Origin of the sequence: Aeromonas sp. 30P, assembly GCF_051919805.1 — a bacterium.
Lineage (GTDB): Bacteria > Pseudomonadota > Gammaproteobacteria > Enterobacterales > Aeromonadaceae > Aeromonas > Aeromonas veronii.
In genome coordinates this window covers 1,441,887-1,499,557 of the sequence record NZ_JBQBEA010000001.1, presented here as the reverse complement: position 1 = coordinate 1,499,557, position 57,671 = coordinate 1,441,887, and the positions used below count along the sequence as shown (strand labels likewise).

Below are 57,671 nucleotides of genomic sequence, written 5' to 3'. Positions count from 1 at the left end.
ACTGCGCACCCTGCTGCAACGCATCCGCATGTACTGCACCGAAAACAACCTGCCGATCCTCTCCGCCATCGTGGTGGACGACGTGGGCAAATACACTGGCCTCTCTTCCAGCCTGCCTGATGCCCCCTGGGAACGGGCCCGGGTCTTTGACCATGAGTGGACCACCCTGCACTGATTGAGGTGCTTGATAATGCCGACCAAAACGCGCCCGCTGGCGCGTTTTGGCTATCTGGCGTTTGCCCTTTCTCTTCTCCTGCAATAGCGGCTTTTCTCCGCAATCACCGCCCCATCGGGCATACCCACCGCACCGCTTCTGATCTTGATCTCAAAAGCGCCGCTCAGGTGTGACCAGTTCCGGTAAAACCCGCGAGCCGGACCATCGGCGTTGCCATGGGATTGCCACAATGCCAGAATCGGGCCCTTGCACTCTGTTGATTCGGATTTTCGGGACGCGGCCCACGGCCAGCGCCCACAAGAGAAGGACTCCCCATGGCCATCACCCTCTATGGCATCAAGAACTGCGACACCATCAAGAAAGCCCGCAAGTGGCTGGATGAGGCCGGTATCGACTACCGCTTTCACGACCACCGCGCCGACGGCCTGAACCCGGACGATCTGGACAGCTGGCTGGCAAAACTCGGCTGGGAAGCCCTGCTCAACAGCCGCGGCACCACCTTCCGCGCCCTGCCGGATGAGGCCAAACAGGGGCTCGACACCACCAAGGCGCGCGCCCTGCTGCTGGAACATCCGGCCATGATCAAGCGCCCGCTGCTCGACCGTGACGGCGAACTGACTCTGGGTTTCAAGGCTGATCACTATCAATCCCTCTTTTCCCGTTAAGGACAACTAAGGACAACTGATGTCGGATGTCATCGCACTGGCCAAGGATCTGATCCGCCGCCCCTCCGTTACCCCCCTCGATGAAGGGTGCCAGACCCTGATGGCGCGGAGCGCCTCGCCAAGCTCGGGTTTGTCATCGAGCCTATGGTGTTTGAGGACACCACCAACCTCTGGGCCCGTCGTGGCAGCGAGGGGCCGCTGTTCTGCTTCGCCGGCCACACCGACGTGGTGCCCGCCGGGCCGCTGGACAAATGGCACACTCCGCCGTTCGAGCCGACCATCAAGGATGGCGTACTCTATGGGCGCGGCGCCGCCGACATGAAGGGCTCGCTGGCTTCCATGGTGGTGGCGGTCGAGCGCTTCGTGGCCGAGCATCCGGATCACACCGGGTCCATCGCTTTTCTCATCACCTCCGATGAGGAGGGGCCCTTTATCAATGGCACCACCCGGGTGATCGACACCCTGGAGGCCCGCAACGAGAAGATCCGCTGGTGCATCGTCGGCGAGCCCTCCTCTACCGCCGTGGTGGGGGATGTGGTGAAAAATGGCCGCCGCGGCTCCATCACCGGCGATCTGCTGGTGCGCGGAGTGCAGGGCCATGTCGCCTACCCCCATCTGGCGGACAACCCCATTCACAAAGCCGCGCCAGCGCTGGCGGAACTCGCCGCCACCGTGTGGGATGAGGGTAACGCCTACTTCCCCCCCACCAGCTTCCAGATCGCCAACATCTCGGCCGGTACCGGCGCCTCCAACGTCATTCCGGGCGAGCTGCAGGTCCAGTTCAACTTCCGCTTCAGCACCGAACTGACCGACCTGGATATCCGCGAGCGGGTCGAAGCGCTGCTGGATAAACATGGCCTCGATTATCAGCTGAGCTGGACCCTCTCCGGCCAGCCGTTCCTCACCGACACCGGCGCGCTGCTCGATGCGGCTGTGGCGGCCATCGAGGCGGTGAACGGTCAGCGACCGGCCCTGCTCACCACCGGCGGCACCTCCGACGGGCGCTTTATCGCCCCCACTGGCGCCGAGGTGATTGAGCTTGGCCCCGTCAACGCCACTATTCACAAGGTGAACGAGTGCGTGAAGGCGGACGATCTGGATCTGCTGGCGGACATGTATCAAGGGGTGCTCGAGAGATTGCTGGCATGACGCAGGAACAACTACTGGGGCTCGACGAGAGCCACCTAATTCTGGTGGGGCGCGGCCCCCATCGTCTGACTGCCGCCACCGCGGCGGCCTTCAACGACATGCAGGTGGCGGCCGCCTATGAGGGGTTCAACCTGCAGGCGGCCTCCAGCTGGCGCAGCTTCGAGCGCCAGCTCGCCATCTGGAATGGCAAGTGGCGCGGCGAACGGCCACTGCTCGATGCCAACAGCCAGCCCATCGATGCCCTACAACTGGGTGAGACAGAGCGGCTGCACGCCATTTTGCGCTGGAGCGCTCTGCCCGGCACCAGCCGTCACCACTGGGGGACCGATCTCGATATCTACGACCCGGACTGTTTGCCTGCCGATACCAAACTGGCACTGGAGCCGTGGGAGTATGAAGCCGGGGGCTGGTTTGCGGATCTCAGCGAGTGGCTCAGCGACCATATGAGCGACTTCGGCTTCTTCCTCCCTTATGCCAAACCTGTCGGGGCCGCGATCGGGGTAGCCTACGAGCCCTGGCATATCAGCTTCTCGCTGGAGTCCGACGAGCAGCGACTCGATCCCGAGGCACTGGCGCTTTGCCTGCAACAGGTGGATATTGAAGGCAAGTCGACCATATTGGCCAACCTTGATGAAATTTTGGCCCGTTATGTCACCACCTGTCCTGACGAAAGGAAAATCCCATGAATCTCTGGCTGTGGATAGGGTTGCCGCTGCTGTTCCTGCTCGGGCTGTTTCTCAATGCCATCAAAGACATGAAACGGCTGGAGAAGCAGTTGCCCAACTACAAGGACAAGATCCGCGAAGTGAAGGATGACGAGGACGACTGAATCCCGCCCCCATCCCGTGGGGAGCGCCCTTGTGCTCCCCTCTCCCTCTGCTGTGCCGTTTCGCTTTTCCCCGCCCTTTCCTCCCTGCGCATCCTGAAATCGACGCGCCTTTGACTCCGCTTTCGTTAACCCCGTCACTGTCAGAATATGGCGCGGCCATGCTGAAAAAAGGGATGAAAAATGTAAGAAAGTGCAAATTGATGCACAAATAAGCCACACAAGGGGGGCCTAACTGCATATAATGTGCCTACTTTGCACATTACCAGGAAGGAGTTCGCCCTTGGATGCCGCTACCATCAACAGTTTCTTTTTTGTCGCTGCCCTGTTGGTGGGAGCCAGCGTACTGTTGAGCGCCCTCTCTTCCCGCCTCGGTATTCCCATTCTGGTTATCTTCCTCGCCGTCGGCATGCTGGCCGGTGAGGATGGCCCCGGTGGCATCCACTTCGCTGACTACTCCATCGCCTATCTGGTGGGCAACCTGGCGCTTGCCATCATATTGCTCGACGGCGGCATGCGCACCCGGGTCTCCTCGTTCCGGGTGGCACTCTGGCCTGCCTTGTCGCTGGCGACGGTCGGGGTGGCTATCACCACCGGCCTGACGGGGCTCGCCGCCGCCTGGCTGTTTGACCTCAACCTGATGCAGGGGATGCTGATCGGTGCCATCGTCGGCTCCACCGATGCGGCGGCGGTCTTCTCCCTGCTCGGCGGGCGCAGTCTCAACGAGCGGGTGAGCGCCACTCTGGAGATAGAGTCAGGCAGCAACGACCCCATGGCGGTGTTTCTCACCGTCACCCTGATCGAGTTGCTCGCCACCGCCCAGCAAGGGCTGGATGGGGGCTTCCTGCTGCTGCAACTGGTCAAGCAGTTTGGCCTTGGCGCCGGGATTGGCCTTGGCGGCGGCTGGCTGCTGTGGCGCCTCATCAACACCGCCCGCCTGGCGCCGGGGCTCTATCCGCTGCTCACCGTCAGCGGCGGCCTGCTGATCTTCGCCCTCACCACGGCGGTCGGTGGCAGCGGCATTCTCGCCATCTATCTGACCGGTCTGTTGCTCGGCAACCTCGCCCTGCGCAGTCGCAGCACCACCCTATCGGTGCTGGACGGTCTGACCTGGCTCAGCCAAATCGGCATGTTTCTGGTGCTGGGGCTGCTCGCCTCCCCCCACAAGCTGCTGCCCATCGCCCTGCCCGCGCTGGCGCTGGCGATGTGGATGATCCTGTTTGCCCGCCCGGTGTCGGTCTGGATCGGGCTGCTGCCGTTCAAGAACTTCGCCCCCCGCGAGCGCTGGTTTATCTCCTGGGTTGGCCTGCGCGGCGCCGTGCCCATCATTCTGGCGGTGTTCCCCATGATGGCGGGGCTGCCCAACGCTCAGCTCTACTTCAACGTCGCCTTCTTTGTGGTGCTGGTCTCGCTGATTTTGCAGGGCAGCTCGCTACCGCTGGCCTCAAAACTGGCGCGGGTGGAGGTACCGGCACCGCCGTCGCCCATCAACCGCTCCGGGCTCGAAATCGATCTCGACAGCCAGTGGGAGACCTTCGTCTACCAGCTGGGGGAGGAGAAGTGGTGCATCGGCTCGCCGCTGCGGGATCTGCAGATGCCTACCGGCACCCGGATCTGCGCCCTGTTTCGTGGCCGCGAGCTGCTCCACCCCTCGGGCAGTACCTGTCTGCAGGCCGATGACATCCTCTGCGTCATCGGTCACGAACGCGACCTCCCCGCCCTCGGTCAGCTGTTCAGTCAGGCGCCGGAACAGGATCTCGGCCCCCGCTTCTTCGGTGACTTCCTGCTGGAAGCGGCGGCACGACTGGTGGATCTCGCCCCTCTTTACGGGCTGGATGTGAGCGAGGTGGCGGATCAGACACTGGGCGATTTTATTGCAAGCCAGTTGGGCGATAATCTGGTGGTCGGTGACAACATCGAATGGCAGGGCCTGATCTGGACCGTGGCCGAAATGGACGAGAGCGTGCCGGGCAAGATCGGGGTGCGCTTTCAGGAAGAGGACCCGGTCTGACTGACCGTCCCGTATCAAGTCCCCAGCAAGAAGGGAGAGTGTTATGCCATATCAAAGTTTGCTGTCCGGCCCCCTGCCCCCCGCTTCCAATCTGGGGGTCATTGAAGGCTTTTTTGGCAAGGGATGGAGCTGGCAGGCCCGCGCCCGCTACGCCCAGTGGCTGCCACGCCACGGCTACGGCTTCTATATCTACGCTCCGAAAGAGGATGGCTATCTGCGCAAGCACTGGGCCCTCCCCTGGCCCGAGCAGCAGCTGGCCGATCTCGCCGAGCTGGCGCGCCAGTGCCGCGCCAACGGGCTCGCCTTCGGGGTGGGCTTGAGCCCCATGGGGGCGCATCACGACTACGATCGCAAACGCTCGGCGCTGCTTGAGAAAGTGCTCCTCATCGACGAGATGCTCCAGCCTGACATTCTGGCGGTGCTGTTTGACGACATGAAGGGGGATACCCCGGATCTGGCTCGTCACCAGCTCACCATCGCCCACGACATCGCGGCCCACAGCAAGGCAAGCCGCCTTATCTTCTGCCCCAGCTACTACTCGACCGATCCGGTACTGGAGAAGGTGTTTGGCGCTATGCCTCCCCGCTATCTGGAGGAGCTTGGCGAACAGCTCGACCGCCGTTTCGAGATCTTCTGGACCGGCCCCAAGGTCTGCTCGACCGAGTATCCGGCGGTACACCTCAAACAGGTGACCGAACTGCTCGGCCGCAAGCCCTTCCTGTGGGACAACTACCCGGTTAACGATGGCAGCAAGGCGAGCAGCTACCTGCATCTGCGCGCCTTCGAGAATCGCCCTGCCGAGCTGGCAGAGCTGGTCTCTGGCCACGCGGTCAACCCGATGAAACAGGCAGCACTCTCCGCCCTGCCCCTCGCTACCCTGCCGATGAGTTACCGGCTCGGCAAGCAGTACGACCCCGACAAGGCGCTGCATGCCGCCCTCAACGCCACCTGCGGCCCGCAGATTTCGGCGATGATCGAGGCCGACCTGCCGCTGTTTCAGGATCTGGGGCTGGCACAGCTCACCCCCGAGCAGATTGCCGCCCTCAAGGCGCGCTATCTGCCGTTTCGTGACCAATCCTGCGTCGACGAAATCGTGCGCTGGCTGGACGGGGAGTATGTGTTCGATCCCGACTGCCTGACCGATTAAACCGCCCCTGCGGGGGGCAGAAAGGAGGTTGTATGGATGCACACCTGCTTTACCAGAATCTGGCGGTGATCGCCGCCTTCTTGCTGGTCTACAGTCTGATCGCGGGGCGCTTCGAGTCAAAGCTGGTCAACGGCCCTCTGCTATTTCTGCTGACCGGCTGGCTACTGGGACCCGGTGGGCTGGAGCTGCTCTCCCTCTCTATCGACAGCGCTGGCATCAAGCTGCTGGCCGAACTGACGCTGGTTATCGTGCTGTTCAACGATGCCGCCAACACCAACTGGCAGGTATTGCTGGCCAACCGCCAGCTCCCCATCCGGCTGCTACTGATTGGCCTGCCCCTCACCCTGCTTTGTGGCGCCCTGTTTGGCCACTGGATCTTCCCCGACCTGCCACTGCTGGAGATGGCGATCCTCTCCACCATTCTTGCCCCCACCGATGCGGCGCTCGGCAAGGCGGTGGTAAGCAACCCCGCGGTGCCGGCACCGGTGCGTGAAGGGCTCAATCAGGAGAGCGGCCTCAACGACGGCATCTGCGTGCCTGTGCTGCTTCTACTGCTGGCCCTTATCGCCCCCACAGAGCAGCACGCAGGCACCGCCACGCTGGCTATCACCCTGATGCTGGAGGAGATCGGCATTGGCCTGCTGATCGCCTTTGTGCTGACCAGCCTCACCATCCGGCTGCTGAAGATCTCCTATCTCAATGGCTGGCAACTGCCACTCTGGCGTCAGCTCACCATGCCGGGGCTGGCCCTGCTCTGCTTTGCGCTGGCCCAGACGCTGGGTGGCAGCGGCTTTATCGCCGCCTTTGTCGGTGGCCTCTTTATCGGCCACCGCCTCGGCGAGCACAAGCACGCCTATATGGACAGCTGCGAAGGCTACGGCGACCTGCTCTCCGTGGTGATCTGGATGGTGTTTGGCGCGACCCTGATGCCCATTCTGCCGGAGCTGCTGCACTGGCAATACTGGCTCTATGCCATTGCCAGCCTCACCCTGCTGCGGATGGTGCCGGTTTGGCTCAGCCTCATCGGTACCGGCCTCAAGCCGGAGCTCAAGCTCTTTATCGGCTGGTTCGGCCCGCGGGGCCTTGCCAGTATCGTCTTTGCGGTGATGGTGCTGCAAAACGAACCAGCCCTGATTGGCCAGCGCCCCATCATCGCCACCGTGCTCTGCACCATCATATTGAGCGTCATCCTGCACGGCCTCACCGCCAACCCCTGGGTCGAGCGTTTCAAGCCTCGCTGAGCCACCCTGCGCCCATAAAAAATGCCACCGATCGGTGGCATTTTTCTTTTCTGCCGAGGGTCACTGACGGCGCTCACCCGAGCGCCAGCCAGACTCCCACCCCCAGCATCAGAGTACCGGCGATGCGGTTCATCAGGGTGACATTGCCGCTCTTGGCGAGGAAGTGGCGCAGAGTACGGCCACCGCTGGCATAGAGCAGCAGGCAGGAGAACTCGATAACCAAAATCAGCGCCACCAGCGCGCTGATCTGCGGCGCCATCGGCTTGTCGGCAGAGATAAAGGGGGGCAGCAGGGAGATCATGAAGGCCCACCCTTTGGGGTTGGCGATGGCGGTGACAAAGCCCTGCAGCGCCAGCCCCATGGCGCTGGTCTGTTGACCGGCCGAGAGATCCGCCGGAATGGCCATCTTCCCCTTGGCCTGCCACATCTGGATGCCAAGCCACACCAGATAGGCGCCCCCCACATATTTGAAGGCGGCGAAGATCCCCGGATAGTTGAGCATGATGGCGGCCACCCCGATCACCGACAGCACCGAGACCAGCCCGACCCCGATCAGCTCTCCCCACATCATGTGCAGGGTACGGCGCACCCCCAGGCTCATCCCCAGCGTCATCGACAGAGTCATGCACATGCCGGGGGTCACCGAGACAAAGAAAAAGGTCGGGATAAACAGAGCCAGAATGGCCGGATCGATCCAGCTGGACACAACACACCTCCATATGACGAGAGCGGGAAATCACGAAAACGGGACAGGATTGACACAACCCAGCCAGTTGTACCACATATTCAGGGGATAAAGCGCTCAATCATGCCTAAATGGCTCCTTTCTCACAAGAAAAACCTTTTCTTCAGCACATTTCAGCAATAAAAGCCTGTGACAGCTCCTGACGTGCATGTGTAAGATGTCGGCTCCTCCAATTCCGGATTAGAGCCATTTATGTCATTGAATAATCTATCAATACGTGTCCAGGTCTTGATACCTTTGCTGCTGGCCAGCCTGCTGATGATGGTGATGATCGCCATCAGCAAACAGGGTCTGGATGAAGCCATCAATGACATAGATGAGACGACCCAGAGCGTGGTCCAGCACAAGGACGATATTGCCAAACTGATCCACGCCACCTACCGGCTACGCACCAGCGCCATCTATGGCCTCTACGATGCCAAGCTGTTTGCCGCTCTGCCCGCAAACCTCAACAGCGCCGAGCAAGAGATCAACGCCATCCTCGGCCGTCTGGTGCTCCCCGGTGCCGAGCAGGATAACCGTCAGGTCGCTGCCGCCCTGCAGGCCTACCTCAGCCATACCCGCAGCAACATGCTGCCGCTGCTGGCGCAAAAACATCAGGGTGGCGGCGATCCGGTCGCCTACGAGGCGGCCCGCCTCCATTTCCGCGAGCTGGGTGAACAGCTGATCAAGCAGATCGACAGCATGTCCGCCCACATCAACCAGCTGATCCAGCAAGAGCTGGCCGAAGAGCAGGCCCACTACGACGCCACCCTGCTGCGTACCCTGCTGCTCACCGCCGGTACCCTGCTGGCGGCGCTGATCTGTGGCTGGGTCCTCTCCGGGCGCATCGTCAGCCCCATCAGTCAGCTACAAGAGGTGATGCACGCCGTGGCGCAGGGGCGCTTCAACGTACGCGCCAAAGCGGAGGGCAACAACGAGCTGACCCGTCTGGCCAAAGATATCAATCTCACTCTGGGGCAACTTGGTAGCGCCATCGAGAGCCTGACCGGGATCAGCAACAGCGTCGCCTCCGCCGCCACCGAGCTGGCCGCCGTGATGACCCAGTCCGAGGCCAATGCAAAGCAGCAGCACAGCGAGATCGAACAGGTCGCCTCCGCCGTGACCGAACTCTCCAGCACCGCTGACAACGTCAACCACAACGCCGCCATCGCCGATGAGCTGGCGCGGGATGCCAATGGCCGGGTCGAACAGGGGCTCGCCCTCTTTACCGAAAGCATTGCCGCCAACAGCCGGATGGCGAGCAGTCTGGAAGATGCCGCCGCCATCGTGGCCCAGCTCAAATCCCAGTCCGAGCAGATCGGCAAGGTAATTGAAGTAATCCAGGGGATCTCCGAGCAGACCAACCTGCTGGCGCTCAATGCCGCCATTGAAGCGGCCCGTGCCGGTGAAACGGGTCGTGGTTTTGCGGTGGTGGCCGACGAAGTGAGAATGCTGGCAGCCCGTACCCAGGACTCCACCAAGGAGATCCAGGCCATCATCGAGCGGCTGCAGAGCCAGTCCCAATCCGCCAACAACGGCGTGCAGGAGACTCTGGAGATCCTCAGCCATAACCAGCGCTTGTCCGCTCAGGTGCAGGATCTGCTGAGCGGCATTACCGGTGCCGTGCGCCAGATCAACGACGCCAACGCCCAGGTCGCCACCGCCGCCGAGGAGCAGTCCTGCGTCACTGCCGACATCAACCGCAACATCACCAATATTCACGAGATCGTGAGCCAGAGCTCCGCCGGCATCAGCCAGAGCGCCAGTGCCAGCAACGAGCTCTCCCAGCTCGCCGAGCAGCAACGCAAACAGCTGGCCCAATTCCAGCTGTAAGCGCACAAAGTGAACCAGACAAAAAGGCCCGCAAGGGCCTTTCTTGTTGATGGAGCAATGGCTTTGTCTCTGTTTTAAACGCCATTTTTTGGCCGTTGGTGCCATAAGGGGCTGGGCTGCCCTGTCAAATATCGGTATGGTAGAGGCACGTTACTCCCCCTCACGTGAGCACACCATGAGCCTGAGATTCAAGAAACCCGCTTTTATCGCCCTGGGGCTCATCGCCCTCATTTCCGCCGCCTGGCTCGACTACTACCTGCCGGAGCACACCATCGCCACCATCACCGGGGTCGAGGTGAAGCGCACCGACAAGGATGGCCCCATCAGCCAGAAAAACCCGGCTGACGGCCCCACCACCGATGTCTATTACATCTACACCGAGCGCCCCGGCGAGAAGATCCGGGTGTTTCGCAATGAAGATACCGAGTGGGGCTGGCCCTTCTACTTCAAATTCAACGCCGCCGACGTCCAGGCCAAGGCCAAGTCCATGGAGTTCGAGAAACGCCTGGCCATCATTACCTCCTACGGCTGGCGCGTGAACATGTTCTCCATGTTCCCCAACGTCACCAAGATTGAGAGCACTGAGCCTGACGCCTCCACCTGGAGCTTCTTCCGCTGGTTCTGGTTCGGCCTCTGGGCACTGGTGATGGGCAAGGCAGCCATCGCAACCTGGCGCTACTTCGATCGTCTTGAGGACGAGATATGAGTGAGCCGAGCAAGACCCGCACCAGCTTCTACCGGCGACTCTACGTGGCCTGGCTGATCAGTCAGGGCACGGATACGGTACCTGCCATCATGGAGGCGACCGGCATGCCGCGCCGCACCGCGCAGGATACCCTGACGGCACTGGCCGAACTCGATATCAGCTGCGCCTTCGAGCAGACCGAGGGGGCTCGCCATCTGCAGGGGCACTACCGCATCAGCGACTGGGGCCCCATCAACCCGGCGTGGATCAAGGCTCAACTGCCGCTTATCAAAGAGACGTTGAGCTATCCCTGAAATTATGTCGAGTCAGGTCTGCGACTGGGGAACCTATTGCAATCCGGCATGGATCAAGGCTCAACTGCCGCTTATCAAGGAGACGCTGAGCTATCCCTGATCAGGGCGCTAAGCAACAATAAAAAAGAGGGGCCAGCCGACAAGGCTGGCCCCTCTTTTTTCAGGCCGATGGCGTGACAGGTGGCCCTACTCGGGCATGGCCGAATCCTCAAGCTCCCCGTCAGACTCGCCGCGGGTGCAGTCGATGATGGAGCGCTTGGGGTTGTTGGGATCGCGCAGCAGCAGGGGCGCCAACCCCTCGTCATGCTTCTGCTCGTCGCCAAACTCGCTGCCGTAGGCGTTGTGGGTCAACCGGCGGGCATTGGCGATGGGAGTATCGACAAACAGGGCGTGCACTTCGAAGCTGGAGGCCGGCACGATAAAACCGACCACCGGCAAGCCGTGTAGCTCCTCGTGCACCTTGTACCAGGCAAAGCCGTCGCTCACCTTGTAGGGGGTGTAGTTGGCCAGTTGTAGATTGGCGGCCCTGCCCGTCTCATCCACATAGAGATCGGTAAATTCACAGGTCGCCAGCCCCTGCCACATCCGCTCAAATGGCGTCGCACAGCCTGTCAGTTGCAACCCGGCCAGCAGCGCCAACCCTGTCTTCCACATTCCCCGCCCCTTCTTGCAAAAATGAACCGGCGCTCAGCCAAAGGCCCGCAGCCGCTCGACCAGCAGATCAATAAAGCCTGCCCGATCCAGCCCCAGCAACACCAGCGCATTGGCTGGCTTGCCGGTCAGACCATAACGATCCACCACCGTCATCCCCACGGTATGCTCCCCGCTGGTCTCGATATCGACTCGGCACTCGACCCCGTGGAACAGCTCGGGAGCCAGCAACCAGGCAATGGTACAGGGGTCGTGGAGCGGTGCACCAGCAAATCCCCACTTGGGATCCCGATGGTAGATCATGAAAAAGTCGAGCAGCCCGGCCACGCACTGGGCCACCGGATTGGTGATGGCGCGTACCCGCTCGATATCCTCGTCCATCACCTGCGCCTCGTGGGTCACATCGAGGCCGCACATGGTGATGGGGATACCCGACTTGAAGACCATATCGGCCGCTTCCGGGTCCACATAAATATTGAATTCCGCCGCAGGCGTCCAGTTGCCCGCCCCTGCGGCGCCCCCCATCAGCACGATGCGAGCGATCCTGGGTTTGAGCTCGGGATGAGCCGCCAGCAGCAGGGCGATATTGGTGAGCGGGCCGGTCGGCACCAGAGTCACGGGCTGCGGGCTCTCTCGCAGACATCTGGCCATCAGCTCGATCCCCGTCATCGCTTGCGGGGCAAAGGCGGGATCCGGCAGTTTCGGGCCATCGAGACCCGATTCGCCATGGACGTTATCGGCGATGATCAGCTCGCGGGCCAGCGGTTTCGGCGCCCCGGCCGCCACAGGAATATCGTCCCGTCCCAGCAAGGTGAGGATGCGCAGGGCATTGTTGAGGGTCTTGTCCGGCGTCTGGTTGCCCGCGCTGGTGGTAACCGCCAGCACCTTCAGTTCAGGGCTGGCCAGCGCCAGAATCAGGGCGATGGCGTCGTCGTGGCCGGGATCACAATCGAGAATAACGGGCAGTGCCATGGGATGAGTCCTTACAACATAACAGGGAGCCATACCTTAACAAGCAAGCCTCGGATGAACTCGGGAAGGGGTCACAAAACGGGGCCTTGTTGCTGACCTGGGCGGTTTGCACTGTACACCGCCTCGCTCAACACGGCTCATTATCAAAAGATTGCATGGCGTCATCCCGTTCATTTTCCGAGGCAGCGCACCGCCCATTCGCCCGGCCGCGCCGGTTCGGGTATGATCGTCCCCCGTTTCCAGCCTGTGCCGCCTATGTCCGTTATCGTCGACACCTTTATCGCCCCGCCCTGCAAGGCCGCCATCGAGATCCTGTTCGAGGATGAACACCTGCTGCTCATCAACAAGCCGAGCGGCCTGCTGAGTCTGTCAGGCAAGAACCCGCAGAATCTCGACTCGGTGCACTATCGCTTGGTGCAGGATTTCCCCGGCTGCACTCTGGTGCATCGCCTCGATTTTGGCACCTCAGGCATCATGGTGGTTGCCAGAAACAAGGCCATCAATGCCCTGCTCTGCCAGCAGTTCAGCCAGCGGGCGGTGAGCAAAGCCTACAGCGCCCTGCTCTGCGGTCATCTGATTGACGACGAAGGGGTTATCGACGCCCCCATCGCCAAGGATCCGGCCCTCTTTCCGCTGATGAAGATCTGCGCCGCCAGCGGCAAACCCGCCCGCTCCCACTATCAGGTGATTGAGCAGCTGGCGCAGCAGATGCAGGGGCAGACCGTGCCTTTGACCCGGGTAAGACTGGTGCCGGAAACCGGCCGCACCCATCAGCTGCGCATCCACAGCCAGCTGCTGGGCCACCCCATCCTCGGTTGCGATCTCTATGGTGGCCTGCTGCTACCCGGCTGCGAACAGGCCCCCCGGCTGATGCTGCATGCCAGCGAGCTGGATTTTGTCCATCCGGTGAGCGGCAAGCCGATGCAGATCCGCTGTGCCGCGCCTTTTTAGGAGCAATCAGTAGAGGCCGTCAGTAGATGGCAATAGACGCGAGTGCGGCGGGAATAGAGAAAGGCGTGACGCGAGAAGAAAAGGGACAAACGGCGGATAAAGATAGGGGCCGCGCTTTCGCAACGGCCCCCACCCCCCACTCTTTGTGGTGCTATCAGATCAGCTTGCGGGCAGCGCCCAGTACGATCTTGATGGCATCAGATTCGGTCTTCGCCATGGTCTCGGCGTTCGGGATCTCTTGCTGGGTACGGTTGACGATAACGCCAGCCACCATACCGGCACGCAGGCCCTGGCTGGAGCACATGGTCAGCAGGGTTGCGGACTCCATCTCATAGTTCAGCACGCCCATGGCTTGCCACTCTTTCATGGAACCCTGGAAACGGCTCACTACGCGGCCGGATACGGTGTCGTAACGCTCCTGACCCGGGTAGAAGGTGTCAGAGGAGGCAGTCACACCGATGTGCAGCTTGGAGCCCATCTCTTTGGCGGTGTTCACCAGCGCAGTGGTGCAGTCGAAGTCGGCAACAGCCGGGAACTCCATCGGAGCAAAGTGCAGGCTGGCACCGTCGAGGCGCACGGAACCGGTGGTCACGATCACGTCACCCACGTTCAGGTGCGGCTGGATGGCGCCAGTGGTACCGATACGCAGGAAGGTGCGGATACCCAGCTGGGCCAGCTCTTCTACCGCGATGGAGGTGGACGGGCCACCGATACCGGTAGAGCAGATGATCACGGCCTTGCCGTCCATCTCGCCACGCCAGGTAGTGAATTCACGATGGCTGGCCAGGTGCACCGGGTTATCCAACAGCTCTGCGATACGCTTCACGCGCTCGGGGTCACCGGGGACGATCGCCAGGGTGGCGCCTTGCAGATCCGCTTTCTTCAAACCCAAGTGAAATACATCAGACATAGTGGACTCCTGGTTGCCCCCTGCCAGCATGGTCAGGGCACAAGTTAAGATGATTCTTTATGATACTTTCAAGCCTTTACCCCCCTCTTCGGGGAGGCGCCAACTATGGTCGAAAGCGCTTTCCAATTCCTTGAAGCGCCTCACACTTCCACGCATTGACAGTGACAAACATTGCGCAAAACGTTTGCTAACTCAATGAAATAATTGACAAACGTTTTTCTGCTAATCGAGTCAGATGCGGGAAAGTCAAGCCTGGTTCAGCGCTTAATTAACGACTCGTGATCGACCCCGTAAAGTTGTAAATAAGATGCTTTTGTATCCCTTTCTAGATGGTAGCCTAACTCTCAACTACCACTTAATGGCTAACTATAGGAAGTCCATCATGGCTACATTCAAATTCTATATTCCCGCAATCAACCTGATGGGTGCCGGCTGTCTGCAAGAGGCAGCCGCCGATATCAAGGGTTACGGCTATCGCAAGGCGTTGATCGTCACCGACAAAATTCTCAACCAGATCGGCGTGGTCGCCAAGCTCACCACCCTGCTGGCTGAACATGGTATTGAAAGCGCTGTTTTCGATGAGACCAAACCCAACCCCACTACCAGCAACGTCGAAGCGGGTCTGGCCATGATCAAGGCCAACGGCTGCGATTGTGTCATCTCGCTGGGTGGCGGCTCGCCCCACGACTGCGCCAAGGGCATCGCGCTGGTCGCCGCCAACGGTGGCAGCATCAAGGATTACGAAGGGGTGGATCGCTCCGCCAAGCCGCAGTTGCCGCTTATCGCCATCAACACCACCGCCGGTACCGCCTCCGAGATGACCCGCTTCTGCATCATCACCGACGAAGCGCGCCACGTGAAAATGGCCATCATCGACAAGCACGTTACCCCGCTGATGTCGGTCAACGACCCCGAGCTGATGCTGGCCAAGCCAGCGGGTCTCACCGCCGCCACCGGTATGGATGCCCTGACCCACGCCATCGAGGCCTATGTCTCCACCATCGCCACCCCGGTGACCGATGCCAGCGCCGTGATGGCCATCGAGCTGATTGCCAAGCACCTGCGCACCGCCGTTCACCACGGCGATGATCTGCATGCCCGCGAGCAGATGGCCTATGCCCAGTTCCTGGCCGGTATGGCCTTCAACAACGCAAGCCTGGGTTATGTGCACGCCATGGCCCACCAGCTGGGCGGCTTCTACGACCTGCCCCACGGTGTCTGCAACGCCGTGCTGCTGCCCCACGTTCAGGCATTCAACGCCCAGGTGAGCGCAGCTCGTCTGAAGGATGTGGCCTGCTACATGGGTGTTGACGTGAGCGCCATGAGCGACGAGCAGGGCGCTGCCGCTGCCATTGCCGCCATCAAGCAGCTGGCGCTGGATGTGAAGATCCCGGCCGGTCTGGAGCAGCTCGGCGTCAAGGCCGATGACTTCGATACCCTGGCCAGCAACGCCCTGAAAGATGCCTGCGGCTTCACCAACCCGAAACAGGCGAGCCACGAAGAGATCGTAGCCATCTTCCGCGCGGCGATGTAAAGGCCACCGGATTGCCAGAAAGGGTCGCAGTGCGGCCCTTTTTATTGGCTGATGGATCAATGGCTTTTTACTTCCGTGGAGGGAGTCGGTATGATTTGCCGAGCCAAAAAGACTGTATGGATGATCTGAACTCGATATGCGGATGAAACACCTGATTGCCGCGGCTTTGACCGCCCTCACCCTCTCCGGTTGCAGCCTGGTCTATCGTATCGATATTCCCCAGGGCAACTATGTGGAACAAAAACAGGTCGACAAACTGCGCCAGGGGATGACCCGCGAGCAGGTCAGCTATGTGCTGGGGACCCCCATGCTGCGTGACGGCTTTGACCCCAACACCTGGTACTACCTCTATGAATTCCAGCCGGGCCACGGCGACAAGGAGCGCAAAGAGCTCACCGTCACCTTCGCCAATGACAGGCTGACCACAGTGACGGGTGACTTCCCGCTGCCAGCAGCTTTCAATACCCCGCTCTGATATCACGCAAAACCGGCCTCGCGCCGGTTTTGTTTTATCCAGCCCCGCGTAATTCATCCTGCCCGACAACACTGAGTCATTTCTCCCCATTGCAGCTGCTCGCAAATTGCCTGATGCTGATGAGCAGCCACCATGGCATCAACACCATCGAATGACACAGGGAGAATCCCCATGAGCCGGATCCTGATTGCCGGAGCCAGCGGCCTGATCGGTCGCGAACTGGTGCAGCAACTGCCTGCCGAACATGAACTGACCCTGCTCTGTCGCAAGCCGGGCAAGGAGGCGCACCACTGGCTGCCGGTCAATTTTGATGATCTGGCCAGCGTCACCCTCTCCCGCCCGGTGGATATCGCCTTCTGTGCCCTCGGTACTACCCGCAAGGAGGCAGGCTCTGCCGAGGCGTTTCGCCGGGTCGATCTCGACTATGTCATCGCCTTTGCCGAGCTGGCCCGCCGCCACGGTTGTCAACGGCTGATCGTGGTCTCGAGCATGGGGGCCAGCACATCGTCCCCGGCTCTCTATCCGCGTACCAAGGGAGAGATGGAGCAGGCCTTGCTGGCCCAATCCTGGCCACGGCTCGCCATCGTGCGGCCCGCCATGCTGCTCGGAGATCGCCAGCCACCGCGCCTCTCCGAGCAGATCTTTCAAGCTATCTATCCGCTGTTTCGACCGCTGCTGGTGGGCAAGCTCGCCCGCTGGCGCGCCATCGAAGCCCAGCAGGTGGCCCGCGCCATGATCGCCCTCTCGAAACTGCCCGCCGGGTGCGAGATTGTCGAGAACGAGCAACTGCTGGCTCTCTGAACTAGGCCTTCCCCACTACTTAAGCTCTATGCCGTAAAAACAGCAGGGCAAGCCAATTGGCTTGCCCTTTGTTTATCTGTTGGCGAGGTACCCTGACCGCCTCTTGCCATAACAGGCTGCGCTCGGCTATCAGGGCAACATCCATCAACCGCGAATATGGTCGATAAAGGCGTCGATCTGCTCGCGAGTGCAGGCCGGATTCATAAAGACTGCCTTCTCCCCGGCGATATAGGAGTATTTGCCGCGGGCGTCGTAGTCGGAGTGGGCCACCGCCTCCACCCAGTTGGTGTAGAGCCCCACCTTGCCGCGCCCCTTGAACAGGCTGCGGTGGTAATCGGTATTGCGCTGCAGTCGCGCCTTGTAGGCAGGGTCACTGGAGCGGGCCAGCTCGAAGGCGAATTCGGCTTCAGGATCGCTCACCCACTCGGGGTTGTAGATCTTGAAGCCGACACTCGGCCCCTGATTCTCCTGCGCCACCAGCTTGACGTTGCCAAGCTGACTCAGGCGATAGCGGAAGTAGTTGGCATTTTGCAGGCAGTGGGCCAGCACGGTGCGATACCCCTCGACCCCCATATAGTTGAGCGCCGCATAGGCACCGAACAGACCGCTCGCGCCGCGGGAGCACTCGATGGTGGATTGCAGGTGGGTCTGGCCCTGAATGTCCCGCTCGAAGTAAGAGAAGTTCTCCGGGTCATTCTCCATCGCCTTGAGGTCATCCTGCTCTTTAATCATCACCAGACTGGAGGTGTAGGGCACATAGCCCCACTTCTGGAAGTCGACGGTGAAGGAGTCGGCATATTTGAGCTCGGCAAAGCGCGCCACGTTGCGCTCGATCCCCGCCAGAGTCGCGCTGTTGATGGCGAGCGGGTTGGCGGCAAAGTCGTAACCCAGGAAGAAGATCATCGACCAGCCGATGGCGGCATCGACGTGGATGTGAGGTTTGACCGCCACCTCAAACTGCTCGCACAAGCGATTGCGCAGCTCGAACACGGGTTTCACCTGATCGACCCCGAAGGTATCGGTGGTGCCCATGGTGAGCATGATGGTGGGCACCACGTGCTTCAGGGCAAAACAGGCGGTCAGGGTGCGCTCGAGGTGGTCGAGATCGATGTCATTGTTCTCGCCGACCTGAATGCGGATGGTCTTGTTCTCGATATCGACCCCGAGCAGGGAGAGGTTGGTGATGTTGGAGTAGTGACCGCCCTGGGAGTTGATGATGCGGTAATCCTGATAGTGGCCTAGCCCCTTGTGCTTGGCCTCCGGCAAGGTTTTGCGAATGCCGAGCAAGTAGCCATAGAGGTTACAGAAGGTCCCCCCCTGGGTGAAGATGCCGGTGGCGCGAGCCGTGTCGTAACCCGCCAGCAGGGCAATCTGGCGCACTACCTTTTTCTCCAGCTCCTCGGCCACTCCGGCATATTCGGAGTAGACCAGATTGGGGTTGGCCAGAATGCCCAGCTGGGCGCCATAGATAGCGGGATCCGCCGACATGGTGATGACGTTCTCGACGCTGGAGGGGTTCTCCCAATCCTTCGATAGAGCAGCGGCAAACAGCAACTCGGCCATCGGCTCGCCCGGGGTGCGCATGGTGGCGGGCACCGGCATGGTCTCGCAGAGATCGGCCAGGCGGGCACGGCCATCAGGCCAGGCATTCAGGCGGGCATCGGGGGCCAGGCCACGGGCCCGAAATTCGTTGAGGGTGGCAAATCCGGGTTCGCGAAAAACGGGCCAGAGATCGGGATTGCGCGAGAAAAAGTTGGCTTTGACGGTGGCGAAACGGGCGGAGAAATCGGGATGGACGGCATTGACGCTTTCGTCTTGCAGATAAACTAAGTCACTCATTTTTATACCATTAGTACAGCAAATGTGCGGCCGTTATACCCCTGTACCAGCGGGGCCGACAGTGACAATATCTAATGGCCTACCCTACTTTTTGTCATGTATCAGCCATCACAAGGGCTGGCAAAAAGGCGCCTTTGAGGCGCCTCTTTATATTTCGTGATCTTGCTCCCATCCTGGCTGACAGCGCCCTCACTATCAGACCGCCATCCGCGCAGCGTCCCCCTCAACGCAGGGAGGTCAACAGCCACTCGGCAAACTCCGCCAGCTCGCCCTGCTGTTGCGGAAAGGCCGCCAGCCAGGGCTGCAGACGGGCGGCGACAGCATCCGGTCGATAGCTACAACCCACCAGTTCGGCCGCCAGCCGATCAAACGGGGCCGGCTCCAGCGTATCGCTAAAGAGCTGCGCCCGGGTGATGCCCCCTTTCTCCACATCAAAGTGCAGCTCCACCCCGCCCCAGCTGAACCGCTCCTCCAGCAGATGGCTGAAAGCCGGTGCATGGCCGTAGTTCCACTCCCAGCTGCGCTGGCGGGCGAAGGTCTCGGCAAAGCCCGGCAGATCCGGCATCTGCTCCGGGGAGATATGCTCGGGCTCAACTCGAGCACCGTAATGGTGGAAGAACGCCTCGGCAAGCGCCTCGCTCACCTGTTGATGGTCGAGCCCCGGCAGCAGTTCGCACAGATTGGCCACCCGGCTGCGCACCGAGGTGATCCCCTTTGCCGCCAGCTTCTTGGGGTCGGGGTTGAGGTAGTTGGCAAGGCGGCCGAGATCGGCGTCCAGCAGCAGGGTGCCGTGGTGGAACCCGCGATCCTGAGTCTCCCGATAGGCCGACCCCGATACCTTGCGCTCCCCGTCCGGGGTCGCCACCAGCAGATCGTTGCGACCGGAGGCAAACGCCTCGATCCCCAATCGCTTAAGCCCGTCCAGCACGATGGCGGTGGAGACGCTCTTGTCATACTCCGGCTTGCCCGCCATGAAGGTGAAGCAGCTGTTGCCAAGGTCGTGGAACACGGCGCCGCCCCCACTGCTGCGGCGCGCCAGGGTGACCCCGTCCTCTTCCATGCGGCGGGTATTGCACTCCTTCCACGGATTCTGGGCACGGCCAATCACCACGGTATTGGCATTGCGCCAGAGGAACAGCACCCGCTGGCCGGGATCCATCTGGCGGAAGATGCACTCCTCAACGGCCAGATTGAACAGGGGATCGTGAGAGTCGGAGACAAGCAGACGCAAGCGGGACATAAAAAGACCTTATCCGGAACTGGGGGCAGCATGATAACACTGACGGGGTACCATCACTGAGCCATCGCACATTAACCGGTGCGCAGCAGCCGCGATACATTTGCGTCACACCTGACCGCCTCTTAAAAGTATCTATTGATATAACGACACAGCTTGACGTGCAACCACGGAAAAAAAGCAGTCAAGCCACAATGACAGCAATAAAAACGGGAAAAAGTGGCTAGAATGCGACCACTTCGATAGGCCATATGACTCTCTTATTGGTCACATAACTTGCAAAAAAACGGCATGTATCCATCCCGTGTGATGAATGACACAAAAATGACTTTCCAACCCCCCTATACCCCATTGCAAACGCCTTTTCTCCCCTTGCAGGTGACACAAAATTGCTTGAATCTAGCCTAGACACCGCTCCCGAGAGAAACGTTGTATGACGGAGAACGCAGCCCCCCGCCAGCCCCTCAGCTGGTTTATGCCAATGCTGGTCGGTATGGTCATCGCGACCCTGACCTCTTCCCCCGTGCGAGCCGGCGAGCAGGTCATCGTCCAGTTGCCGTGGCAACACCAGTTCCAGTTTGCCGGTTACTACGCGGCTATCGCCAAAGGGTTTTATCGGGAGGCCGGTCTGCATGTCACCCTGCGCGAAGCGGACTACCGCACCGATGTGGTCAGCGAGGTGATCTCGGGAAAGGCCCAGTTTGGCATCAGCGGCAGTGATCTGCTGCTGGATCGGGCTGCCGGTCGCCCGGTGGTGGTGCTCGCCGCCCTGCTGCAGCACTCGCCGCTGGTTCTGCTCACGCTGGATCGGCCAGATATTCGCAACCCGGCCGATCTGGCCAACAAGCGACTGATGCTGGAGCCGGGCTCCAACGAGCTGCTGACCTACCTTTCCAACCAGACCCGCAGCCGCGACTGGGTCACCCTCCCCTATAAACAGGGGATAGAGGCACTGCTGGCGGGCAAGGTGGATGCCATCAGCGCCTACAGCACTACCGAGCCCTTCTATCTGCAACAAAAAGGGATCCCCTATCGGGTCTTCAGTCCGCGCACCATCGACTTCGACTTCTACGGCGACAACCTGTTTACCTCCGAGCGGGAGCTGATCACCCGACAGGATCGGGTCTACGCCTTCCAGCAGGCCAGCCTCAAGGGGTGGCGCTATGCGATGGACCACCCCGAAGAGATGATCAACCTCATCATGGAGCAGTACCCGACCGGGGCTGGCCGTGAACAGCTGGAGTTCGAGGCGCGCGAAACCAGAGAGCTGATGCAGCCGGATCTGATCGAACCTGGCTACATGCAACAGGAGCGCTGGCTGCAGATCGCCAAAACCTATCTGGAGGCGGGCATGCTCACGGTATTGCCCAACCTCGACCGCTTTATCTACGACCCGGCGCAGGAGCGGCTGCGCCAGCAACGGCAACTGCTCGACAAGAGCGTGGCGGTGGCCATGCTCATCACCTTTACCCTGATGACCCTGCTCGGCATCTTCTTGCACCTCTATCTGCGCCTGCGCCAGGAGGCGCGGGATCGCCAGCGGCTGACCCGTGAGCTGGCCCAGAGCGAGCAGCACTATCGCTTCGTGGCGGAGAACAGCGCCGATGTGATCTGGACCATGGATGCCGCCAGCTTGCGCTTTCGCTACGTCAGCCCGGCCATCACTCCTCTAAGCGGCTACGAAGCCCCCGAGCTGTTTGCCCTGCCCCTCAAACAGCTGCTGCCGGATGCCTCAAGGCAACTGCTGCGCGAGGAGATCTCCGCCACCCTGGAGGCCTGGCAGCGGGGCGAACATGACCAGACTCGCCGGGTCATTCGCACCCAGCTGCGCCACAAGGATGGCCATCTGGTGGCGACCGAGACCATCACCACCCTCCATGGCAACCACAATGCCCAGCCGGAGGCGATCCTCGGGGTCACCCGGGATATCACCGAGCGGGCAGCGCGAGAGGAGATGATGCGCCGCCTCGCCTTCTACGACCCCCTCACCGGGCTGCCCAATCGCCGCTTGCTGCAGCAACGGCTCAAGGAGCTGATGGAGCAGGAGACGCCCCGTCCGCTGGCATTGATGTTTATCGATCTCGATCACTTCAAGCCGATCAACGACACCTTCGGCCATGAGACCGGGGATATTCTGCTCAATATGGTGGCCGAGCGGATGAGCCACTGCGTGCGCAAACAGGATCTGGTGGCACGGCTGGGGGGCGATGAGTTTGTTATCTTGCTGCCGGAGAGTGGCGACGAAGTGCTGGCGGTGGCCGACAAGCTGCACCAGCAGCTGCGCCATCCGTTCCAGCTGGAGGGGCAGGAGCTGCTCATCTCCAGCAGTATCGGGCTGGCGCTCTATCCCGAGCACGGGGAGGATGCCAAAACCCTGATGCACCACGCCGATCAGGCCATGTATCAGGCGAAGAATCGCGGCCGCGGCCGGGTCTGCCTCTATACCGAGGGCCTTGATCCCGAGCAGGGCGCCCTGCTGTGGCAACCCGGCCACGAGTGCGGTCACCCGCGCATCGATGCCGAGCATCGCCAGCTCTTCGTATTGACCAACCGGCTGCTGGAGCGGATGAAAGATCAGCACGAGGATCCGGCCCCGTTTCTGGAGAGTCTGGAGAGCCTGTTCGACATGGCTCGTCACCACTTCGCCTTTGAAGAGCAGATGCTGGCGGAGCTCGACTATCAGGAACTCGTCAGCCACCGTCAGGATCACCAACGCCTGCTCAACAAGGCAGGCCAGCTGCTGCACGCCGCCAAAGCGGGGACACTGGGCAACGACGAGTTGCTCAACTTCATCATTCAGGAGCTGGTGGTCGGCCACATGAGTCAGGCGGATCGCCGCTACTTCCCTCTGTTCAGATCTGAGCGCAACCTGTCGATTGCGGAGGTGGTCGCCTAGTCCCCCTTGTTCAGACCCGAGCGTAACGCGCCTCTTGCGAAAGGGGCTGCCTAGTCACCGCGCAGGGCAACCACGGGATCGAGACGCACTGCCCGCAAGGCAGGGGCGACCCCGGCCAGCAGACCGACCAGGGCGCTGCAACCGAGCGCCAGCAGCAGATAGAGAGGATGAAGGGTGAGCGGCAAGCCGGCCGCCAGCAGGGTGAGCAGCAGCTTGAGCCCGCCGAGCAGGGCCAGCCCCATGGCCCCGCCCAGCAGCGCCAGCACCACGGCTTCGAGCAGGAACAGCAATAGAATGCGCCGCCGTGGGCAGCCCAGCGCCATCAGCAAGCCCACTTCGGGGATCCGCTCCTGCTGGGCGATGCTCATGATGCTGAAGATGCCGACCGCCCCGATCAGCAGAGAGATAATGCCGAGCCCGCCAACCGCCAGCTTGATGATGGAGAGTATCTTGTCGAGGCTGGTCAGCATGTCCTGCTGGGAGGTGAGGGTAAAATCCTCGGCGCCGTGGCGGGCGATCAGCACCCGCCGGATCTGGGCGGTGATCTCGGCCTCCGCCTGCCCGGCGCGATAGATGACATCGATCTCCTGCAGCCCCTCCTTGTTGAACAGCGCCTGGGCGTGAGCGGCGGGCAGATAGATCATGTCGTCCAGATCAAAGCCGAGAAATTGCCCCTTGGGGGCCAGCACCCCGGCCACCCGAAAACGGCGATCACCGGCGCGCAGCAGACTGCCCGGCGCATCGCCGCCGGGAAACAGCTCAGCCGCCACCTTGGCCCCCAGCACCGCATAGGCGCGGGGCATGGCACTGTCATCCGCGGGCAGAAAACGCCCCTGCACCAAGGTGAGCCGCCAGCCGGAGAGTGCCGCCGGACCTGTGCCCAGAATGGCGGTGCTGCGGGTGAGCCCACGGCTGCGTACCTCCCCCTGCCCCTGCACCACAGGGAGCGCCGCCTCTACCCCTGCCAATCTGGCAAGGGCATCGGCATCCTCCAGCAGCAGGGGACGGCTGCTGGAGAGGATGCCGGGCGGGCCGCCGGCGGTCTCTGTCTTGCCCGGGGTCACGGCGATCAGCCGGGTGCCAAATTGGGAGAAGCTGTCGAGCAGATAGAGCCTAAGCCCCTCGCCGATGCCGGTGAGCAGGGTCACCGAGGCGATCCCGATGGCAATGCCGAGCGCCGACAGCAGGCTGCGACTGCGCCCCGCCAGCAAGGCACGCCAGAGCCAGAAAAGCAGATCAGCGGCGCGCATCAGCCACCGCTCCACTGTCCGCTGCGCAGGCTGCTGACCGGATCTTGCCGTGCCGCCCGGGAGGCGGGCAGCCAGCTAAAAAACAGCCCGGTCAGCAGGGCCGCCGGTATGGTGCAGAAAGTAGCGAGCAGAGGGACAGCCGCCGGAAATCCGGGCCAAATCACTCCGGCGAGGCCAACCAAGGCATAGCCCAACACAGTACCAAACAGCGCGCCACTGCCGCTCAACAACAGCGCCTCCCACAAAAACAGCTGGCGGATCTGGCGACTGTCGGCCCCCAGCGCCTTGAGCAGGCCGATTTCGCCGGTGCGCTGGCGGGTGCTGATCAGCGCCAGATTCATCATCATGATGCCACAGACCAGCAGGCTGATGGCGCCGATGCCGGCAACGGCCAGGGTGAGAGTCGAGAGAATGGTGGAGAAGGTAGCCAGCATGGCGTCACGGCGCACCACGGTCACATCGAGCATCCCGTGGCGCGCCTGCATCAGCTGCTCCAGTCGCTTGACCAGCGGCGGCACCGCTTGCCCCGCCAGCGGCTGGATCAGCAGCCGAAACAGCCCCTCGGTATTGAACAGCCGCATGGCACTACCGACCGGGATCAGCGCGGCCTCGGCCATATCCATCCCCAGATTGCTGCTCTGACTGGTGAAGACCCCCACCACCCGAAAGCGGCGATTGTCAAAACGCAGCCACTGGCCGACCGGGTCGGCCTGACCGAACAGCTCACGGGCCACCTTGGCCCCGAGCAGGACGGCCGGTCGATCCTCTGCGGCATCCCCCGGTAGCCAGCGGCCGGAGAGCAGCTCCAGCCCGTGGGTATCGCGCAGCCCGTTGCTGCTGCCAAGCAGCATGGTCTGGCGCAGCCGCGCCCCCTGTTTGGCCTCGGCAAAGCCCATCACCAGCGGCACCAGCCGCACGTTTGGCTGGTGCTGGCCAAGGTAGTGCATATCATCGAGAGTGATCTGCCGCAGACTGTTGCCGGTGACCGGCGGCAGCCCGCCTGTGGTCTCCTTGCGGCCCGGGAACATCACCAGCAGATCCTTGCCAAGGGAGCTGAACTGGTCGGCCACATAGCGCCTCGCCCCCTCTCCCAGCGCGGTGAGCAGCAGCACCGAGGTGACGCTCAGACTCACCGCCAGGATCAAGACCAGCGCCCGTGAGCGCTGGCGCAGCAGGGCCACGGCGGCAAAGCGGATCACATCGGGTCGCCGCATTCAGCCACCGCCGCTATCAATGTTGATGCGCCCATCGTTCATCAGGATCCGCCTGCCTGCCCGTTCCCCGAGGCGCGGGTCGTGAGTCACCACCACCAGCGTGATCCCCTGCTCCCGGTTGAGCTCCTCCAGCAGGGTAATCACCTCCTCCCCGGAGCGGGAGTCGAGATTGCCGGTGGGCTCGTCGGCCAGGATCAGCCGCGGCGCCATTGCCATGGCCCGGGCGATGGCTACCCGCTGACGCTGACCGCCGGATAGTTCGGCAGGGCGGTGTCCGGCCCGGTTCTCCAGCCCCAGCTCCCCCAGCAGTCGTTGGCTGCGACGATGGCGCTCGGCGGGGGCGATCCCGCACAGCATCAGCGGCAGCTCGACGTTTTCACGGGCGGTGAGGCGGGAGATAAGGTGAAACGACTGGAACACGAAGCCGATGCGATGGCCGCGCAGTTGGGCCAGCGCCGGCTCTGACAGGGTGGCGGTGTCCTCCCCTCCCAGCCAGTAGCGCCCCTCATCGGGCCGATCCAGCAGCCCCAACACATTGAGCAGGGTCGATTTGCCGGAGCCAGAGGGGCCCATCACCGCCAGATACTCCCCCTCGGCAACCCGCAGGGAGACGCGATCGAGGGCGGCCACTTCGCTCCCCCCCAGAGTGAAACGTCGGCTGACGGCATCAAGGCGAATGAGATCACTCATCCGTCTGCTCCGTGGCAGCGCGGAAAGGGCCCTCCCCGACAATCTGTCCGGGCTGAGCTGCCAGCCGATCACCGGCGGCGAGCCCCTCGGCCACCTCAATCCAGTTCCAGTTCTCCACGCCCCAACGGGGCACCACCCGCACCAACTTATCCCCTTCCAGCCGCAGCACGCTGCCATCGTCGGCCCGGCTGCTGGCCGCTACCCGCAGCACATCGGTAGCGCGGGTCACTTCGACCTCAAGGTCGGCGCTGTAGCCGATAAGCAGGGGGACATCGGTGGGCAGGGCAGTGAGCGCAGCCTCCACCTCCACGGTGCGGGCCTGCTTTTCCAGCTCCTTCACATAGGGGGCGATACGGGTGACGGTAGAGGCAAAATCGCGCCCGGGCATGGCATCGAGCAGTACCCGGGCAGACTGACCCACCTTGAGGCGGGCAGCATCCACCTCATCGATGGGGGCTGAGACATAGAGACAGCGATCGTCGATAAGATCGATAACCGGAGGCATGGCGACCCCGGGCGGTGAGGGGGTCATGTATTCGCCCAGCTTGCTGTTGACCTCAGCCACCACGCCGGCAAACGGCGCCAGCAGGCGGCGCTCGCTCAAGCGGGCCTCCACTTGGGCGACCTGCGCCTCGTCGACCCGCTCCTGCTGACGGGATGCCTGGCAGACATAGCGGCGGGTATCGGCCAGATTCTGGGCCTGCTCGGCGAGGGTGCGGGAGGTGAGGTTTTTGGCCAGCAAGGTGGCCAGCCGGTTGGCCTCCCGCTCGTAGTAGGCAGCCTCGCTGCAACGCTCCTCGCGCTGGGTCTTGCCAAGGGCCTGCTGGGCGCGGGCCCGGGCGAGATCGGCGTGAATATCGTCACTCCAGAGGGTCAGCAGCAGATCTCCCTGCGCCACCCGCTCTCCGGCCTTGACGGCGATCTGCTCCACCACGCCGCCACCGGGCAGACTGAGTCCGGCCCGCTGGCACGACTTGATGGTGCCAGCCCGGGTGTTGACCACGGTGACCAGCACATCCCCCCGCCCGACCTCTGCCAGCCTGATCGGCGTAGGCTGCGGTCGCCACCACCATGCTGCCGCAGCCACCGCTACCACAGCGCCACTTCCCCACCACAACCAACCTCTCTTCATCGCGCATCCTTTCGCTAGGGACTCCCGTCATGAGCGTCGGGAGAGCAGGGCATAATAGAGCAAGGGTATCACCACCAGGGTGAGCAAAGTGGAGACCAGGATCCCGAAAATCAGGCTGATGGCCAGTCCGTTGAAGATGGGATCATCGAGGATAAACAGAGCTCCGATCATCGCCGCCAACGCCGTCAGCATGATGGGTTTGGCCCGCACCTGCGCCGCTTCGATCACCGCCTGCTCGAACGCCACTCCGGCGCTGCGCTGCTGCTCGATAAAGTCCACCAGCAGGATGCTGTTGCGCACGATGATCCCGGCCAGCGCAATCATCCCGATCATCGAGGTTGCGGTAAACTGGGCCCCCAGCAGAGCGTGGCCCGGCATCACCCCGATGAGGGTGAGCGGAATAGGGGCCATGATGATGAGCGGCACCAGATAGGAGCGGAACTGGGCCACCACCAGCAGGTAGATGAGGATCATCCCCACCCCGTAGGCTAGCCCCATGTCGCGGAAGGTCTCGTAGGTGATCTTCCACTCCCCGTCCCACAACAGCGCCACCTCCCCCAGCTTGTCGGGCTGCTGCACGTAATATTGGGGCAGGTCGATGTCGGCACCGGCGGCAAACATGCCGTAGAGCGGGCTGTCGGTGTGGCCACCCATGTCGGCCACCACCATCACCATGGGCTGCATGTTCTTGTGCATGATATAACTGGGGGCCACCTCATCACGGCGACTCACCAGCTCGGAGACCCGCACCAGCTGGCCGCTCTGGCTGCGCACCTTGAGGGCCAGTACGCCCGCCAGATCCCGTTTGTCACCGGGAGCCAATTCGATACGGATCGGCACCGGATACTTGGCACCGTGCCCCTGCAGCCAGCTGGCATCCTGATAACCTACCCCACCATTGAGGGTGCTCACCAGGTCGCCGAGATCGACCCCGAGCAGGGCCGCCTTGCTGCGATCCACCACCAGCCGCCACTTGGGCTGCGGGTCGGTCAGATAGATATCCACATCCACCAGATCCGCCGTGGCCACAAAACGGGCCTGTACGGAGCGCGCCGCCGCTTCACGGGCAGCAGGCGTCGGGCCATACACTTCTGCGACTATGGGGGACCAGACCGGCGGGCCGGGCGGCACCTCAACGACTTTCAGGTTGCCCCCTGCCGCACTGGCGATGGCCTGCAGCGGCTCCCGAACCGACTGGGCAATCTGGTGGCTGCTGCGATCCCGCTCATGCTTGTCCACCAGATTGACCTGAATATCCCCCACGTTGGCGCCGCTGCGGATAAAGTAGTGGCGCACCAGCCCGTTGAAATTGATGGGGGCGGCGGTGCCGGCATAGATCTGGTAATCCTTCACCTCCTCCACCATGGCAAGCTCTCGTCCGACCGCCAGCAGGGTGCGCTCGGTCTGCTCCAGGGTCGCCCCCTCCGGCATATCGAGCACCAGCTGAAATTCCGACTTGTTGTCAAAGGGGAGCATCTTGAGCACCACCCACTGCACCACCGGCATGGCGGTAGCCGCCCCGACCAGCAGCAACACCGCCAGCCAGAGCTTGCGTCTGGCACGCTTGGCGCCATCACCAATCAGGAAAGGGGTCATCAGCCGGTGAAAGAGACCAGCCTTGGCCTCGCCGTGGGCACCGTGCACCTCACCCTTGAGCAAATGGCTCGCCAGCCAGGGGGAGAAGATAAAGGCCACCAGCAGGGAGATGAGCATCCCCATGCTGGCATTGATGGGAATGGGGCTCATGTAAGGGCCCATCAGCCCGCTGACAAAGGCCATCGGCAGCAGGGCCGCGATGACGGTCAGGGTCGCCAGTATGGTCGGCCCCCCCACCTCATCCACCGCCCCCGGAATCAGATCCTTGAGCGCCCCCTTGCCCAAACCGCGATGGCGGTGGATGTTCTCCACCACCACAATAGCGTCATCCACCAGAATGCCGATGGAGAAGATCAGCGCAAACAACGACACCCGGTTGAGGGTAAAGCCCCAGGCCCAGCTGGCAAACAGGGTCAGTGCCAGGGTGATGACGATGGCAACGCCCACCACCAGTGCCTCGCGCCAGCCCATGCTCACCAGCACCAGCAGCACCACCGCCGTGGTGGCAAAAATCAGCTTGCCGATCAGGGTGTTGGATTTGGTCTCGGCGGTGACGCCGTAGTCACGGGTCACCGTCACCTCGACTCCTGCCGGGATAAGCCGGTTCTGCAAACTCTCGACCCGCGCCTCCACCCGCTTGGCTACCTCGACCGCGTTCTGACCCGGTTGCTTGCCGATGGCCAGAGTCACCGCCGGATAACTGGTCTGCCCCTGCCCCATCCAGCTGCGCTGCACCGGAGTCTCCTTCCCCAGCGACACACTAGCCACATCACCGAGGTAAACCGGCTTGTCGTCGTGCAGCCCCACAACCAACTCGCGGGCCTCCTGCTCGCTTTGCAGGAACTGCCCCACCTGCACCTTGATCTCCCGGTTATCTTGCTCGATAGCCTGTGTGGTGCCTACCTGATTGGCGGCCGCCAGTCGCTGGCTCAGTTCGCCCCAGCTGATGCCGTGGGCGCTGAGGGCCGCCGGATCCGGCATCACCCGCAACACGGCGCTCTGGCTGCCCAGCGTGTAAATATCGCGGGTACCGGGAATGCGCTTGAGTTCGGTCTCCAGCTCATGGGCGACCCGGGTCAGCTCGGGTGCCCCCAGTTGCTTACTCCCCTCTTTGCTCCATAAGGTCAGACTGACGATGGGGACATCATCGATCCCCCGGGGTTTTACGAGTGGCTGACCGACTCCGATCCCCTGTGGCAGCCAATCGCGGTTGGAGTCGAGCTGGTTGTTGAGATCGACGATGGCCTGTTCGCGGCTCACCCCTACCTTGAATACCACCACCAGCAGGGCGCCATCGGGTTGGGAAAAAGAGTAGAGGGTATCGATCCCCTTTATCTGGGAAACCACCTGCTCGGCAGGGGTAGTGACGAGAGAGGCCACTTCAGCCGGAGTGGCTCCCGGGAAGGGAATGTAGACATCGGCGAAGGTGACATCGATCTGCGGTTCCTCCTCCTTGGGGGTCACCAGCACTGCAAAAAGACCGAGCAACAGCCCCACCAGCGCCAGCAGCGGCGTGATGGCCGAGCCTTGGAACAGCGCAGCCAGCCGACCGGCAGGCCCCAGCCTCTCCTTGTTGCCGTTCAGCTCTCTACTCATGGGCCACCTCCTGCTGCTGCGCCCAGGCATCAGGGGCCAGCTTGTCACCGGCTTGCAGCCCGGCCAGGATCTCGCACTGTCCCTCGACGCAATGGCCGACCCGCACCGGCGTCAGGGCCCAGCCAGCGGGCTGCTGCAGATAGACGCCATTGAACTCCCCTTGCCGCAGCAGGGCGCGATCCGACACCTGCAACACCTGACGTTCACCCTGCTTGAGCTGCACCTTGAGCCACATGCCGGGCAATACCCCGACGTTTTGCGGCGGCAAGTCGAGGCGCAACCTGAAGGCGTGGCTCTGGCTGTCGGCATAATTGAAGCGGGTCAGTTTGACCGGGGTAACGGCCCTGCCATCCGGCAGCAGCACCTGCACATCCTCAGGCTCACGAGCAAGCGTCAGGGCGGATTGGGGCAACTCCACCTCCACCCGCAAGGTGTCGAGGGAGAAGCCGGAGAGCAGCGGGGTACCGGGGGCGACAGTCTCCCCCAGCTCTACCAGCCGTTTGGTCACCACTCCGGCATAGGGAGCCAGAATGCGGGTATAACCGTAGGCCTCGCGGGCCTGAGTGAGGGCGGCATCGGCGGCATTGACCTCGGCGCGGGCGGCGCGATCCGTCGCCTGGGCATTATCGAGCTGGGCGCGGGTGATCACCCCCTTGGCAATCAGCGCCTGAAAGCGGGCGAGCTGGCGCTCGGCTTCCACTTGCTGAGCCTGCGCCCGCGCCAGCCGCGCCTCGGCACCGGAAACGGCGGCAAACTGCTCCTTGCCGCTGATCTCCAGCAGCGGTTGCCCCGCCTGCACCTGATCGTTCACATCCACCAGCATGCGGGAGACCCGGCCGCTGGTCTGGGCCGCCACCGTCCCCTGATTGATGGCACTGACGGTGCCATCCAGCGTCAGCCAGTCGGTCACCGGCTGCGGCGCCACTGTCAACAAGGGCTCTGGCTCCCCGTCTGCGGCAAAGGCCCGGGGGGATGTCATGGCTGCGATGTCATCACCAATAAGGTGATCCCCAGCAACCGGATCTTTTCCATCATTACTCTCCTTCCCTGGCGTAATCTGTCACTTCACGGGATCAGGCGGTATGGGACTGGCGCACCTTATCCACTCCCCGAGCTGGCGCCTTGGTCAGCACCCTGGCCAGCCCTCTGTCAAACAGCAAGATCCCGGCCACCATGGCCGCAATAAACAACATTATCATGGGCTGCCCGCTGGAAATGAGACTCAGAGCAGGCCCCGGGCAGATACCGACCAATCCCCAGCCGATGCCAAACAGCGCGGCCCCGCCGATCAGCCTGCGCTCCAGCCGAGGGGCTGGTACGGCGGCGATGGGCTCCCCCAGCACACTCTGGCGACGGGGTTTCAACAGCAGAAAATAACCCGGCATAAAGACCAGCAGGGCCCCTCCCATCACGAAGGCGAGGCTGGGATCCCAGGCCCCGGCCAGATCGAGAAAACCAGTGACCCTGGCGGGATCCATCATGCCGGAGATGGCCATCCCCAGCCCGAACAACACACCCGCAAACAAACTTGTCAGCAATTTCATGGCAATCAGCCCCTTACAGCAGATGATGAGTGACGAAGACGGTGATAAAGCCTGCCGCCATAAAGGTGAGGGTGGCGACGATGGAGCGCAGGGAGAGCCGCCCCATGCCACAGATGCCGTGGCCGCTGGTGCAGCCATTGCCAAGACGGGTACCGACCCCGACCAGCAGACCGGCCAGTAGCACAACGGGCCAGCCGGGCAGCGTGGTGAATGCGGGCATGGTGGCCCAGCCCAGGGTCAGCGCCAGCCAGGCGCCCGCCCCGAGCCCCAGCAGAAACAGCACCCGCCACGGCGCACGGTGTTGCAGCGCACCAGCCAGAATGCCGCTGATCCCGGCAACCCGGCCGTTGAACAACATCAGGATCAGGGCCGACAGCCCCGCCAGCATGCCGCCGCCCAAAGAGAGCAGCCATTGGCTTTCCATCATCAAGATTCTTATTTTCTGAGTGACAAAAATGGGTTTGCAGCGCGCCCAACACATCAGCTGCCGCTTCGCTCACCAGCGAGTAGTAAATCTGCTGGGAGACCTTGCGCGAACGGATCAGGCCGTAGCGCTTCAATACCGAAAGTTGCTGGGAAAAGGCCGACTGCCCGAGCTGGCTATGGGCCAGCAGCTCCCCGACCCCCTTCTCCCCCTCCACCAATTGGCAGAGCACCATCAGGCGTTCGGGATGAGCCAACGCCTTGAGCAGGGAGGCGGCGGCTGTCGCATGTCTGTTCATCTCGTCGAATTGGCTCATAAGAGTAAATTAGCAATTGCTGATATTTGTTCTATTGTATAAAACAACACTAAATTAGCAATATCTAAAGTAGATAAGGAGAAGGACCATGACAGTAGATAACGGAGTCAGAATCGTCGCGGGTTGCATGTTGCTGCTCTCGCTGATCCTTACCAGCTGGGTTCATCCGGGCTTTGTCTGGTTGAGTGCCTTTGTCGGGGTCAACCTGATCCAGAGCGCATTCACCGGTTTCTGCCCGGCAGCGATGATCCTCAAACGGATAGGATTTAAATAACAGGGTCGGATGACCTAGGCTCATATGAGCGTGTAATAAACGCAGGAGGCTGAACATGGCAACGGTAATCGTCATCGGCGCGGGTCTGGGGGGCATGTCTGCCGCCTACGAACTCAAGGCTGAACTGGGCAAGCAGCATGAGGTGATCCTCATTAATGACAAGCCGGACTTTGAATTTACCCCCTCCAACCCCTGGATTGCCGTCCAGTGGCGGGAGCGCAAGGAGACCTCGATCCCCATCGAACCCCATGTGAAGAAAAAGGGGATCCGCTTTATCCATGCCGCCCTGACCGAGCTGCAACCGGCGGCGCAGCAGCTCACCCTCTCCGATGGCCAGACCCTGCGTTACGACTTTCTGGCGATCTGCACCGGCCCGGCCCTCGCCTTTGACGAGGTGACGGGGGCTGGCCCCGAATCCGGTGGCACCACCAGCGTCTGTACCCTCTCCCACGCCGAAGAGTGCCGCCACAGTGTCAGTGCCCTGGTCGATGAGCCCGGCCCTGTGATTGTCGGCGCCATGCCGGGCGCCTCCTGCTTCGGTCCCGCCTACGAGTATGCGTTCATCCTCGATCGCCACCTGCGCGACAAGAAGGTGAGGAAAAATGTGCCCATGACCTTTGTCACCAGCGAGCCCTACATCGGCCATCTGGGTCTCAACGGCGTGGGCGACTCCAAGGGAATGCTGGAGAGCGAACTGCGGATGCGCGACGTGCAGTGGATCTGCAATGCCCGCACCGTGGCGGCGCAAGATGGCCAGATGACGGTGGAGGAGCTGGACGATGAGGGCAACATCAAGCGCACCCACACTCTGCCCTACAAACACGCCATGATGCTGCCCGCCTTTGTCGGCATTGCGCCGCTGCGGGGCATCGAGGGGCTGGTCAATCCCCGCGGCTTTGTCATCGTCGACGAACACCAGCGCAACCCCGCCTTCCCGCAGATTTACGCCGCCGGTGTCTGCATCGCCATTGCACCGTCGCACAAGACGCCGGTACCGACCGGGGTGCCCAAGACCGGCTACATGATTGAGGCGATGGTGCGCACCCTGAGCCACAACATCAAGGCGGAGCTCAGCGGCCAGCCGCCGGTGACCAAGGCAGTGTGGAATGCCATCTGTCTGGCAGACATGGGGGGACACAGGTGCCGCCTTCGTCGCCATGCCGCAGATCCCGCCGCGCAACGTCGCCTGGTTCAAGAAAGGAAAGTGGGTCCATCTGGCCAAGATCGCCTTCGAGAAGTACTTCCTGCACAAGATGCAGGTGGGGGATACCGAGCCCATCTACGAAAAACTGATGCTCAAATACCTCGGCATCGACAAGACCGAATGACCCCGCAGACCCGGCCCTCGCCGGGTCTGCTTTTGGCGGCCCTGCGCGGCAAAACGGGGCTTTCGATTATGTTTCAAGATGTTGCTGCGGGCGGCGCGGGGTTTACCCTGCCTGCCGCCTCGGCTATCATTCGAGCCTCTTATCAATAGCGGAGACCATCAGTGGGCAACTCATCAAGTGACAGTTGTAGACCGACCCTCATCGTCGGTACCAAGGTCGCGAGCTAGCCGCAGGTCTTTCTCTGCCGCATGCTCGCAACCCTGCGAGAAGCGGAAATCCACTCCCCTCTTCTCCCTTTTTACACTTGACGTCTGGTGACCTGTGGCCAACCGCCACGGTCGCCATGCCTGCATAGTTTCTGCTTCCCACAAGGAGGCTGCTATGCGTTTTATCTCAATCAAACCGGCTGCGGATCGCGCGGTCGCAACAGGTTCTGTTGCTACCCAGGCTCACCCCCTGTTGAGCCGGCTCGGCCGTGGCATGCTGCCACGCTGGCTGGGCGGCAAACAGCGTCAGCACCACTACCGGCTGCAGATCCGCTGTGAGGATCGCGCCGATATGGAACAGGTGCTGGATATGGTGAACCACACCCTGCAACCGGCGGGGCTGCAACCAATGCAATCGATGAAGCCGGGTCGCGGCGGCGGGCGAGAGCTGGTGCTCAACCTGCAGTGCACCCCGCCCCAGCGACGCTATCTGGTGCAGTTTGTTCATCAGGTCGGAGTAGCACATCCGGTGCGCTGGCAACTGCGCCCGCGCATCGACTGCGATCCCGAACTCAACTGACCGCACACCTGCGTTAACCACAGTGAAAGGGGCCGGCCACGCTGGCCCCGCTTGTTGCGTCCTCTCCGAGCGTCAGGGCATCCGATGATGCTCACGCCCCGGGACGCCGCGTTTTGTTTGTCTGCTGGCCATCCGCGCAATCATCCCCTGATCCATCCGCCTCCCGGCGTTTCATCATGGATTGCGCCAAGCCAGCGCTTATCAGAAGGAGTACGCCATGAAGATGTGGCAACAAATTGACATGATCTCCCTGCTCGACACCCTGGCCAGCCTGCTGCTCGCCTTTGTGCTCGGCAGTCTGGTCGGGCTGGAGCGCCAGTACCGCCAACGTACCGCGGGTCTTCGCACCAACGTGCTGGTCGCCGTGGGGGCCGCCCTGTTCGTCAGTCTGGCCCAGCGCATCTATGACCTGCACGGCGGCAACTACAACGTGGTCCATGTGGTGGCCTATATCGTCTCCGGCATCGGCTTTCTCGGCGCTGGCGTCATCATGCGCGAGTCGGGCAATATCCGCGGCATCAACACCGCCGCCACCCTCTGGGGCGTAGCAGCGGTCGGCGCCGCCTGTGGCGCCGGGCTCGCCATGGAGGCCATTCTGGGCGCCCTGTTCGTGCTGGCAGCCAACACCCTGCTGCGACCGCTGGTCAACCAGATCAACCGTCGCCCGGTGGACAATACCGACACCGAAGTGACCTACAAGGTGACGGCCCTGACCCAGCGCGAACATCAAAAAGAGGTGCTGCACTGGCTGGAAGAGATGCTGGAGCAGGCCAACTACCCCTTGAGCGAACTCGATATCGAGCCGTTTGGCGAGGGGGATCTGGAGATCTCGGCGGTGCTGCTGGCTACCTCCATCGATGGCGACGAGCTGGATGCCCTGATGGTGAAACTCGGCATCCACCCCCATATCAAGCAGGTGTTCTGGCGCACCAGTACCACCGACTGAGCTGTCGGTCAGAGTCATGGCTCCATCCGCCAACAGCAAAAAGCCCCGCCAGCAATGGCGGGGCTTTCTCATATGGATGGGCGAAGAGTGGCTAGCGGCGACTGCGCCAGCGCACCCTGGGGGTGATCACCTGGGCGGTCTGTGCGGGAGGATTGCCCGCAATCAGTTGGTGCATCAGCTCGAAGGCGGCGAGGGCCAGCGCCGGACAATCCTGCGCCACCGAGTCGATACGCATGGGGATGCAGTCGAGCAAGTCGTGATCATCGAAGGTACACAGCCGCATCCCTGTCTCCATCAACCCCGCCTCGTTGAGGTAGCGCAGTACCCCTTCCAGCAGGGTAAAAGAGGCGGTAAAGAGCCCCCTTGGGGGCGCCCCCAGCTCGGCCACCAGCTCGGCCATCAGCTGATAACCGGAGCTCGGCTGATAGTCGCGATGGCGCACCCGGGCGGCATCGGCTTCAAAACCGGCGCGATGGAGCCCCAGCTCATAGCCCGCCAGCCGGTGACGACTAGGGGAGAGATCCAGCAGGCCACCGAAGTAGTAGATCTCCTCGCCGCACTCGCTGGCCATGTCCCGCACCAGCTCGGCGGTCGCCTTGCAGGCATCGGAGATCACCATGGGCAGGCGCGACTCGCCGATGTGGCGGTCGAGCTGCACCACCGGCAGGCGGTCGTGGATGCGGGCATAGATGTCATCGCTGTGGCCGCTGGAGGCGACAATCAGCCCGTCCACCTGACGGCTGATGAGGTTGTCCACCACCCGCTGCTCGAGAGCGGGATCATCCTCGGAGCAGGCGATCAGCAGCTGGATGCCCGCCTCCCGGCAGTGGGCCTCGAGGGCGCGGGCGATGCGGGCAAAACCGAAGTTGGTGAGATCGGGGATCACCAACCCCCAGGTGTAGCTGCGGGTCTCGCGCAGGGAGCGGGCATGAAAGCTCGGCAGGTAGTGACACTCCTCCGCCACCGCCTGAATGCGCTTGCGGGTATCGTCGGCAATCCGGTACTCCGCACTCTTCCCGTTGAGCACCAGACTGGCGGTTGCCTTGGACACCCCCGCCAGTTCGGCGATCTGGGCAATCGTGATCCGTTTCTTCTTCTCCACCTGGCCTCCCGGCTGACTAGAACCGGGCTATTGTACTAGGCACGCCGACAGCGGCCAGTGATTGAGGCAAATTTTGCAGCCATCATTGCCGTTACCTGATGAAAGTTGCGGCTTGTCCCCGGGGAAGTAGCGCGCCGACAGGCTGTGTCGCCCCTCATCGATGAAACACTCCAGACTGGAGCGATCGCACAGCACAGAGATCCGCCCGCCAGCCCATGGGCTGCTGCGGGTCTCCCACGCCCCGCTCTGCCAGTTCTGGCGCCGCAAGGTGAGGCGCCCCGGCTGCCACACCAGCTCGGCCACGGCGCCGAACCAGAGACGCCCCTCACCGCAGAGATCCAGATCGATCCAGGCCGAGTCGATGGCCAGCCCCGGAAATTCTCCGAGCGTCCCCTCGAAACGGGTCAACTCTCCCTTCAATGCCGCAAGCTCCGCCACCGGCCGCTGGCAGAGCCACTCATCCTGCCAGAACAGCTCCCGCGGGCAGCTCATCTGGTGGAGCCAGCCGTGAGCGATCGTAGGCTGGCTCATCTCGTTCTCCTCCGGCAGCCCCAGCCAGCCAAACAGCAAGCGCCGACCCTGGCTATCCAGAGTGGTCTGGGGGGCATAGAACTCGAAGCCCCGGTCCAACTCGTGGAAAGCCCCGTGCTCGAAGCGCTCGCCGTCGAAGTTGCCAGAAAGCCAGCCGCACTGGTAGAGGTTGCGATAATCCTCGCCTGCCGGGGCAATCCCCTGCGGGCAGCTGATCAGCACATGGCGCTCCCCTAGCGGGAAGAGATCCGGGCACTCCCACATATAGCCAAACTCACCCAGCCCACCTCGCCCGCTACCGGCGATGGGGCCCACCCGCTGCCAGCTTTGCAGGGTGTCACCGCGATAGAGCAGCACTTCGCCCTTGTCATCCAGGGTGCGGGCCCCCAGCACCATCAGCCACTGCTGGCCGTCGTGCCACACCTTGGGGTCGCGCACGTGGCCGCTGTAGCCTTCGGGCAGATCCAGCACAGGCCCCAACTTCTCGAAGCCTCCCTCACCGTCGGCGCGGGCCAGACACTGATAAGCGGTGCGGCCGCCATCCGGGTATTTGACATTGCCGGTGTAGATGAGGGTCAAACGCCCCTGCTCGTCGCTCACCGCCGAGCCCGAATAGCAGCCGTGGCTCTCATAGGCTTCGGTGGGCAATAGCGCCACCGGCTCGTGTTGCCAATGCAGCAGATCGGTGGAGGTGACATGGCCCCAGCCCTTGTTGCGGTGCTCGCAACCGAGCGGGTTCCACTGGTAGAAGAGGTGGTAGCGCCCGTCGTGCTCGATAAAGCCGTTAGGATCGTTAAGCAGCCCCACCGGGGCTGCCAGATGCCAGCGGGGCCGATGGGGATCGGCCGCCGCCTTGAGCTGTCCGGCCAGCAGCGACCGGACGATCTGGTTGAGAAGTTCGCTTTCCTTCATCACTCCACCTTGTACTTGAGCAGGTAGGAAGCGGCGAAGGCGGCACCAAAGGCGATCACCAGCCCGATGATGTAATGAATAAGGCTCATGGGCTGGACGATGGCCATGCCGGGAATACCGGTCAGCCCTACAGCCGTCATCCCCACCTTGGCCGCCACCACGTAGGCGCCGCCGCAGGCCCCGCCAAACAGACCGGCGAGAAAGGGTTTGATGTAGCGCAGGTTGACGCCAAAGATGGCCGCTTCCGTGATACCCAGCAGGCAGGACATGGCAGCCGGCACGGTAATGGCCTTGATCTTCACGTCGCGAGTCTTGAAGTAGACCGCGAGGCAAGCCCCGCCCTGTGCCACGTTGGCCATGGCCCAGATGGGCAGCAGGAAGTTGACGCCAATTTGCGGATTGGCCAGCAGCCCCGCCTCGATGGCGTGGAAGCTGTGATGGATGCCGGTGATGACGATAAGCGAGTAAGTGCCGCCAAATACCAGCCCCGCCAGCCAGCCCGCCTGCTCATAGAGGGCGCTCAGACCGAACGAGATGCCATCCCCCAGCACCCGACCCGCCGGGCCGATAAAGAGCAGTGCCACGAAGCCGGTGATGATGACGGTCAAAAACGGGGTGAGGATCAGATCCAGCGCATCCGGAATGCGCTTGCGCAGCTGTTTCTCCAGATGGGACATAAACCAGACTGCCAAGAGCACCGGGAAGACGGTGCCCTGATAGCCGATCATTGCCACATCCAGCCCGAAAAAGTCCATGGTCTTGAAACCACCGGCCACGCCCCAGGCATTAGTCAACGCCGGGTGGGTGAGAATGCCGCCAAGGGTCGCCCCGAGGTACGGATTGCCGCCAAACTCACGTGCTGCCGTAAAGCCGATGAGGATCGGCAATATGATAAAGGCCGCCGAGCTGAACATGTCGAGCATCACAAACAGAGCGCTGTCGGCATTGGCCCAGCCGTAGGTGCGCACCATGCCGAGCAGCCCCATCAGCAGGCCCGAGGCGACGATGGCCGGAATGATCGGCACGAAGATGTTGGAGAGGGTTCGCGCCAACCGCTGGGCCACGTTGAGCTTGGCCGCCGCCATGTCGGCCAGCTCAGCCTTGCTGGCGGTGCCGGTACCGGTCAGCGCCACAAACTCCGCATAGACCTTGTTGACCAGACCGGTGCCGAAGATCACCTGAATTTGGCCCGCGTTGCTAAAGCACCCCTTGACCCCCTCCAGCTTGTCGATGGCAGCCTTGTTTACCTTGCTGTCATCGGCCAGCACCAACCGCAGCCGGGTGGCGCAGTGGGCAGCGCTGACGATATTCTCCTTGCCCCCGAGCAGGGGCACCAGATCCTTGGCTATCGCACTGATATTCATATTCTTCCTCTTATGACCCGCCACGCTGGCGGGCCCTTGTCACATGAGAGTAGGGGCTGTCGAGCCGGGCTTCTAGCCTCAGCTCAACAGTCGCTTGCGCCTGATCGCAAAAAGGCATCCAGTTCGGAGCGGGTCGGCAGCGCCGTCATCGCCCCCTTGGCGGTGGTGGCGAGCGCCCCACAGCCGTGAGCCTGAGCCAGAATGGCGGGCAACTCGGCCAGAGTCGGCAGCGACGAGCGCCCGGCCAGCGCCGCCAGCAGACCGGCGACGAAGGCATCCCCCGCCCCCGTGGTGTCGATGGGCGTCACTTTCTGCCCCACCCACTCCAGCAACTCGCCATCAAGGCGAGCCACTACCCCGGCCGCCCCTCTGGTCACCAGCACCAGCGCCGGGCCAGAGAGAGTCGCAAGCCCAGCAGCCAGATCATCCTCGCCGCTCAGCAGTTGCAGCTCCTCGATGGAGAGCTTGACCACATCCGCCTGCCCGATGGCCTGACGCACCAGCGGCAGCATCTCGGCCGGGTTGCCCCACACCTCGGGGCGCAGGTTGGGGTCGAAGCAGACCCGCCCGCCTGCCGCCTTGATGTCCGCCATGGCCTGCAGGCAGCTGGTGCGTACCGGCTCGTTGGCGAGCGCGATGGAACAGGTCAGCAACCACTGACCGGCATCGAAGTGGGGCAACTCATCCGGGGTGAGGAACTGGTCGGCACTGGGGCGCACCATAAAGGTGAAGCTGCGCTCCCCCTCATCATCCAGTGCCACCAGCACGGTAGAGGTGCGATGGTCTGGATCGAGCCGCAGCGCACCGATATCCACCCCCTCCCCGCTCAAGGTGTCGGCCATAAAGCGGCCGAACGGATCGGCACCAACCCGGCCGATAAAGGCCGCATCGCCACCCAGCCGTGCCACACCAACCGCCACATTGGCGGGCGCGCCACCCGGACACTTGAGGTAGTGCAACGCCCCTTCCGGGATCAAGTCCACCACCGCATCCCCCATTACCCACACACGATTCGTCACCTTGCTACTCCACTGCTGCATCGGATCCACGGTCCAACCCGAACTCTGTTCTGTTGGCTGGCATTATCAGCTAAACCGTTTTAGCCAACCAACAGATCTCGGCACCGGCTGCCATTTTTGTGATCGGGATAACGAACTAGAACCAGGTTTCCATCTGCACACCAAAGTTCCACTCGCCACCGGCGGTGAAGTTGCTCTGGCCCATGGCATCGTCGCTGGCGTAGTTGTTGAGCTCGGAGGACCAGTCCATCCAGCTGGCGAACACCCGCAGTTCGGGCCGCTCGAAGAAACCGGCGGTCTGCGCCTTGAAGGTGGGGGCGAAGGTGAGCTTGGTGAAGTTGCCGTTCACCGCCTGGCGTCCCTTGTAACCCTTGGGATCGAGATCCATGTACTGCCAGGCCGCCTCGTAGACCAGCTCGACGTTCTGGCTCAGCACCTGCGCCACCCGGGTATTGAAGGTAAGCCAGCGGTACTCATCCCCTTTCACGTAGCGATCCTGACTCTGCTCGGCCAGCAGGGTCGGGGCAAAACGCCAGCGCGAGTTGAGATCGGTAGCGCCAAACACAGCGACCCGCACCGCATCGGCGTCCGGCAACAGCTCGCTGTCAGAGCCCAGCCCCTTGACCTCGGCCCCCAGCCCATGACCATACAACACCGCCGCCTTGGCAAAACCGGGGTTGAGGCCAAAGAAGCTCTCGCCGTGGTAGGCCAGCAGGGTGTGTCCCCCCTTGTCCGCCGCCTCGCTGCCCGCCCCCTTGTCATTGATGCGGGCGTCATTGTCCTTGGCCGAGAGACCGTTCACCATCCACTGCCAGTTACCGACGCGGTTGTTCATGGTGAGGATGTAGCTCTCGATATCGGAGAGACCGCTGGCGCTGATGTCGCCGTAATCCCGGCCATAGAGGGAGAAGTTGGCCTTCCAGCTGTCGGCCAGCTGCACGTCGTAGACGCCGCCGCCGGTACCGGCCAGGAACACCACGTCAGAATCGAGCCAGTGGATGTCGAAGTTGTCGCGGTCAAAGCGCTTACCCGCCCAGAGCACCGCATTCTTGAAGGGGCCGTCGAAGCTCGCCAGATTGCCGATCTCGGCAAACACCTGACGGGTATTGAGGCTCGAATCGCTGGCGGTCCAGTCGTTGCTGGTCTCCACCCCGTCAGCCAGCATCAGCTTGTAGCGGGCCCAGCTGCCATCCTCGAAGGTCTGGGTTTTCAGCAGGTTGGCCTCCATGTAGGTGTCATCCTCGTTGCCAAGGCGACCGACGGCCCCGCCCACCGAACCGGCTGGCGTGATGTAGGGGCCGCCGCGCCCACCGTTGCCATTGCTGTTTACCAACAGGCCCGAGCGAGCGTAACCGTGAAACTCGAAGCCCTGGGCACCAGCGCTCTTCTCATCCACCTTCTGGCTGCGGTTGTTGGCCACCTGCGCCTGCTCGCTGGCCGCACTCGCCTTCACTTCCGCCTGACTGGCACGGCTCTCTGCCGCCTCGGCTCTCGCTTCAGCCGCCTGTACCCGCGCCTCCAGCGCCGCCAGTCTGGCTTCGACACTCTCACCTGCGACACTCGCCTGCGCCGCCCACAGCGGGCTGCTCATCCCCAGTCCCAGCGCTACCGCCAGCGCCAACTTGCTCTTGAACATCATCATCTTCCTCACCTGTCATCTGTGGCCCGGACGGGCGCTGTTGTTATCGACAGCCAGAGCATAGCTAAACCAATTTAGCTAACTCAATATGACAACTAAACCGTTTCAGCAACAGTGTGAGCGGGATAACATTTGTACAGCAGGAATTGGCGGGAGTTGTGAGGAGGATCCCTCATCAGGATCCACTCAATAGGGCGGATCCTGGCTAAACGGCGGGCAAAAAAAGAGCCGGAACAAGGCCGGCTCTGTTTATTCGGGTCGCTGAAATCAGCTGGTCAGATCGTCGAAGAAGCGTTTCACCCCTTCGAAGAAGCCTTCCGATTTCGGCTTGTGGGTCTTGGCAGCGGCACCGCTGAACGACTCGTCCAGCTGGCGCAGCAGCTCTTTCTGCTGCTCGGTGAGGTTGACCGGCGTCTCGATCACCACCTTGCACATCAGGTCCCCTACCTGGCCGGAGCGCACGGACTTCACGCCCTTGCCGCGCATGCGGAACATCTTGCCAGTCTGGGTCTCCGAAGTGACCTTGAGCTTGACGCGGCCATCCAGGGTCGGCACTTCAATCTCGCCACCCAGCGCAGCTGCGGTGAAGCTGATGGGCACTTCGCAGTAGAGGTTGTTGCCGTCACGCACGAAAATTTCGTGCTCTTTGACGTGCACCTGTACGTAGAGATCCCCTGCCGGAGCTCCTGCTTCCCCCGCTTCCCCTTCGCCGGAGAGACGGATGCGATCGCCGGTATCGACGCCCGCCGGAATTTTTACCGACAGGGTCTTGGTGCGCTGGTAGCGACCTTCACCGTGACACTTGCGGCACGGATCCTTAATGATCTTGCCGCGGCCGTGACAGTGTGGACATGCCTGCTGTACCGCGAAGAAGCCCTGACGCATCTGCACCTGGCCGGAGCCGTGGCAGGTCGGGCAAGTCTGGGCACTGCTGCCGGTGTGGGCACCGGAGCCGTTACAGACTTCGCAGTGAACCAGAGTCGGCACCTTGATCTCCTTGGAGACCCCGCGTACCGCCTCTTCCAGCGTCAGCTCCATGGTGTAACGCAGGTCGGAGCCACGGGCCGGGCCACGACGGGCACCACCACGGCCACCGCCGAAGATGTCACCGAATACGTCACCAAACATGTCGGCGAAGTCGGCACCGCCGCCAAAGCCACCGTGGCCACCGCCACCCTGGCTCGGGTCGACACCGGCATGGCCGTACTGGTCGTAACGGGCACGCAGGTTGGCATCGGTCAGGACCTCGTAGGCTTCCTTGACCTCTTTGAACTTCTCTTCGGATGCGGCATCACCCTGGTTACGATCCGGGTGATACTTCATGGCCAGGCGCTTGTACGCCTTCTTGATCTCGCGATCGTCGGCATCTTTCGCCACACCCAGTACTTCGTAGAAATCGCGCTTCGACATACTCATCCTGTGGTTACGCAGACGGGCGTTGGTTACCCAACGCCCGTGAATTCATTGACCAAGCCGATGGGCGAAGCAGACTCCGCCCATCTGGGTAGGGCTTACTTCTTGTCGTCTTTCACTTCTTCGAACTCGGCGTCGACTACGTCGTCGTCAGCCTTGGCAGAAGAGGAGGACTGACCGGCATCAGCACCGGCTGCACCCTGGGCCTGAGCCTGCTGCTGGGCAATTTCCATCAGCTTCTGGGACGCTTCCAGCAGAGCCTGCTGTTTGGCTTCGATAGCAGCCTTGTCGTCACCCTTGATGGCCACTTCCAGCTCGCTCAGAGCGGCTTCGATCTTGGTCTTGTCGTCGGCAGGCAGGGCTTCACCGGCTTCGGTGATCTGCTTGCGTACGGAGTGGACCAGACCATCAGCCTGGTTGCGAGCCTGTACCAGCTCTTCAAACTTCTTGTCCTCGGCCGCGTTGGCTTCGGCTTCGCGTACCATGCGCTCGATCTCGTCATCAGACAGACCAGAGGAGGCCTGGATGGTGATCTTCTGCTCTTTGTTGGTCTCTTTGTCTTTCGCAGAGACGTGCAGGATACCGTTGGCATCGATGTCGAAGGTCACTTCGATCTGCGGCAGACCGCGCGGTGCCGGACGGATGCCTTCCAGGTTGAACTGGCCCAGAGACTTGTTGTCGCTGGCGCGCTTGCGCTCACCCTGCAGCACGTGAATGGTCACGGCAGACTGGTTGTCTTCGGCAGTGGAGAACACCTGGGACTTCTTGGTCGGAATGGTGGTGTTCTTCTCGATCAGCGCAGTCATCACGCTACCCATGGTTTCGATACCCAGGGAGAGCGGGGTGACGTCCAGCAGCAGTACGTCGGTCTTGTCACCGGACAGTACGGCACCCTGGATGGCAGCACCCATGGCCACGGCTTCGTCCGGGTTGACGTCTTTACGCGGCTCTTTGCCAAAGAACTCGGCAACGGTCTTCTGAACCAGCGGCATACGGGTCTGACCACCAACCAGGATCACGTCGTCGATCTCGCCAACTGCCAGACCGGAGTCTTTCAGGGCGACACGAACTGGCTCCAGAGAGTCTTTCACCATGTCTTCCACTAGTGATTCCAGCTTGGCGCGGGTCACCTTGATGTTCATGTGCTTCGGACCGGTGGCATCTGCAGTGATGTACGGCAGGTTGACGTCGGTCTGCTGGGCAGAAGAGAGCTCGATCTTGGCTTTCTCGGCGGCATCTTTCAGACGCTGAAGAGCCAGCTGGTCGTTACGCAGGTCGATGCCTTGCTCACGCTTGAACTCGTCTACCAGATAGTTGATGACGCGGTTATCGAAGTCTTCACCACCCAGGTGGGTGTTACCGTTGGTCGCCAGTACTTCGAAGGTGGTTTCGCCTTCCACTTCGTCAATCTCGATGATGGAGATATCGAAAGTACCGCCACCCAGGTCATAGACGGCAACCTTGCGCTCGCCCTTGACCTTGTTAACGCCGTAAGCGAAAGCAGCAGCAGTCGGCTCGTTGATGATGCGTTTTACATCCAGACCGGCGATGCGACCGGCATCCTTGGTAGCCTGACGCTGGGCGTCGTTGAAGTAGGCCGGAACAGTGATAACGGCTTCGGTTACCGGCTCACCCAGGTAGTCTTCAGCGGTCTTCTTCATCTTTTTCAGCACTTCGGCAGAGATCTGCGGCGGTGCCATTTTCTTGCCCTTCACTTCAACCCAGGCGTCGCCGTTGTCAGCTTTGGCGATGGCGTACGGCATGATTTTCAGGTCACGCTGCACTTCTTCATCTTCAAAACGACGACCGATCAGACGCTTGATGGCGAACAGGGTGTTTTTCGGGTTGGTGATGGCCTGACGCTTGGCCGGCTGACCAACCAGGATCTCGCCATCATCGGCATAGGCAATGATGGACGGAGTAGTACGATCGCCTTCTGCGTTCTCGATCACGCGAGCAGTGTCGCCATCCAGAATAGCGACGCAGGAGTTGGTAGTACCCAGGTCAATACCGATGATTTTACCCATTTGACGAATCTCCAAATACTTTGAATAAACTGGCGAGGAACTCGCCTTAATGCGTTAACGGCTAGGTGGGGGCTGCCAATCTGGCTTTCAAGCTCCCGGCATCAAATTTTTTGTGCCGCCGCGGCCTTGCTACCTATATGGGGTCGCCAGACGCAGCTTCAAGCCCCAACCCTAAAAAACCACACCCTTTGTCATGGTTGCGCGGTCACGTTGAGCCGTAAACCGGGCAAGATGAACAGGTGCTGCACTGCGAAACAAAAAGCCCGCCACGGGGCGGGCTCGGGCACCCACAGCCAATCAGTCGACCGCTTTGGCGATCATCACCATGGCAGGACGGATCACCCGACCGTTGAGGTCATAGCCCTTCTGCATCACTGCAATGACGGTGTTAGGGGCCACATCGGCACTCGGTACCATGCTCATCGCCTGATGGGCGTTGGGGTCAAACGGCTGGTTGATCGGGTCGAGCGCCACCAGACCAAACTTGGCCACGCCGCTCTGCATGGATTTCAGGGTCAGCTCGACACCTTCGATCATCGGCTTGAGGGCTTCGTTCTCCTTGTCGGCCAGTTCGATGGCTCGCTCAAGGTTGTCCAGCACCGGCAGCAGTTCATTGGCGAACTTCTCCAGAGCGAATTTGTGCGCCTTCTCCACATCCAGCTCGGTACGACGACGCAGGTTCTCCATCTCGGCGGCGGTACGCAGGGCGCGTTCACGCTCTTCCGCTGCTTTTTGGATGGCGGTTTCCAGCTGCGCTTCCAGTTCGGCAATACGGGCCTGCTCGGCTGTCACTTCACTGTCTACATCGGTCGGCTCGACTGGCTGGGCTTCCACTTGCTCCATCGCTTCAACCTTTTGCTCTTCGTGGTTCATGACATCTCCAATTCCGGGGTTACTTATGAGGGCCCTGACGTCTGGTTGAGCGACCGGACGACAACAGACCGACTATGTTGGCGCTATTATGGGGATGCATCCCCGGCTTTCAAGGGGTAAAGGGCAATCAGGGTTGCTGAATAGCCGCAACCGTCGGTTTATCCGGGTTACCGCTCACCGTTTAACCAGTAACCTCAAGGGGATAGCCACCCCCGTCACACGGGAGAGCGTCACAAGCGGAGCAAAGCACTGTATACTGGCCCGCAATACCCATCCCAGATCTGACTGACTATGGATTCTCCGTTCAAAACCATCGCCCTGATTGGCAAACCCCACCATGAGGGGGCCAACCAGACGCTGACCGGCCTGCATCAATACCTGACCGTCCGCGGCTTTCGGGTTCTGGTGGAGAGCCGGGTCGCCCAGACCCTGAGCATCCTCGATGAAAACGTGATGGATCTGGTGCAACTGGGCCAGCAGGCCGATCTCGCCATCGTGGTCGGCGGTGACGGCAACATGCTGGGGGCGGCGCGGGTGCTGTCACGCTTCGATGTGGCGGTGATCGGGGTAAACCGGGGCAACCTCGGCTTTCTGACCGATCTCTCGCCACAAGATTACCTGCTGCCGCTGGAGCAGGTGCTCTCCGGCCACTACAAGAGCGAACACCGCTTCCTGCTGGAAGCCTCGGTCTATCGCCACGGCGAGCGCAAGTCGAGCAATCTGGCGGTCAACGAGGCGGTACTGCACCCGGGCAAGATCGCCCACATGATCGAGTTCGAGGTCTATATCGATGGCAGCTTTATGTATAGCCAGCGTTCGGACGGCATCATTGTCGCCACTCCGACCGGCTCAACCGCCTACTCCCTGTCGGCAGGTGGCGCCATCCTCACCCCCAAGCTCAACGCCATCACGCTGGTGCCCATGTTCCCGCATACCCTGAGCAGTCGCCCCATCGTACTCGATGCCGACAGTGAAGTGCGGCTGCTGGTCTCGCCGGATAATCAGGACGATGCCATGCAGGTCAGCTGTGACGGTCAGGTGACCCTGGCGGTCCACCCGGGGGACGAGATCCTCATCAAGAAGAGCCACCATCAGCTTCATCTGGTGCATCCCCTCGACTACAGCTACTTCCACGTGCTGCGCAACAAGCTCGGCTGGGGCAGCAAGCTGTTCTAATCAGCTTTGACCGACAACGGCATTGCCAGAGAAGGGCGCCTGAATTGGCGCCCTTCTCTTTTCTTTCGTAGCAACCGCCCCTGCACTCTCATATCCGTACCGCGTGCCAATGGTCAGTACCGCATTCTCATAGCCATACCGCACTGGCGCGGCTTTCCTTTGTTAAAAATGGCGGCGCCCTCTTTACTGTATATAAGACCAGTATATACTGGATGCATACACAGTAATGTTGACCTATACAGGATGAGACCATGCTGACCCAGCTGACCGTCAACAACTTCGCCATCGTCAAGTTTCTCGAACTCGATCTGCAACCGGGCATGACCTGCATCACAGGTGAGACCGGTGCAGGTAAATCCATCGCCATCGACGCTCTCGGTCTCTGCCTCGGAGAGCGGGCCGAAGCCGGCATGGTGCGACCCGATAGCGACAAAAGCGAGGTCAGCGCCCGCTTCCTGCTGGACAACAACCCGGCCGCCCGCGCCTGGCTCGCCACCAACGAACTGGAAAACGAAGGGGAGTGTATCGTGCGGCGAGTCATCTCCGCCGAGGGCCGCTCCCGCAGCTATATCAACGGCGTGCCCGTCCCCCTCACCCAGCTCAAGAATCTGGGCCAGCTGCTGGTCAACGTACACGGTCAGCATGCCCACCAGATGCTGCTCAAACCCGACTATCAGCTCGCTCTGCTCGATGGTTATGCCGGTCACCATCTGCTGCTCGACGAGGTGCGCCAGCACTATCAACAGTGGCGTCAATTGCAAAACGAGCTGAACCGGCTCAAGGCCGAGCAGCAGCAGCGGGAAGCCCGCCGCCAGCTGATCGAGTATCAGGTGCAAGAGCTGGACGAATTCGCTCTGCAACCGGAGGAGTTCGAAGAGATAGAGGAGGAGCATCAGCGTCTGGCCAACGGCACCGAGCTGATGCAGGAGTGCGGCGCTTGCCTCGACCTGCTCTATGACAACGAAGAGACCACTATCGCAGGGCTGCTGCAATCGGCCGTCGATCGGGCCGAGGGGCTGGTCAGCATGGACAGCCGCCTCACTCCGGTACTGGAGATGCTGAACGAAGCGCTGATCGGCGTGCAGGAGAGCCACAGCGAACTGCGCAGCTACCTCGATCGGCTGGAACTGGATCCCGAGCGTTTTAACGAGCTGGAGGCCCGCCTCTCCAAGGCGATCAATCTGGCCCGCAAGCACCATGTCAAACCGGCAGTTCTGGCTCAGTACCATCAGGAGCTGGCCTCGGATCTCGCCCGCCTCAACTCTGACGAAGAGCGGTTAGAGGGGATGGAAGATGAGCTGGCCGAAGCCCGTCAGGCTTTTGTCCAGGCCGCCGAAGCCCTGAGTCAGAGCCGTCAGCGTTACGCCCAGGAGCTGGGCGCCAAGGTAACCAGCAGCATGCACGAACTGGCGATGCCCGATGGCCGTTTTGCCATCGAGGTGCGCCCCGATGCCCAGAGCAGCCTCTCTCCGCTGGGTATAGATCGGGTGGAATTTATGGTCACCACCAACCCGGGCCAACCGATCCAGCCGCTTGGCAAGGTGGCCTCAGGCGGTGAACTGTCGCGCATCAGTCTCGCCATCGTGGTGATCAGTGCCCGCAAGATCTCCACCCCGACCCTGATTTTCGACGAAGTGGATGTGGGGATAAGCGGCCCGACTGCCGCCGTGGTGGGTCGCCTGCTGCGCCAGCTCGGCGAGTCCACTCAGGTGATGGTGGTCACTCACTTGCCTCAGGTGGCAGGCAACGGCCACCAGCATATGGTGGTGAGCAAGCATACCGATGGCAAAACCACCGAAACCCAAATGAGTGCCCTTGATGAGACCGCCCGTCTCAACGAGCTGGCACGCCTGCTCGGTGGCGACCAGATCACCGACAACACCTTGGCAAATGCCCGCGAGCTGCTGCGTCGATGAATCAGGTGATAAAGCCGATTTGCAGCGATGGCGACTGATAGCGCTGACCGAACATGCTGACTGCGCAGGCACAGGCGAGAGCTATGGCCTGCGCAGCCAGTAATAGCCAATAGCCAATAGCCAATAGCCAATAGCCAATAGCCAATAGCCAATAGCCAATAGCCAATAGCCAATAGCCAATAGCCAATAGCCAATAGCCAATAGCCAATAGCCAACTGTGATAACTGAACTCGCGTCAGGATTACCGACCCAGATCAATAAAATGGCGAGTTAGGCGAAGCTGGCAGCAACATGGGCGTGGATCCGGTTGCCTTCATGTGGCGGATTTCGCATAGTGTTGCCCCCCTTTATGGGTATCCAATTGTGAGGCTTTGTCTATGATCCACGTTTTTGGTCACAAGAATCCTGATAGCGACAGTATCTGCAGTGCGCTGGTTATCACCGACTGGCTCAATGGCCAGGGCCGTCAGGCCACCCCATGGCGTCTGGGTGACCTGCGCACCGAAACCCGTTTTATTCTGGAGCAGGCTGGCGTCAGCGAACCCGAGTTGCTGACCAAAGATTTGACCGGTGAAGATGTCTGGCTGGTGGATTTCAGTGATCTGGAACAGGGCCCTGCCACACTGGCACAAGCCAATGTACTGGGCCTTGTGGATCACCACCGTCTCGGCACTCTGGTCACCCAGTCTCCGCTGGATGCCTGGATCCGGGCCGTCGGCTGCACCTGCACCATCGCCTTCGATCTGCTGAGCCAGCAAGGTACCGTGACCCGCAGCCAGGCTCGCCTGATGCTGGGTGCCATCATGAGCGACACCCTCTGTCTCACCTCGCCGACCACCACCGAGCAGGACAAGATCGCCTGTGAGCGTCTGGCACCGCTGGCCGAAGTATCGCTGGCCGAATTCGGCCAACAGTTGCTGATGGCGAAAACCGACCTGAGCGGCCTGACTCCGGCTCAACTGCTGCAGCAGGATGAGAAAGCGTTCCAGGCGGAAGGTTGCAGCTTCATCATGAGCCAGATCGAAGTGGGCAGCGAGCAGCAGCTGGCAGAGCACCTGCCAGCCCTGCAGCAGGAGATGGCCCAGCGCGTGGCGAGCGAAGGGCTCGACTTCTTCGTGCTGATGGTGACTGACCTGACTGCGGCTGCCAGCCGTATCTACTTTACCGAGCACGCCAAAGTACCGGCAGAGTCCAGCTACCACCCGGGCTTTGTCAGCCGCAAGAAGCAGGGGCTGCCCTGGGTGATGGATCTGCTGGCCAAGGCCTGATCTTCCCTCGCCATCACCTATTCCAAAGCCCTGCCTCTGCGCAGGGCTTTTCATCGCCACCGCCAACCGCACTCCCCACCCTCTTGCTGATCATCTTGCTCACCCCTCCGGTCTCTCACGTACGTCTTCCACTGCTTATTGACAGTTAACGCCATAACTTTGCTTACATATTTGCGGCTGTTATTTATCAGGGCTTTGCTGCAGGATAATCGCCGCGCACAACCTTTTCCGTTTCCATTCAGGTGATCGATGAACATAACCCCCAAGCAGAGAACCCTGGCCATCACCATGCTGATCGCCGTGGTGCTCCTCGGCTGGCTGCTCTGGCCCAGTCCCCCCCCCAAGGCGATGCTGACCGCTCAGGTGACCCGTGAAGATATCGCCCAGACCGTGCTGGCCAGTGGCGTGCTGCAGGCCGTGGAGCAGGTGGATGTGGGGGCCCAGGTCTCCGGTCAGGTTACCAAGCTGGCCGTTGAGGCAGGTGATCAGGTCAAGCAGGGAGACCTGCTGGCCGAGATCGATCCCCTGATTGCCCAGAACAACCTCAAGACGGCCGAGGCGGAGCTTGCCAGCAACCGCGCCCAGCTCAAGATCAAGCAGGCGCAACTCAAACAGAACGAACTCGCCTGGCGGCGCCAGCAGCAGATGTTCAAGCAGGAGGCGAGCTCACGGGCCGATCTGGAGAGTGCCGAGGCACTGCTGGCTGTCACCCGCGCCGAGCTGCAAAACAGCCAGGCCAATATCGACAATGCCCTGATCAAGGTTGATCGGGCCAAGACCGAGCTGGGCTACACCAAGATCCTGGCGCCTATGGATGGCACCGTCATCAGCATTGTGACCCGTCAGGGCCAGACCCTGGCTGCCAGCCAGACGGTGCCGACCGTGCTCAAGCTGGCCAACCTCGAGACTATGACGGTCAAGGCGCAGATCTCCGAAGCTGATGTCACCAAGGTCAAAGCCGGCATGCCGGTCTACTTCACCCTGATCGGCGATCCGGATACCCGCTATCAGGGTACCCTTCGCGCCGTGGAGTTAGCGCCTACCAACATCAACGATCAGGCCACCACAGGTACCACCACCAGCAATGCGGCCGTTTACTACTACGCCCTGTTCGATGTACCCAATCCCGACCATACCCTGCGGGTCGCAATGACCACCCAGGTGACCATAGTGCTCGGCGAGCGCAAGCAGGTGCTCACTGTGCCGCAAACAGCCCTCGGCAAGTCGCTGGGTGACAACGAGTATGAAGTCACCGTGATCAAGGACGATGAGACAACCGAAACCCGTCATATCAAAACCGGTATGAAGGACGAGATCCGCATTGAGGTGATCAGCGGGCTGAGTGAGAAGGAGGAGGTGCAGCTCAATCACGGAGCCCCCGCCGACAATGATGAGATGGCGGTGATGCTATGAGTGAGCCCCTGAACCAGCTGCCGTTGATCCAGCTGAAAGGGGTCGAGCGACGCTACCAGAGTGGCGACAGCGAAGTCACCGTGCTCCACCCTCTTGACCTCACCATCACGGCAGGAGAGATGATCGCCATTGTCGGCGCGTCCGGCTCTGGCAAGTCGACCCTGATGAACCTGCTGGGTTGTCTCGATAGCCCGAGCGGCGGCCAGTACCTGTTTCGCGGTCAGGACACCGCCACCATGGATGCGTTGGCGCTGGCCCGGCTGCGCTGCCACCACTTCGGCTTTATCTTTCAGCGCTACCACCTGCTGCACCATCTCGATGCCGCCGCCAACGTGGAGATCCCCGCCGTCTATGCCGGCACCAGCCGCCCGGATCGCCAGGTGCGCGCGCGTCAGCTGCTGGGCAGACTGGGACTGGCCGATCGCAGCCACCATACACCGGGCCAGCTCTCCGGCGGTCAGCAGCAGCGGGTCAGTATCGCCCGGGCGCTGGCCAATGGCGGCGAAGTGATCCTCGCCGATGAACCGACCGGCGCACTGGATAGCCAGAGCGGCAAGGAGGTGATGGCGATCCTCAAGGAGCTGCACGCTCAGGGCCACACCATCGTTCTGGTCACCCACGATATGAACGTGGCCAGCCATGCAGACCGGATCATCACTCTCAAGGATGGTCGGATTGAACAAGATAGCGGCCCCTGCCAAACGGCCGTGTTGGCTCCAGCCACCGCTGTAGCCCCTCAAAAAATAGCGCCCACTAAAGGTGCCATGGGCCACGACTGGGATCGTTATCGGGAAGCGGGACGGATGGCGATGCATGCCATGCTCGCCCACCGGATGCGCACCTTCCTCACCATGCTCGGCATCATCATCGGTATCGCCGCCGTAGTGAGCGTGGTGGCGCTGGGGCAAGGGGCGCGCGCCAAGGTGATCGACCAGATCAATGCGATGGGCACCAACACCATCGAAATTTTCCCGGGCAAGGGATGGGGCGATGAGAAGATGGCCAGCATCCAGACCCTCAACAAGGGGGATCTCGATGCCCTGTTGGGGCAACCCTATCTTGCAGGCGCCAGCCCCGAGATCGGCAGCTCAGGGCAGTTGCGCTATCGCAACAAGACCAACAGCGGCAATGTGACCGGGGTTGGTAACGACTATTTCAAGGTGAAGGGGATGACGCTGGTCAGTGGTCGCTTACTGGAGTGGCAAGATATCCAGCAGCGTGCCGCCGTTGCCGTGGTGGACAAGAAGAGTATCACCAGCCTGCTTGGCAAGGAGGATCCTGTAGGCAAGGTAGTACTGGTCGGCACCTTGCCGGTGCGGATTGTCGGTGTGGTTTCGCAGGAGACCGGCTTCGGCCCCACCAGCCAGTCGGTCAATATCTGGCTGCCCTACAGCGCGGTGATGAGTCGCCTCATCTCGCAGCACCACTTCAGCCAGATCACCATCCGGGTCAAGGACGGGGTACAACCGGCACTGGCCGAACAGGCGGTGATCGAGCTGATCACCAAGCGCCATGGAGTGAAGGATTTCTTCACCTTCAGCAGTGACAGCATCATCAAATCGGTGGAGAAAACCACCGCCACCATGACCCTGATGGTCTCGGCCATCGCGGTGATCTCGCTGATCGTCGGCGGGGTGGGCGTGATGAACATCATGCTGGTGTCGGTGGTCGAACGCACCCGCGAGATCGGCATTCGCATGGCAGTGGGCGCCCGCCAGTCAGATATTTTGCAGCAGTTCCTGATTGAAGCTGTGATGGTGAGCCTGCTGGGGGGGATCTTCGGCGTCGGCCTCTCGCTAGGCATTGGTGCACTCTTTTCAGTGCTGGTGGACTCCATCAAGATGCAGTTCTCGCTCTTCTCCATCCTGATGGCCTTTGGCTGCTCGTCACTCATCGGGATCCTGTTTGGTTACCTGCCGGCACGCAATGCGGCGCGGCTCGACCCTGTTGTCGCACTGGCGAGGGAATAACAATGCACAAACTCTCCTGGCTGGCTCTCTGCATGGCCCTCAGCGGCTGTAGTCAGCACAGCACCTATCAAAGACCCGAGCTGGCGATCGCCCCTGCATGGCAACAGGCAGAGGGCGCCCAACTGGCTGCGCAGGCTGGGCCCTGGTGGCGGGAATTTCATGATCCCCAACTCGACAAACTGGTCGAGGCGGTACTGGCCGCCAACCCGGACATGCGTGTGGCGGCCCTCAAGCTCAAAAGCGCCAGACTGGGCGCCGAGCAGGCCGATACCAACCTCACACCCTCGGTCAATGGCACTATCGCAGCCAGTGGCAACAAGGATCTGAAAACCGGCAAAGGCACCAACAGTCTGGGCCCCTCGCTGAGCCTCAGTTACGAAGTGGATTTGTGGGGCAAGCTTGCCTCGGTGCGAGATCAGGCAAGCTGGGAGGCGGCGGCAAGCGAGCAGGATCTCGCCAGCACCCGACTGCTGCTGATCGGCAATACCCTGGAGCAGTATTGGCAGCTCGGCTATCTCGGCTCTGCCATCACCCTTGGGGAACAGCAGTTGGCCAACCTGTCCCGAACCGAGCAGCTGACCCAGACCAAATACCAGGCTGGCGCCATCACCCGACTTGATCTGGCGCAGGCACGCCAACTGTTGGCAGGAAAACAGGCTGAGCTGGCCTCCCTCAAGGCGCAGCAGGAGCAAGCTCGCAATGCCCTGCGTCTGTTGCTGGGCCGCAGCAGCGGGCCGCTGAGTATGCAGCCGCTTCCCTTGTAAAGCAGACCATTCCTGAACTTGCGGTGGGTATTCCGGCTGATGTGCTGGCACGCCGCCCCGATGTCAAAGCGGCCGAATTGCGGCTGCGCAAGACGCTGGCAAAAGGGGACGAGATCCGCACCAGCTTCTACCCCAGCCTGACCCTGACCGGCAGTGCCAGCACCGCATCCGATAGATTGGCGCAGGTGCTGCAAAATCCGGTCGGTACGCTAGGGGCCAGCCTTGCCCTCCCCTTCCTTGAATACAACCGCACCCAGCTTGCCATCGAAAGCTCAGCGCTGGATTACCAGATTGCTGAAACCGAGTTTCGCAAACAGCTCTACACCGCACTGGTGGAGGTTGAAGACAATCTGGCCGCACGTCACTATGGCCAGCAGCGACTCGATTATCTGCAGGAGCAGCTGAGTTATGCCCGGGAGGCCGAACGGCTTGCCAAGGCTCGCTTCCAGGCGGGTGCGACCGGTGTACAGGCTTGGCTTGATGAGCAGAACCGGCTGTGGGATGCCCAGCAGAGCCTGCTGGCCCAGCAAAAAGAGCAGCTCACCACCACGGCCAAAATCTATCGCGCCCTGGGTGGCAGCGATAGCGTGACGCCCCGATAGCGCTTCACCTGGCCATTCCCCACTCTGTCGGCAGAGTGGGGAATGCCATCGCCATCGACCGCACAGAATTCCCTCACCCACACGGCAGACGAACGCCATTGCCCATCATCAAGGGGCAGTTATGGCAGCACAGCCAATTACATACATCGGCGACCCTGAATATCCCGGCCATACCTTGCAGCTCTCTCTATACCTCACGCTCCCTGATCGGAGATAACGATTACCGGATATTCCATCAGCTGAGAGCTCGGCTCTTGCCAAGCCGCGCCCCGTGAATCATGAGCGACATATCCGAAGCGCATATCTGCACGACGCACACAAATAGCGATATCACGCAGTTAATCCTGCACGACAAAATTAATCGCAAACAGCGAGTGATATTGAGCAAAGTAACAGTGAAGTGAAACGACGGTAAAAAGGATACAAGCGAGGATGTAGAGAGCAGTGGGGCGGAAGGCGGATTGGATAACCACGAGTAAAACGGCAAAAAATAATGCCGCCCTTAGGCGGCATTATTCAATCTCGGAACCTGACGAATTAGATCAGGAAATCGTTCAGGTCTTTACCCAGAGCTACTTGAGCAGCAATGGCTTTCGGCATACGGCCTTGACCGGTCCAGGTTTTTTCCTGGCCATCTTCTTCGTACTTGTATTTAGCCGGACGCGGAGCACGCTTGCTCTTGGCAGCGCCAGTCGCAGCAGCCGGAGCTGCTGCAGTCGCCAGCAGCTCGCGAGGATCAATACCAGCCTGCTGCAGCATCTCGGTGAATTCATTCAGCTTGCGCTGACGCTCTTCCTGTTCAGCACGCTCCTGTTCAACAGAATCGGCGCGCTCTTGGTAAACCAGGTCAAACTTCTCTTTAGCTTCCAGCAGTTGCTCAAACGGCAGCTCACGAATAGCCGCACGCAGACTGCGAATGTTCAGCAGAACTTTCAGAAACTCGTTCATTATTTCCTCACAAAAAAGTCGGTTACAGGGATACCGTTTCAGAATAGCATGGACAATTCTCGAGAACATACAGTTTTTCTATATTAACGTTATTTTTTTCTTAAATTTCACCATCAAGATCGAATGCTTGCCACTATCAATAACAAACTGGCTGGAATGCAGATCTTCTGGGTAGAGTGGTGATTACCATCTTGTGTTCAAGAAACATCAGTATTTCAAGACTCATTAATTTCCAGTTCAGCATCCAACAAAACAAACTCGGTAACCTGCTTTATAAGCCTGAGCGCACATTTCTACCATACGTTCAACATCATGTGACAAGACTGTGCCTATCTGTTTAGCAATGAACACGTCTAGAACCTGTCCCTTCACCTGATGATTAGGGGGATACTCCCAATTGACTATCAACCCATTCGGCGCCACCAATAAAATTACATATTAATCAATTAGTTGAAAGCAAAGTGTGACATTTCAAATATGCTTTTCGTCGCCCGTTTGACAGACGCATACGTCCGAAAACAGACTGTTCAGATACTAGTTGCCCAGAAGGAAAAAAAATAAAAAAGCCAGCCGTTTTTAAGGGCTGGCTTTCTATGTAT

47 protein-coding genes and 4 pseudogenes (1 of these 51 only partly in view) are annotated in these 57,671 nt (G+C 61.3%); 26 read left to right on the top strand and 25 right to left on the bottom strand.

The genetic code is table 11. The features are described from left to right. The 8 genes and pseudogenes from ACTG2B_RS07090 to ACTG2B_RS07055 form a co-directional block, all read left to right on the top strand. A protein-coding gene (locus ACTG2B_RS07090; protein WP_005337929.1) for a hypothetical protein crosses the window boundary here: on the top strand, window positions 1-175 show its 3' portion. The gene continues 140 nt to the left of window position 1, outside the view; only the last 175 of its 315 coding nucleotides appear in the window; its start codon lies beyond the left edge, outside the window; the stop codon is at window positions 173-175. Between the two features lie 314 nt (window positions 176-489). Further along, window positions 490-840, top strand: a complete 351-nt coding sequence (locus ACTG2B_RS07085) for an ArsC family reductase (RefSeq protein WP_005350451.1) — start codon at window positions 490-492, stop codon at window positions 838-840. 19 nt (window positions 841-859) lie between these two features. Then, window positions 860-1,989, top strand: a pseudogene (gene dapE / locus ACTG2B_RS07080) (succinyl-diaminopimelate desuccinylase). Next, window positions 1,986-2,675 (top strand): M15 family metallopeptidase, encoded by a 690-nt coding sequence (locus tag ACTG2B_RS07075; protein WP_439995433.1) that lies wholly within the window; start codon window positions 1,986-1,988, stop codon window positions 2,673-2,675. The pseudogene dapE and the gene ACTG2B_RS07075 overlap by 4 nt, the downstream one beginning before the upstream one ends. Then, window positions 2,672-2,818: a hypothetical protein gene (locus ACTG2B_RS07070; protein WP_005337933.1), complete on the top strand. Its 147-nt coding sequence runs from the start codon at window positions 2,672-2,674 to the stop codon at window positions 2,816-2,818. The genes ACTG2B_RS07075 and ACTG2B_RS07070 overlap by 4 nt, the downstream gene beginning before the upstream one ends. 280 nt (window positions 2,819-3,098) lie before the next feature. After that, a complete protein-coding gene (locus ACTG2B_RS07065; RefSeq protein ID WP_439995432.1) occupies window positions 3,099-4,826 on the top strand; it encodes a potassium/proton antiporter in 1,728 nt (575 codons plus the stop codon). A gap of 43 nt (window positions 4,827-4,869) precedes the next feature. Further along, the gene (locus ACTG2B_RS07060; protein WP_368176692.1) at window positions 4,870-5,973 is read left to right on the top strand and encodes a beta-N-acetylglucosaminidase domain-containing protein; all 1,104 of its coding nucleotides are present in this window, start codon (window positions 4,870-4,872) and stop codon (window positions 5,971-5,973) included. A gap of 32 nt (window positions 5,974-6,005) precedes the next feature. Further along, a complete protein-coding gene (locus tag ACTG2B_RS07055) occupies window positions 6,006-7,214 on the top strand; it encodes a cation:proton antiporter (RefSeq protein WP_439995431.1) in 1,209 nt (402 codons plus the stop codon). Window positions 7,215-7,287: 73 nt separating this feature from the next. On the opposite strand, the gene ACTG2B_RS07050 is transcribed toward ACTG2B_RS07055, so the two are convergent. Next, on the bottom strand, window positions 7,288-7,920 hold the full coding sequence (locus ACTG2B_RS07050; RefSeq protein ID WP_005344345.1) for a LysE family translocator: 633 nt from the start codon (window positions 7,918-7,920) through the stop codon (window positions 7,288-7,290). Window positions 7,921-8,151: 231 nt separating this feature from the next. Here ACTG2B_RS07050 and ACTG2B_RS07045 point away from each other — a divergent pair, with 231 nt between their 5' ends. The 3 genes from ACTG2B_RS07045 (at window position 8,152) to ACTG2B_RS07035 (ending at window position 10,773) form a co-directional block, all read left to right on the top strand. Next, window positions 8,152-9,774, top strand: a complete 1,623-nt coding sequence (locus ACTG2B_RS07045) for a methyl-accepting chemotaxis protein (protein WP_439995430.1) — start codon at window positions 8,152-8,154, stop codon at window positions 9,772-9,774. 175 nt (window positions 9,775-9,949) lie between these two features. Next, window positions 9,950-10,480, top strand: a complete 531-nt coding sequence (locus tag ACTG2B_RS07040; protein WP_005337948.1) for a DUF1523 family protein — start codon at window positions 9,950-9,952, stop codon at window positions 10,478-10,480. Beyond that, window positions 10,477-10,773, top strand: a complete 297-nt coding sequence (locus tag ACTG2B_RS07035) for a winged helix-turn-helix domain-containing protein (protein ID WP_005337957.1) — start codon at window positions 10,477-10,479, stop codon at window positions 10,771-10,773. The genes ACTG2B_RS07040 and ACTG2B_RS07035 overlap by 4 nt, the downstream gene beginning before the upstream one ends. Window positions 10,774-10,959: 186 nt before the next feature. Here the strand turns inward: ACTG2B_RS07035 and ACTG2B_RS07030 are convergent, their stop codons facing one another. After that, window positions 10,960-11,427, bottom strand: a complete 468-nt coding sequence (locus ACTG2B_RS07030; protein WP_439995429.1) for a hypothetical protein — start codon at window positions 11,425-11,427, stop codon at window positions 10,960-10,962. 33 nt (window positions 11,428-11,460) lie between these two features. Further along, window positions 11,461-12,396, bottom strand: a complete 936-nt coding sequence (gene rihA, locus ACTG2B_RS07025) for a pyrimidine-specific ribonucleoside hydrolase RihA (RefSeq protein WP_439995428.1) — start codon at window positions 12,394-12,396, stop codon at window positions 11,461-11,463. A 222-nt stretch (window positions 12,397-12,618) separates the two neighbouring features. On the opposite strand from rihA, the gene ACTG2B_RS07020 reads away from it, so the two are divergent. Further along, a complete protein-coding gene (locus ACTG2B_RS07020; RefSeq protein WP_439995427.1) occupies window positions 12,619-13,347 on the top strand; it encodes an RluA family pseudouridine synthase in 729 nt (242 codons plus the stop codon). 154 nt (window positions 13,348-13,501) lie between these two features. On the opposite strand, the gene udp is transcribed toward ACTG2B_RS07020, so the two are convergent. Next, a complete protein-coding gene (gene udp / locus ACTG2B_RS07015) occupies window positions 13,502-14,257 on the bottom strand; it encodes a uridine phosphorylase (protein ID WP_005337975.1) in 756 nt (251 codons plus the stop codon). 382 nt (window positions 14,258-14,639) lie between these two features. Between udp and yiaY the strand changes: the two genes are divergently transcribed. From yiaY to ACTG2B_RS07000, 3 genes are all read left to right on the top strand, one after another. Further along, on the top strand, window positions 14,640-15,791 hold the full coding sequence (gene yiaY, locus ACTG2B_RS07010) for an L-threonine dehydrogenase (RefSeq protein WP_439995426.1): 1,152 nt from the start codon (window positions 14,640-14,642) through the stop codon (window positions 15,789-15,791). Between the two features lie 136 nt (window positions 15,792-15,927). Beyond that, a complete protein-coding gene (gene bamE, locus ACTG2B_RS07005; RefSeq protein WP_005337980.1) occupies window positions 15,928-16,266 on the top strand; it encodes an outer membrane protein assembly factor BamE in 339 nt (112 codons plus the stop codon). A 171-nt stretch (window positions 16,267-16,437) separates the two neighbouring features. Next, entirely contained in the window at window positions 16,438-17,067 is a 630-nt protein-coding gene (locus ACTG2B_RS07000) for an NAD(P)H-binding protein (protein ID WP_429201031.1), read from the top strand. A 144-nt stretch (window positions 17,068-17,211) separates the two neighbouring features. Here ACTG2B_RS07000 and ACTG2B_RS06995 read toward each other — a convergent pair whose 3' ends face one another. Both ACTG2B_RS06995 and ACTG2B_RS06990 read right to left on the bottom strand, forming a co-directional pair. After that, complete coding sequence (locus tag ACTG2B_RS06995; RefSeq protein ID WP_439995425.1) at window positions 17,212-18,906, bottom strand: pyridoxal phosphate-dependent decarboxylase family protein; 1,695 nt, start codon at window positions 18,904-18,906, stop codon at window positions 17,212-17,214. Window positions 18,907-19,129: 223 nt separating this feature from the next. Continuing rightward, window positions 19,130-20,146: a lipoate--protein ligase A gene (locus tag ACTG2B_RS06990; protein WP_439995424.1), complete on the bottom strand. Its 1,017-nt coding sequence runs from the start codon at window positions 20,144-20,146 to the stop codon at window positions 19,130-19,132. Window positions 20,147-20,576: 430 nt separating this feature from the next. Here ACTG2B_RS06990 and ACTG2B_RS06985 point away from each other — a divergent pair, with 430 nt between their 5' ends. Continuing rightward, window positions 20,577-23,039, top strand: coding sequence for a diguanylate cyclase domain-containing protein (locus tag ACTG2B_RS06985; protein WP_429201035.1), 2,463 nt, complete (start codon window positions 20,577-20,579; stop codon window positions 23,037-23,039). Between the two features lie 50 nt (window positions 23,040-23,089). Here ACTG2B_RS06985 and ACTG2B_RS06980 read toward each other — a convergent pair whose 3' ends face one another. The 9 genes and pseudogenes from ACTG2B_RS06980 to ACTG2B_RS06940 form a co-directional block, all read right to left on the bottom strand. Then, the gene (locus ACTG2B_RS06980) at window positions 23,090-24,289 is read right to left on the bottom strand and encodes an ABC transporter permease (RefSeq protein WP_069527916.1); all 1,200 of its coding nucleotides are present in this window, start codon (window positions 24,287-24,289) and stop codon (window positions 23,090-23,092) included. Then, the gene (locus ACTG2B_RS06975; RefSeq protein WP_429201039.1) at window positions 24,289-25,503 is read right to left on the bottom strand and encodes an ABC transporter permease; all 1,215 of its coding nucleotides are present in this window, start codon (window positions 25,501-25,503) and stop codon (window positions 24,289-24,291) included. Before ACTG2B_RS06975 ends, ACTG2B_RS06980 begins: the two co-directional genes overlap by 1 nt. Beyond that, window positions 25,504-26,193, bottom strand: coding sequence for an ABC transporter ATP-binding protein (locus ACTG2B_RS06970; RefSeq protein WP_064341470.1), 690 nt, complete (start codon window positions 26,191-26,193; stop codon window positions 25,504-25,506). It lies immediately after the preceding gene. Further along, window positions 26,186-27,325, bottom strand: a complete 1,140-nt coding sequence (locus ACTG2B_RS06965) for an efflux RND transporter periplasmic adaptor subunit (protein ID WP_429201042.1) — start codon at window positions 27,323-27,325, stop codon at window positions 26,186-26,188. The genes ACTG2B_RS06970 and ACTG2B_RS06965 overlap by 8 nt, the downstream gene beginning before the upstream one ends. Before the next feature lie 27 nt (window positions 27,326-27,352). Next, entirely contained in the window at window positions 27,353-30,517 is a 3,165-nt protein-coding gene (locus ACTG2B_RS06960; RefSeq protein ID WP_439995423.1) for an efflux RND transporter permease subunit, read from the bottom strand. After that, window positions 30,510-31,549, bottom strand: a pseudogene (locus tag ACTG2B_RS06955) (efflux RND transporter periplasmic adaptor subunit). The gene ACTG2B_RS06960 and the pseudogene ACTG2B_RS06955 overlap by 8 nt, the downstream one beginning before the upstream one ends. 41 nt (window positions 31,550-31,590) lie before the next feature. Beyond that, a complete protein-coding gene (locus ACTG2B_RS06950) occupies window positions 31,591-32,061 on the bottom strand; it encodes a DUF6691 family protein (RefSeq protein ID WP_429089115.1) in 471 nt (156 codons plus the stop codon). A gap of 13 nt (window positions 32,062-32,074) precedes the next feature. Further along, window positions 32,075-32,488: a YeeE/YedE family protein gene (locus ACTG2B_RS06945; protein WP_069554757.1), complete on the bottom strand. Its 414-nt coding sequence runs from the start codon at window positions 32,486-32,488 to the stop codon at window positions 32,075-32,077. Window positions 32,489-32,495: 7 nt separating this feature from the next. Continuing rightward, a pseudogene (locus tag ACTG2B_RS06940) lies at window positions 32,496-32,801 on the bottom strand (ArsR/SmtB family transcription factor); the annotation flags it as partial. 88 nt (window positions 32,802-32,889) lie between these two features. On the opposite strand from ACTG2B_RS06940, the gene ACTG2B_RS06935 reads away from it, so the two are divergent. From ACTG2B_RS06935 to ACTG2B_RS06920, 4 genes are all read left to right on the top strand, one after another. Beyond that, window positions 32,890-33,075 carry a YgaP family membrane protein gene (locus ACTG2B_RS06935; protein WP_100654141.1) on the top strand — a complete coding sequence of 62 codons (186 nt, stop codon included), beginning with the start codon at window positions 32,890-32,892 and terminating at the stop codon, window positions 33,073-33,075. A 55-nt stretch (window positions 33,076-33,130) separates the two neighbouring features. Further along, window positions 33,131-34,552 (top strand): NAD(P)/FAD-dependent oxidoreductase, encoded by a 1,422-nt coding sequence (locus tag ACTG2B_RS06930; protein WP_439995422.1) that lies wholly within the window; start codon window positions 33,131-33,133, stop codon window positions 34,550-34,552. Window positions 34,553-34,784: 232 nt separating this feature from the next. After that, a complete protein-coding gene (locus ACTG2B_RS06925; protein WP_139494456.1) occupies window positions 34,785-35,189 on the top strand; it encodes a hypothetical protein in 405 nt (134 codons plus the stop codon). A 217-nt stretch (window positions 35,190-35,406) separates the two neighbouring features. Continuing rightward, window positions 35,407-36,135, top strand: a complete 729-nt coding sequence (locus ACTG2B_RS06920) for an MgtC/SapB family protein (protein ID WP_005350335.1) — start codon at window positions 35,407-35,409, stop codon at window positions 36,133-36,135. Window positions 36,136-36,226: 91 nt separating this feature from the next. On the opposite strand, the gene ACTG2B_RS06915 is transcribed toward ACTG2B_RS06920, so the two are convergent. The 8 genes from ACTG2B_RS06915 to grpE form a co-directional block, all read right to left on the bottom strand. Beyond that, a complete protein-coding gene (locus ACTG2B_RS06915; protein ID WP_439995421.1) occupies window positions 36,227-37,237 on the bottom strand; it encodes a substrate-binding domain-containing protein in 1,011 nt (336 codons plus the stop codon). A 27-nt stretch (window positions 37,238-37,264) separates the two neighbouring features. After that, window positions 37,265-38,680, bottom strand: coding sequence for a glycoside hydrolase family 32 protein (locus ACTG2B_RS06910; RefSeq protein ID WP_439995420.1), 1,416 nt, complete (start codon window positions 38,678-38,680; stop codon window positions 37,265-37,267). Further along, window positions 38,680-40,044 carry a sucrose-specific PTS transporter subunit IIBC gene (locus ACTG2B_RS06905; RefSeq protein ID WP_439995419.1) on the bottom strand — a complete coding sequence of 455 codons (1,365 nt, stop codon included), beginning with the start codon at window positions 40,042-40,044 and terminating at the stop codon, window positions 38,680-38,682. The genes ACTG2B_RS06910 and ACTG2B_RS06905 overlap by 1 nt, the downstream gene beginning before the upstream one ends. A gap of 83 nt (window positions 40,045-40,127) precedes the next feature. Continuing rightward, complete coding sequence (locus ACTG2B_RS06900; protein WP_439995418.1) at window positions 40,128-41,084, bottom strand: aminoimidazole riboside kinase; 957 nt, start codon at window positions 41,082-41,084, stop codon at window positions 40,128-40,130. Window positions 41,085-41,199: 115 nt separating this feature from the next. Continuing rightward, window positions 41,200-42,705, bottom strand: a complete 1,506-nt coding sequence (locus ACTG2B_RS06895; RefSeq protein WP_439995417.1) for a carbohydrate porin — start codon at window positions 42,703-42,705, stop codon at window positions 41,200-41,202. A 264-nt stretch (window positions 42,706-42,969) separates the two neighbouring features. After that, a complete protein-coding gene (gene dnaJ / locus ACTG2B_RS06890; RefSeq protein ID WP_429201057.1) occupies window positions 42,970-44,112 on the bottom strand; it encodes a molecular chaperone DnaJ in 1,143 nt (380 codons plus the stop codon). 101 nt (window positions 44,113-44,213) lie between these two features. After that, a complete protein-coding gene (dnaK, locus tag ACTG2B_RS06885; RefSeq protein ID WP_042053028.1) occupies window positions 44,214-46,142 on the bottom strand; it encodes a molecular chaperone DnaK in 1,929 nt (642 codons plus the stop codon). Window positions 46,143-46,439: 297 nt separating this feature from the next. Continuing rightward, on the bottom strand, window positions 46,440-47,015 hold the full coding sequence (gene grpE, locus ACTG2B_RS06880; protein WP_005338036.1) for a nucleotide exchange factor GrpE: 576 nt from the start codon (window positions 47,013-47,015) through the stop codon (window positions 46,440-46,442). A 291-nt stretch (window positions 47,016-47,306) separates the two neighbouring features. On the opposite strand from grpE, the gene nadK reads away from it, so the two are divergent. After that, window positions 47,307-48,191, top strand: coding sequence for an NAD(+) kinase (nadK, locus tag ACTG2B_RS06875; protein WP_439995416.1), 885 nt, complete (start codon window positions 47,307-47,309; stop codon window positions 48,189-48,191). 251 nt (window positions 48,192-48,442) lie between these two features. After that, entirely contained in the window at window positions 48,443-50,107 is a 1,665-nt protein-coding gene (gene recN, locus ACTG2B_RS06870) for a DNA repair protein RecN (protein WP_439995415.1), read from the top strand. A 1-nt stretch (window position 50,108) separates the two neighbouring features. On the opposite strand, the gene ACTG2B_RS06865 is transcribed toward recN, so the two are convergent. Then, window positions 50,109-50,315, bottom strand: coding sequence for a hypothetical protein (locus tag ACTG2B_RS06865; protein WP_181269016.1), 207 nt, complete (start codon window positions 50,313-50,315; stop codon window positions 50,109-50,111). A gap of 169 nt (window positions 50,316-50,484) precedes the next feature. On the opposite strand from ACTG2B_RS06865, the gene ACTG2B_RS06860 reads away from it, so the two are divergent. The 4 genes and pseudogenes from ACTG2B_RS06860 to ACTG2B_RS06845 all read left to right on the top strand — a co-directional run bounded on the left by ACTG2B_RS06860 (window position 50,485) and on the right by ACTG2B_RS06845 (window position 56,124). Then, complete coding sequence (locus ACTG2B_RS06860) at window positions 50,485-51,375, top strand: manganese-dependent inorganic pyrophosphatase (protein ID WP_042080331.1); 891 nt, start codon at window positions 50,485-50,487, stop codon at window positions 51,373-51,375. Window positions 51,376-51,624: 249 nt separating this feature from the next. Beyond that, entirely contained in the window at window positions 51,625-52,788 is a 1,164-nt protein-coding gene (gene macA / locus ACTG2B_RS06855) for a macrolide transporter subunit MacA (RefSeq protein WP_429213923.1), read from the top strand. Continuing rightward, window positions 52,785-54,758 (top strand): MacB family efflux pump subunit, encoded by a 1,974-nt coding sequence (locus ACTG2B_RS06850; RefSeq protein ID WP_439995414.1) that lies wholly within the window; start codon window positions 52,785-52,787, stop codon window positions 54,756-54,758. Before macA ends, ACTG2B_RS06850 begins: the two co-directional genes overlap by 4 nt. A 2-nt stretch (window positions 54,759-54,760) precedes the next feature. Next, window positions 54,761-56,124 (top strand): annotated as a pseudogene (locus tag ACTG2B_RS06845) (efflux transporter outer membrane subunit). A gap of 537 nt (window positions 56,125-56,661) precedes the next feature. Here ACTG2B_RS06845 and ACTG2B_RS06840 read toward each other — a convergent pair. Then, window positions 56,662-57,072 carry an H-NS family histone-like protein gene (locus ACTG2B_RS06840; protein WP_005344269.1) on the bottom strand — a complete coding sequence of 137 codons (411 nt, stop codon included), beginning with the start codon at window positions 57,070-57,072 and terminating at the stop codon, window positions 56,662-56,664. Window positions 57,073-57,671 lie beyond the last annotated feature (599 nt).

What these genes read in the sequence shown, in the direction of transcription:
- ACTG2B_RS07085 (WP_005350451.1), top strand. Translation starts at nt 490, where the DNA reads ATGGCCATCACCCTCTATGGCATCAAGAACTGCGACACCATCAAGAAA.
- ACTG2B_RS07075 (WP_439995433.1), top strand. Translation starts at nt 1,986, where the DNA reads ATGACGCAGGAACAACTACTGGGGCTCGACGAGAGCCACCTAATTCTG.
- ACTG2B_RS07070 (WP_005337933.1), top strand. Translation starts at nt 2,672, where the DNA reads ATGAATCTCTGGCTGTGGATAGGGTTGCCGCTGCTGTTCCTGCTCGGG.
- ACTG2B_RS07060 (WP_368176692.1), top strand. Translation starts at nt 4,870, where the DNA reads ATGCCATATCAAAGTTTGCTGTCCGGCCCCCTGCCCCCCGCTTCCAAT.
- ACTG2B_RS07055 (WP_439995431.1), top strand. Translation starts at nt 6,006, where the DNA reads ATGGATGCACACCTGCTTTACCAGAATCTGGCGGTGATCGCCGCCTTC.
- ACTG2B_RS07045 (WP_439995430.1), top strand. Translation starts at nt 8,152, where the DNA reads ATGTCATTGAATAATCTATCAATACGTGTCCAGGTCTTGATACCTTTG.
- ACTG2B_RS07040 (WP_005337948.1), top strand. Translation starts at nt 9,950, where the DNA reads ATGAGCCTGAGATTCAAGAAACCCGCTTTTATCGCCCTGGGGCTCATC.
- ACTG2B_RS07035 (WP_005337957.1), top strand. Translation starts at nt 10,477, where the DNA reads ATGAGTGAGCCGAGCAAGACCCGCACCAGCTTCTACCGGCGACTCTAC.
- ACTG2B_RS07030 (WP_439995429.1), bottom strand. Translation starts at nt 11,427, where the DNA reads ATGTGGAAGACAGGGTTGGCGCTGCTGGCCGGGTTGCAACTGACAGGC.
- rihA (WP_439995428.1), bottom strand. Translation starts at nt 12,396, where the DNA reads ATGGCACTGCCCGTTATTCTCGATTGTGATCCCGGCCACGACGACGCC.
- ACTG2B_RS07020 (WP_439995427.1), top strand. Translation starts at nt 12,619, where the DNA reads ATGATCGTCCCCCGTTTCCAGCCTGTGCCGCCTATGTCCGTTATCGTC.
- udp (WP_005337975.1), bottom strand. Translation starts at nt 14,257, where the DNA reads ATGTCTGATGTATTTCACTTGGGTTTGAAGAAAGCGGATCTGCAAGGC.
- yiaY (WP_439995426.1), top strand. Translation starts at nt 14,640, where the DNA reads ATGGCTACATTCAAATTCTATATTCCCGCAATCAACCTGATGGGTGCC.
- bamE (WP_005337980.1), top strand. Translation starts at nt 15,928, where the DNA reads ATGCGGATGAAACACCTGATTGCCGCGGCTTTGACCGCCCTCACCCTC.
- ACTG2B_RS07000 (WP_429201031.1), top strand. Translation starts at nt 16,438, where the DNA reads ATGAGCCGGATCCTGATTGCCGGAGCCAGCGGCCTGATCGGTCGCGAA.
- ACTG2B_RS06995 (WP_439995425.1), bottom strand. Translation starts at nt 18,906, where the DNA reads ATGAGTGACTTAGTTTATCTGCAAGACGAAAGCGTCAATGCCGTCCAT.
- ACTG2B_RS06990 (WP_439995424.1), bottom strand. Translation starts at nt 20,146, where the DNA reads ATGTCCCGCTTGCGTCTGCTTGTCTCCGACTCTCACGATCCCCTGTTC.
- ACTG2B_RS06985 (WP_429201035.1), top strand. Translation starts at nt 20,577, where the DNA reads ATGACGGAGAACGCAGCCCCCCGCCAGCCCCTCAGCTGGTTTATGCCA.
- ACTG2B_RS06980 (WP_069527916.1), bottom strand. Translation starts at nt 24,289, where the DNA reads ATGCGCGCCGCTGATCTGCTTTTCTGGCTCTGGCGTGCCTTGCTGGCG.
- ACTG2B_RS06975 (WP_429201039.1), bottom strand. Translation starts at nt 25,503, where the DNA reads ATGCGGCGACCCGATGTGATCCGCTTTGCCGCCGTGGCCCTGCTGCGC.
- ACTG2B_RS06970 (WP_064341470.1), bottom strand. Translation starts at nt 26,193, where the DNA reads ATGAGTGATCTCATTCGCCTTGATGCCGTCAGCCGACGTTTCACTCTG.
- ACTG2B_RS06965 (WP_429201042.1), bottom strand. Translation starts at nt 27,325, where the DNA reads ATGAAGAGAGGTTGGTTGTGGTGGGGAAGTGGCGCTGTGGTAGCGGTG.
- ACTG2B_RS06960 (WP_439995423.1), bottom strand. Translation starts at nt 30,517, where the DNA reads ATGAGTAGAGAGCTGAACGGCAACAAGGAGAGGCTGGGGCCTGCCGGT.
- ACTG2B_RS06950 (WP_429089115.1), bottom strand. Translation starts at nt 32,061, where the DNA reads ATGAAATTGCTGACAAGTTTGTTTGCGGGTGTGTTGTTCGGGCTGGGG.
- ACTG2B_RS06945 (WP_069554757.1), bottom strand. Translation starts at nt 32,488, where the DNA reads ATGATGGAAAGCCAATGGCTGCTCTCTTTGGGCGGCGGCATGCTGGCG.
- ACTG2B_RS06935 (WP_100654141.1), top strand. Translation starts at nt 32,890, where the DNA reads ATGACAGTAGATAACGGAGTCAGAATCGTCGCGGGTTGCATGTTGCTG.
- ACTG2B_RS06930 (WP_439995422.1), top strand. Translation starts at nt 33,131, where the DNA reads ATGGCAACGGTAATCGTCATCGGCGCGGGTCTGGGGGGCATGTCTGCC.
- ACTG2B_RS06925 (WP_139494456.1), top strand. Translation starts at nt 34,785, where the DNA reads ATGCGTTTTATCTCAATCAAACCGGCTGCGGATCGCGCGGTCGCAACA.
- ACTG2B_RS06920 (WP_005350335.1), top strand. Translation starts at nt 35,407, where the DNA reads ATGAAGATGTGGCAACAAATTGACATGATCTCCCTGCTCGACACCCTG.
- ACTG2B_RS06910 (WP_439995420.1), bottom strand. Translation starts at nt 38,680, where the DNA reads ATGAAGGAAAGCGAACTTCTCAACCAGATCGTCCGGTCGCTGCTGGCC.
- ACTG2B_RS06905 (WP_439995419.1), bottom strand. Translation starts at nt 40,044, where the DNA reads ATGAATATCAGTGCGATAGCCAAGGATCTGGTGCCCCTGCTCGGGGGC.
- ACTG2B_RS06900 (WP_439995418.1), bottom strand. Translation starts at nt 41,084, where the DNA reads ATGCAGCAGTGGAGTAGCAAGGTGACGAATCGTGTGTGGGTAATGGGG.
- ACTG2B_RS06895 (WP_439995417.1), bottom strand. Translation starts at nt 42,705, where the DNA reads ATGATGATGTTCAAGAGCAAGTTGGCGCTGGCGGTAGCGCTGGGACTG.
- dnaJ (WP_429201057.1), bottom strand. Translation starts at nt 44,112, where the DNA reads ATGTCGAAGCGCGATTTCTACGAAGTACTGGGTGTGGCGAAAGATGCC.
- dnaK (WP_042053028.1), bottom strand. Translation starts at nt 46,142, where the DNA reads ATGGGTAAAATCATCGGTATTGACCTGGGTACTACCAACTCCTGCGTC.
- grpE (WP_005338036.1), bottom strand. Translation starts at nt 47,015, where the DNA reads ATGAACCACGAAGAGCAAAAGGTTGAAGCGATGGAGCAAGTGGAAGCC.
- nadK (WP_439995416.1), top strand. Translation starts at nt 47,307, where the DNA reads ATGGATTCTCCGTTCAAAACCATCGCCCTGATTGGCAAACCCCACCAT.
- recN (WP_439995415.1), top strand. Translation starts at nt 48,443, where the DNA reads ATGCTGACCCAGCTGACCGTCAACAACTTCGCCATCGTCAAGTTTCTC.
- ACTG2B_RS06860 (WP_042080331.1), top strand. Translation starts at nt 50,485, where the DNA reads ATGATCCACGTTTTTGGTCACAAGAATCCTGATAGCGACAGTATCTGC.
- macA (WP_429213923.1), top strand. Translation starts at nt 51,625, where the DNA reads ATGAACATAACCCCCAAGCAGAGAACCCTGGCCATCACCATGCTGATC.
- ACTG2B_RS06850 (WP_439995414.1), top strand. Translation starts at nt 52,785, where the DNA reads ATGAGTGAGCCCCTGAACCAGCTGCCGTTGATCCAGCTGAAAGGGGTC.
- ACTG2B_RS06840 (WP_005344269.1), bottom strand. Translation starts at nt 57,072, where the DNA reads ATGAACGAGTTTCTGAAAGTTCTGCTGAACATTCGCAGTCTGCGTGCG.